This window comes from Streptococcus sp. 22.1 (assembly GCF_016648645.1).
GTDB lineage: Bacteria > Bacillota > Bacilli > Lactobacillales > Streptococcaceae > Streptococcus.
The window spans coordinates 1-47545 of the sequence record NZ_JACLQK010000019.1 but is presented as its reverse complement, the minus strand read 5'-3'; the positions used below and the strand labels follow the sequence as shown (position 1 = coordinate 47545).

The 47545-nt window shown below is 38.9% G+C and carries 47 protein-coding genes; 37 read left to right on the top strand and 10 right to left on the bottom strand.

The window, feature by feature from the left end:
- Positions 1-187: 187 nt before the first annotated feature.
- From H7U04_RS09045 to H7U04_RS09030, 4 genes are all read right to left on the bottom strand, one after another.
- The gene (locus tag H7U04_RS09045; RefSeq protein WP_037600760.1) at positions 188-1906 is read right to left on the bottom strand and encodes a phospho-sugar mutase; all 1719 of its coding nucleotides are present in this window, start codon (positions 1904-1906) and stop codon (positions 188-190) included.
- An 81-nt stretch (positions 1907-1987) separates the two neighbouring features.
- On the bottom strand, positions 1988-2560 hold the full coding sequence (locus H7U04_RS09040) for an ECF transporter S component (RefSeq protein ID WP_070438309.1): 573 nt from the start codon (positions 2558-2560) through the stop codon (positions 1988-1990).
- Between the two features lie 28 nt (positions 2561-2588).
- On the bottom strand, positions 2589-3134 hold the full coding sequence (gene coaC / locus H7U04_RS09035) for a phosphopantothenoylcysteine decarboxylase (RefSeq protein WP_073686340.1): 546 nt from the start codon (positions 3132-3134) through the stop codon (positions 2589-2591).
- Entirely contained in the window at positions 3127-3810 is a 684-nt protein-coding gene (locus tag H7U04_RS09030) for a phosphopantothenate--cysteine ligase (RefSeq protein ID WP_110981460.1), read from the bottom strand. The genes coaC and H7U04_RS09030 overlap by 8 nt, the downstream gene beginning before the upstream one ends.
- A gap of 193 nt (positions 3811-4003) precedes the next feature.
- Here H7U04_RS09030 and H7U04_RS09025 point away from each other — a divergent pair, with 193 nt between their 5' ends.
- The 3 genes from H7U04_RS09025 (at position 4004) to H7U04_RS09015 (ending at position 7953) form a co-directional block, all read left to right on the top strand.
- Positions 4004-5674 carry a formate--tetrahydrofolate ligase gene (locus H7U04_RS09025; protein WP_110981459.1) on the top strand — a complete coding sequence of 557 codons (1671 nt, stop codon included), beginning with the start codon at positions 4004-4006 and terminating at the stop codon, positions 5672-5674.
- Between the two features lie 199 nt (positions 5675-5873).
- On the top strand, positions 5874-6548 hold the full coding sequence (locus H7U04_RS09020; protein WP_049546057.1) for a response regulator transcription factor: 675 nt from the start codon (positions 5874-5876) through the stop codon (positions 6546-6548).
- Positions 6538-7953: a sensor histidine kinase gene (locus H7U04_RS09015; RefSeq protein ID WP_110981458.1), complete on the top strand. Its 1416-nt coding sequence runs from the start codon at positions 6538-6540 to the stop codon at positions 7951-7953. The genes H7U04_RS09020 and H7U04_RS09015 overlap by 11 nt, the downstream gene beginning before the upstream one ends.
- Before the next feature lie 84 nt (positions 7954-8037).
- Here H7U04_RS09015 and rpsT read toward each other — a convergent pair whose 3' ends face one another.
- Entirely contained in the window at positions 8038-8274 is a 237-nt protein-coding gene (rpsT, locus tag H7U04_RS09010; RefSeq protein WP_037597891.1) for a 30S ribosomal protein S20, read from the bottom strand.
- 69 nt (positions 8275-8343) lie between these two features.
- Entirely contained in the window at positions 8344-9264 is a 921-nt protein-coding gene (gene coaA / locus H7U04_RS09005) for a type I pantothenate kinase (protein WP_037597889.1), read from the bottom strand.
- Between the two features lie 112 nt (positions 9265-9376).
- Here coaA and H7U04_RS09000 point away from each other — a divergent pair, with 112 nt between their 5' ends.
- The 8 genes from H7U04_RS09000 (at position 9377) to H7U04_RS08965 (ending at position 17126) form a co-directional block, all read left to right on the top strand.
- Positions 9377-9967 carry a class I SAM-dependent methyltransferase gene (locus tag H7U04_RS09000; protein WP_110981457.1) on the top strand — a complete coding sequence of 197 codons (591 nt, stop codon included), beginning with the start codon at positions 9377-9379 and terminating at the stop codon, positions 9965-9967.
- The gene (locus H7U04_RS08995) at positions 9964-11241 is read left to right on the top strand and encodes a pyrimidine-nucleoside phosphorylase (protein ID WP_110981456.1); all 1278 of its coding nucleotides are present in this window, start codon (positions 9964-9966) and stop codon (positions 11239-11241) included. The genes H7U04_RS09000 and H7U04_RS08995 overlap by 4 nt, the downstream gene beginning before the upstream one ends.
- Before the next feature lie 33 nt (positions 11242-11274).
- Positions 11275-11937, top strand: coding sequence for a deoxyribose-phosphate aldolase (gene deoC / locus H7U04_RS08990; protein ID WP_022496692.1), 663 nt, complete (start codon positions 11275-11277; stop codon positions 11935-11937).
- Positions 11924-12322, top strand: a complete 399-nt coding sequence (locus H7U04_RS08985) for a cytidine deaminase (protein ID WP_037600840.1) — start codon at positions 11924-11926, stop codon at positions 12320-12322. The genes deoC and H7U04_RS08985 overlap by 14 nt, the downstream gene beginning before the upstream one ends.
- A gap of 67 nt (positions 12323-12389) precedes the next feature.
- Positions 12390-13454, top strand: coding sequence for a BMP family lipoprotein (locus H7U04_RS08980; RefSeq protein ID WP_277619197.1), 1065 nt, complete (start codon positions 12390-12392; stop codon positions 13452-13454).
- A 115-nt stretch (positions 13455-13569) separates the two neighbouring features.
- Positions 13570-15108, top strand: coding sequence for an ABC transporter ATP-binding protein (locus tag H7U04_RS08975; protein ID WP_073689920.1), 1539 nt, complete (start codon positions 13570-13572; stop codon positions 15106-15108).
- Entirely contained in the window at positions 15101-16168 is a 1068-nt protein-coding gene (locus H7U04_RS08970) for an ABC transporter permease (RefSeq protein ID WP_073689919.1), read from the top strand. Before H7U04_RS08975 ends, H7U04_RS08970 begins: the two co-directional genes overlap by 8 nt.
- 1 nt (position 16169) lies before the next feature.
- On the top strand, positions 16170-17126 hold the full coding sequence (locus tag H7U04_RS08965; RefSeq protein WP_004184107.1) for an ABC transporter permease: 957 nt from the start codon (positions 16170-16172) through the stop codon (positions 17124-17126).
- Positions 17127-17230: 104 nt separating this feature from the next.
- On the opposite strand, the gene H7U04_RS08960 is transcribed toward H7U04_RS08965, so the two are convergent.
- On the bottom strand, positions 17231-17863 hold the full coding sequence (locus H7U04_RS08960; protein WP_037600743.1) for an MBL fold metallo-hydrolase: 633 nt from the start codon (positions 17861-17863) through the stop codon (positions 17231-17233).
- Between the two features lie 95 nt (positions 17864-17958).
- Between H7U04_RS08960 and H7U04_RS08955 the strand changes: the two genes are divergently transcribed.
- The 17 genes from H7U04_RS08955 (at position 17959) to H7U04_RS08875 (ending at position 36050) form a co-directional block, all read left to right on the top strand.
- Positions 17959-20445 (top strand): bifunctional DnaQ family exonuclease/ATP-dependent helicase, encoded by a 2487-nt coding sequence (locus H7U04_RS08955; protein WP_201059696.1) that lies wholly within the window; start codon positions 17959-17961, stop codon positions 20443-20445.
- Positions 20446-20602: 157 nt separating this feature from the next.
- Positions 20603-21085 (top strand): DUF5590 domain-containing protein, encoded by a 483-nt coding sequence (locus tag H7U04_RS08950; protein WP_021144042.1) that lies wholly within the window; start codon positions 20603-20605, stop codon positions 21083-21085.
- A gap of 4 nt (positions 21086-21089) precedes the next feature.
- On the top strand, positions 21090-22271 hold the full coding sequence (locus tag H7U04_RS08945; protein ID WP_021144043.1) for a pyridoxal phosphate-dependent aminotransferase: 1182 nt from the start codon (positions 21090-21092) through the stop codon (positions 22269-22271).
- A 36-nt stretch (positions 22272-22307) separates the two neighbouring features.
- Positions 22308-23654, top strand: coding sequence for an asparagine--tRNA ligase (gene asnS, locus H7U04_RS08940; protein ID WP_002891115.1), 1347 nt, complete (start codon positions 22308-22310; stop codon positions 23652-23654).
- Positions 23655-23680: 26 nt separating this feature from the next.
- Positions 23681-24088, top strand: coding sequence for a hypothetical protein (locus tag H7U04_RS08935; RefSeq protein ID WP_048790403.1), 408 nt, complete (start codon positions 23681-23683; stop codon positions 24086-24088).
- 109 nt (positions 24089-24197) lie between these two features.
- Positions 24198-25397 (top strand): MFS transporter, encoded by a 1200-nt coding sequence (locus tag H7U04_RS08930; RefSeq protein WP_073690085.1) that lies wholly within the window; start codon positions 24198-24200, stop codon positions 25395-25397.
- 352 nt (positions 25398-25749) lie between these two features.
- Positions 25750-26130 (top strand): RidA family protein, encoded by a 381-nt coding sequence (locus H7U04_RS08925; protein ID WP_002891112.1) that lies wholly within the window; start codon positions 25750-25752, stop codon positions 26128-26130.
- Positions 26131-26307: 177 nt separating this feature from the next.
- Positions 26308-26961, top strand: a complete 654-nt coding sequence (queC, locus tag H7U04_RS08920) for a 7-cyano-7-deazaguanine synthase QueC (RefSeq protein ID WP_004182407.1) — start codon at positions 26308-26310, stop codon at positions 26959-26961.
- A complete protein-coding gene (queD, locus tag H7U04_RS08915; RefSeq protein WP_022496684.1) occupies positions 26961-27404 on the top strand; it encodes a 6-carboxytetrahydropterin synthase QueD in 444 nt (147 codons plus the stop codon). The genes queC and queD overlap by 1 nt, the downstream gene beginning before the upstream one ends.
- Positions 27397-28113, top strand: coding sequence for a 7-carboxy-7-deazaguanine synthase QueE (gene queE / locus H7U04_RS08910; protein WP_022496683.1), 717 nt, complete (start codon positions 27397-27399; stop codon positions 28111-28113). The genes queD and queE overlap by 8 nt, the downstream gene beginning before the upstream one ends.
- A 122-nt stretch (positions 28114-28235) precedes the next feature.
- Positions 28236-28727 (top strand): preQ(1) synthase, encoded by a 492-nt coding sequence (gene queF / locus H7U04_RS08905; protein WP_003097375.1) that lies wholly within the window; start codon positions 28236-28238, stop codon positions 28725-28727.
- Positions 28728-28987: 260 nt separating this feature from the next.
- A complete protein-coding gene (locus tag H7U04_RS08900) occupies positions 28988-30988 on the top strand; it encodes a CAP domain-containing protein (protein WP_110981454.1) in 2001 nt (666 codons plus the stop codon).
- Positions 30989-31114: 126 nt separating this feature from the next.
- A complete protein-coding gene (locus H7U04_RS08895; protein ID WP_002891104.1) occupies positions 31115-31885 on the top strand; it encodes a DUF1003 domain-containing protein in 771 nt (256 codons plus the stop codon).
- A complete protein-coding gene (gene rapZ, locus H7U04_RS08890) occupies positions 31866-32756 on the top strand; it encodes an RNase adapter RapZ (protein WP_014634584.1) in 891 nt (296 codons plus the stop codon). Before H7U04_RS08895 ends, rapZ begins: the two co-directional genes overlap by 20 nt.
- Positions 32753-33727 (top strand): YvcK family protein, encoded by a 975-nt coding sequence (locus H7U04_RS08885; protein ID WP_002891102.1) that lies wholly within the window; start codon positions 32753-32755, stop codon positions 33725-33727. Before rapZ ends, H7U04_RS08885 begins: the two co-directional genes overlap by 4 nt.
- On the top strand, positions 33724-34635 hold the full coding sequence (whiA, locus tag H7U04_RS08880) for a DNA-binding protein WhiA (protein ID WP_002891101.1): 912 nt from the start codon (positions 33724-33726) through the stop codon (positions 34633-34635). Before H7U04_RS08885 ends, whiA begins: the two co-directional genes overlap by 4 nt.
- A gap of 17 nt (positions 34636-34652) precedes the next feature.
- Complete coding sequence (locus H7U04_RS08875) at positions 34653-36050, top strand: C69 family dipeptidase (protein WP_002891100.1); 1398 nt, start codon at positions 34653-34655, stop codon at positions 36048-36050.
- Positions 36051-36104: 54 nt separating this feature from the next.
- Here H7U04_RS08875 and H7U04_RS08870 read toward each other — a convergent pair whose 3' ends face one another.
- Positions 36105-36926 (bottom strand): PrsW family glutamic-type intramembrane protease, encoded by an 822-nt coding sequence (locus H7U04_RS08870; protein WP_037597870.1) that lies wholly within the window; start codon positions 36924-36926, stop codon positions 36105-36107.
- Positions 36927-37083: 157 nt separating this feature from the next.
- Between H7U04_RS08870 and H7U04_RS08865 the strand changes: the two genes are divergently transcribed.
- The 3 genes from H7U04_RS08865 to H7U04_RS08855 all read left to right on the top strand — a co-directional run bounded on the left by H7U04_RS08865 (position 37084) and on the right by H7U04_RS08855 (position 39701).
- Positions 37084-38628: a zinc ABC transporter substrate-binding protein AdcA gene (locus tag H7U04_RS08865; protein ID WP_048790516.1), complete on the top strand. Its 1545-nt coding sequence runs from the start codon at positions 37084-37086 to the stop codon at positions 38626-38628.
- Between the two features lie 218 nt (positions 38629-38846).
- Complete coding sequence (locus H7U04_RS08860; protein WP_110981453.1) at positions 38847-39245, top strand: hypothetical protein; 399 nt, start codon at positions 38847-38849, stop codon at positions 39243-39245.
- A gap of 144 nt (positions 39246-39389) precedes the next feature.
- The gene (locus tag H7U04_RS08855; protein WP_110981452.1) at positions 39390-39701 is read left to right on the top strand and encodes a hypothetical protein; all 312 of its coding nucleotides are present in this window, start codon (positions 39390-39392) and stop codon (positions 39699-39701) included.
- Positions 39702-39755: 54 nt separating this feature from the next.
- On the opposite strand, the gene H7U04_RS08850 is transcribed toward H7U04_RS08855, so the two are convergent.
- Positions 39756-40763: a YeiH family protein gene (locus H7U04_RS08850; protein ID WP_110981451.1), complete on the bottom strand. Its 1008-nt coding sequence runs from the start codon at positions 40761-40763 to the stop codon at positions 39756-39758.
- Between the two features lie 172 nt (positions 40764-40935).
- On the opposite strand from H7U04_RS08850, the gene H7U04_RS08845 reads away from it, so the two are divergent.
- Positions 40936-41649, top strand: a complete 714-nt coding sequence (locus H7U04_RS08845; protein WP_110981450.1) for a glycoside hydrolase family 73 protein — start codon at positions 40936-40938, stop codon at positions 41647-41649.
- 93 nt (positions 41650-41742) lie between these two features.
- On the opposite strand, the gene H7U04_RS08840 is transcribed toward H7U04_RS08845, so the two are convergent.
- A complete protein-coding gene (locus H7U04_RS08840; protein WP_073689982.1) occupies positions 41743-42651 on the bottom strand; it encodes a LysR family transcriptional regulator in 909 nt (302 codons plus the stop codon).
- Positions 42652-42858: 207 nt separating this feature from the next.
- Here H7U04_RS08840 and glmS point away from each other — a divergent pair, with 207 nt between their 5' ends.
- The 5 genes from glmS to H7U04_RS08815 all read left to right on the top strand — a co-directional run bounded on the left by glmS (position 42859) and on the right by H7U04_RS08815 (position 47461).
- A complete protein-coding gene (gene glmS / locus H7U04_RS08835) occupies positions 42859-44667 on the top strand; it encodes a glutamine--fructose-6-phosphate transaminase (isomerizing) (RefSeq protein WP_201059694.1) in 1809 nt (602 codons plus the stop codon).
- Between the two features lie 117 nt (positions 44668-44784).
- On the top strand, positions 44785-45117 hold the full coding sequence (locus tag H7U04_RS08830; protein WP_002891088.1) for a zinc ribbon domain-containing protein YjdM: 333 nt from the start codon (positions 44785-44787) through the stop codon (positions 45115-45117).
- A 200-nt stretch (positions 45118-45317) separates the two neighbouring features.
- Positions 45318-45959, top strand: coding sequence for an amino acid ABC transporter permease (locus H7U04_RS08825; RefSeq protein ID WP_014634576.1), 642 nt, complete (start codon positions 45318-45320; stop codon positions 45957-45959).
- An 8-nt stretch (positions 45960-45967) separates the two neighbouring features.
- Positions 45968-46597 (top strand): amino acid ABC transporter ATP-binding protein, encoded by a 630-nt coding sequence (locus H7U04_RS08820; RefSeq protein WP_014634575.1) that lies wholly within the window; start codon positions 45968-45970, stop codon positions 46595-46597.
- Positions 46598-46609: 12 nt separating this feature from the next.
- On the top strand, positions 46610-47461 hold the full coding sequence (locus tag H7U04_RS08815) for an amino acid ABC transporter substrate-binding protein (RefSeq protein WP_060971242.1): 852 nt from the start codon (positions 46610-46612) through the stop codon (positions 47459-47461).
- Positions 47462-47545: the final 84 nt, after the last annotated feature.

The following is a 47545-nucleotide window of genomic DNA, read 5'->3' as shown; positions in this document are numbered from 1 at the left end:
TTATTATGTACGACTGACCTTCAAAAACAGACACTTTTTTAGATATTTAACCTGTCTACTTGACAGGGGGCATATCATTAGTCTATAGGTGGTTGCTTGTTTCGAGTAGTAAAATGGGTGACTTGCTTACAATCCTAGTATTGTCGTGTATAAAAAAGACTTAGAGCTTAGCTCTAAGTCTTAAATATTATTCGCCTACGAAAGCATTGATTTCTGCTTCGATATTAGCAATTTTTTCTTTAGCATCTGCTTCAGATTCACCAACTGTAGCGATGTAGAATTTGATTTTTGGTTCTGTACCTGAAGGACGAACGGCAAACCATGAATCATCAGCCAAGATGTATTTAAGCACGTTACTTGGAGGAGTTGTCAATTTTTCAACGCCGTCAGCAGTAGTAGCTGTTTGTTCCAAGAAGTCTTCTGTCTTAGCAATGTCTGTGTTGTTGAATTGTTTAGGAGCATTACCACGGAATTTATCCATGATTTTCTTGATTTCAGCAGCTCCGTCAACACCTGAGAGGGTAACAGAGATTGTTTTTTCTGCGAAGTAGCCGTATTGTTTGTAGATTTCTTCGATACCATCTGCCAAAGTCATGCCACGTGAGCGGTAGTAAGCTGCGATTTCAGCAACGATAAGAACAGCTTGGATAGCGTCTTTGTCACGTACGAATGGTTTGATGAGGTAACCGAAGCTTTCTTCGAAACCAAGCATGTAAGTGTGGTTGTGTTGTGTTTCAAATTCATGGATTTTCTCACCGATAAATTTGAAACCAGTCAAGACGTTAAACATAGTTGCGCCGTAGCTTTCTGCAATCTTAGTCACCAACTCAGTTGATACGATTGATTTACAGAGGGCAGCATTTGCAGGAAGTGTACCAGCTGTTTTGTGAGCTTCAAGAATATATTTAGCAATGATAGCTCCGATTTGGTTACCAGAAAGGTTGAGGTAAGATCCATCTGGTTGGCGGATTTCAACACCAAGGCGGTCAGCATCTGGGTCAGTTGCAACCAATACATCAGCGTCTACTTTGCGACCAAGTTCTTCAGCAAGAGCAAAGGCAGCTTGGTTTTCAGGGTTTGGAGATTTAACAGTTGAGAAGTCAGCATCTGGAACAGCTTGAGCTTCAACAACTTGAACAGCTTCAAATCCAGCTTGTGCAAGAGCACGACGAGCCAACATTTCACCAGTACCATGAAGTGGAGTGTAGACAATCTTCATGTCACGACCGTATTCATTGATCAAGTCTTGGTTAATGTTAACGCCTTTCACTTCTTTCAAGTATTCAGCGTCGACGTTTTCACCGATAACTTCAATCAAGCCGCTAGCTTTGCTTTCTTCAAGGTCAGCCAATTGCACAGTGAAAGGATTTTCGATAGCACGGATGTAATCTGTCAAAGCATCAGCATCTGCAGGTGGCATTTGTCCACCGTCTTCACCATAAACCTTGTATCCATTAAATGGAGCAGGGTTGTGGCTAGCTGTTACCATGATACCAGCAAATGTGTGGAGATGACGAACAGCAAATGACAATTCAGGTGTTGGACGTAGGCTTTCAAATACATAAGATTTGATACCGTGAGCAGCCAAAACTTGAGCAGATTCAAAAGCAAATTCTGGAGAGAAGTGACGGCTATCGTAAGCGATAGCAACACCACGTTTTTTAGCTTCTTCCCCTTTTGAGTCAATCAATTGGGCCAAACCTTCAGTTGCTTGGCGAACAACGTAAATGTTAATGCGGTTAGTACCAGCACCAATCAATCCACGCATACCAGCTGTACCGAATTCAAGGTTGGTATAGAAGGCATCTTCTTTCGTTTTTTCATCCATTGCGACCAACTCATCACGAAGGTAAGCAGGCAATTCAGCGAAGTCGAGCCATTTTTGATAATTTTCAGTGTAAGACATAGCAATCTCCTTTATATTTTTAAACGCTTACATTATACCATAATTAAAAGAAAAAAACATGGTAATCACCATGTTTTTTCTTTATTTTTTCAATCTTAATAACACAGGTGTGATACTTAGGGTTAGCAGGCCAGCGATAATCATTTCAGCAATCGAATTTGTTGTGAAAATGGTTGCCATTAGTGTTTTTCCACCCGCTGTGTAGAAGTTAGGGATTAAGAAGTAGATGCCAATAAGTACGAAAAATGTATTTGTGAAAGCACCTAAAACCCCAGATAGAGTCAAACCTAGACGGTTTTGAAGTAACTTGTAGACAAAGTAAGGGAAAATACCGATTAGGATGCGAGGGACGATGGCAATGACTGCAGATGCCCAAGTTCCCCCTTCAACAAAGGGACTAAAGAGATAGCTACTAACCGTATAAATGATTGTATTACGAACAATACTCATAATTCCCATGAAACCACCCAAATAGGCTCCAATTTTAGGACCATAGACGATACTAGCAATAATAACTGGGATGTGCGTTAGGGTTGGTTTAATTGGAAGTACAAAAGCGGCAAAGATGGTTTGACTAAGTACTTCGATAACAACCATAGTCGCTATCAAGAGCGCTAACTGCGCTGTTTGGTTTGCTTTATTTTTCTTATTCATCATAAACTCCTTTTTATTCTCTACAAGGTTATTTTGTTAAAGCATTGTTAATGGATTCAATAATGTCATCGATATCAGCTAAGGCACCGCGTCCCGTATCTCCACAAGCCAGTAAACCTGATTTTGGAAGAATTTCTTGGTAGCCAAGGTCATGCAAAGTATCTAAATTTTTCCTAGTCAGTGGATTTTCATACATTTTCGTATTCATTGCAGGGGCAATTAGTTTTGGGGTAGTGCTAGGTAAAGCTAAAGCAGTAGCAGTAAGCATATTATCGGCCATACCATGTGCTAATTTGGCAATGGTATTTGCTGAAGCTGGAACTACAATAAAGAGGTCAGCTTCTTTTCCTAAGTCAATATGATTAATACCTTCAGCTAATTTTTCTTCCATGACATCAGTGTGAACGGGGTTCTTCGAGAGAACTTGAAGTGTCAGAGGGGTGATAAAGGCTTGAGCAGCTTCAGTCATAATGACGTGAACATCATAACCTTTTTTCTTTAACCTGCTTGTTAGATCGGCTGCTTTATAGGCAGAAATTGATCCTGAAACAGCAAGGATGATACGTTTAGTCATGGCATATCCTTTCAAATAAAGCTCGAGCAATTGCAGCTTTGGTCCTAACCTTCTCCTCGCTTTTTTCGTCAACTAGATAGGCGATATGTTGATCTGGAGAAATATCACTCAAGTCGTTTGCGACAATGATATCTGCTTTGTTGCGTCTTAGACTTGCACGAGCAACCTCAAAAAGCTCATCTTTACTTACATTAACCAAAAGTTTGAAGCCAATTAACTGAATAGTAGGGTTCCATTGTTTAACAAGGCTAATGACCTTCGGTGTTTTTTTAAGAAAGAGAACTTGATACTCTGAAGCTGAAGATATCTTGTTCTCAGTGTTAGACTTATGCAAGAATTGAGCGAGATCTTCAGTAGCCTCTAATTCAGCGAAATCCGTCATATAAACAGGCGTATAATCAGAGACTGCCATACTATGGATGAGAACATCGTGCTCTTTGACGAGTGGCTCCATTTTTTTGAGAAGACTATCTACGTTCGTAATTTCTGTAATCTTTAGATTTTCTTTCGGTTCTGGTTTAACCGCTGTCTTGGTCGTTACTAAGGTTACTTGGTGCCCCTTAGCCAAGAAAAGTTCAGCAATTTCCTTACCTAGATAACCTGTTGAATGGTTTGTGATTCCACGTACAGCATCAATCTTTTCAGTGGTACCACCCGATGTAATCAAAATTTTCATAGTAGTATTGTACTAAAAATTGAGTCTTTTGTAAATAATAGTAGGTATTTTTGGGGTGTACCCCTATAAATTAAAGTTATAACGATTTATAACAAAACAAAAACCGAACATTGAAAAGTAATTAACCAAAAATAATGCGTTTTTTATCAAACTCTGATATAATATATTCTAGAAAAATATAGAGGAGTGTCTCATGAAAACAGATATCGAAATTGCTCAAAGTGTAGAATTAAAACCAATCACAGAAGTAGTTGAAAAAGTTGGAATCGGCTTTGACGATTTGGAACTCTACGGAAAATATAAGGCAAAATTGTCATTTGATAAAATCAATGCAGTCAAAGACAATAAGCCAGGAAAATTGATTTTGGTGACAGCTATCAACCCAACACCAGCTGGTGAAGGGAAATCAACCATGTCAATTGGTCTTGCAGACGCTCTTAACAAAATTGGTAAGAAAACAATGATTGCCCTTCGTGAACCATCTCTTGGTCCGGTTATGGGAATCAAAGGTGGTGCTGCAGGTGGTGGTTACGCTCAAGTGCTTCCGATGGAAGATATCAACCTCCACTTCACAGGGGATATGCACGCTATTACTACAGCAAATAATGCTTTGTCAGCCCTTCTTGACAACCATATTCATCAAGGAAATGCTCTCGGCATTGACCAACGTCGTATCATTTGGAAACGTGTGGTTGACCTTAATGACCGTGCACTTCGTCATGTAAATGTTGGTCTTGGCGGACCACTTAATGGTATTCCACGTGAAGATGGTTTTGATATTACTGTTGCGTCTGAAATCATGGCGATTCTTTGCTTGGCTACTGATATTAATGACCTTAAAGAACGTTTGGCTAATATTGTAGTTGCCTACCGTTATGACCGTACACCAGTTTATGTACGTGATCTTGAAATTGAAGGTGCGCTTACCCTTATTCTTAAAGATGCCATCAAACCTAATTTGGTACAGACAATTTATGGAACACCAGCCTTGGTACACGGTGGTCCATTTGCCAATATCGCTCACGGATGTAACTCAGTTCTAGCTACAGCTACAGCTCTTCGTTTGGCTGATTATACAATTACGGAAGCAGGTTTCGGTGCTGACCTTGGTGCTGAAAAATTCCTTGATATCAAGACTCCAAACCTCCCAACAACTCCTGATGCTGTTGTTATTGTTGCGACACTTCGTGCCCTTAAAATGCACGGTGGGGTAGCCAAAACGGACCTCTCTGAAGAAAATGTTCAAGCTGTTCGTGATGGCTTCGCTAACTTGAAACGTCATGTGGAAAACGTTCGTAAATTCGGTCTTCCTGCAGTCGTTGCTATTAACGAGTTTGTTGCTGATACAGAAGCTGAAATTGCAGCCCTTAAAGAACTTTGTGCAGAAATCGATGTTCCTGTTGAATTGGCTAGCGTTTGGGCTAATGGTGCTGATGGTGGTATTGACCTTGCCAACGCGGTAGTTGATGCTGTTGAAAATGGTAATGCCGACTATAAACGTCTTTATTCTGATGATGATAGCTTGGAAGCAAAAATCACTAAGATTGTTACTGAAATCTATGGTGGTAAATCAGTTGTCTTCGAGAAAAAAGCTAAAAACCAACTCAAGCAATTTGCCGAATTTGGTTGGGATAAATTACCAGTATGTATGGCTAAAACACAATATAGTTTCTCAGATAACCAATTCTTGCTTGGAGCACCAGAAGGTTTTGATATCACTATTCGTGAGTTTGTTCCTAAAACAGGTGCTGGATTTATCGTGGCTCTTACAGGTGATGTTATGACCATGCCAGGCCTTCCAAAAGCTCCAGCAGCCCTTAAAATGGACGTTTCTGAAGACGGAACAGCTGTTGGTTTGTTCTAAGAAAAAATAACGATAAGAGGGCAGTACCTATTGGTGCTGTTTTTTCGTTCCAGTTATGAAAAACTTAAGGAAAGTATAGTAGACTGAATCTAAATAAAAGAAGATCAAAGCACTAGATGATTATGTGTATTTTAGATATAATGATAAGACTTAGTCAAAGTGTTCTTTAGATCTTTGGCACCTAGCAAGGGGGATAACTATGATTAAAATATTACTAGTTGAAGATGATTTGAGTTTGTCCAACTCAGTTTTTGATTTTTTAGATGACTTTGCTGATGTTATGCAGGTCTTTGATGGTGATGAAGGCCTCTACGAAGCTGAAAGTGGCGTCTATGATTTGATTCTTTTAGACTTAATGTTACCTGAAAAAGATGGTTTCACTGTTCTTAGAGAATTACGTGATAAAGGTGTAACAACTCCTGTACTTATCATGACTGCCAAGGAAAGTCTAGACGATAAGGGACATGGTTTTGAACTTGGTGCGGATGACTATCTAACCAAACCTTTCTACTTAGAAGAGTTGAAGATGCGTATTCAAGCACTTTTGAAACGCTCTGGTAAATTTGACCAAAACACACTTTCTTTCGGTGATGTTCGTGTCAATCTTGCTACAAATTCAACCTTTGTGGGTGATAAAGAAGTAGAACTTCTTGGTAAAGAGTTTGATTTATTAGTTTATTTCTTACAAAATCAGAATGTGATCTTGCCTAAGTCACAAATTTTTGACCGTCTTTGGGGATTTGATAGTGATACCACGGTATCGGTTGTTGAAGTATATGTTTCTAAAATTCGTAAGAAACTTAAAGGAACAGACTTTGCTGCCAACCTCCAAACCTTGAGAAGTGTGGGGTACATTTTGAAGAATGCTGACTAAATTTTTCAATTATCTCTTTAGGAGAATGAAGTCAGAAGGATTTAAGTCTTTTATTCATTTCTTTGCTACTTTTTCTGGTATTTTCCTTGTCATGACTGTCATGATTTTGCAGATTCTGAGTTACGGTGTTTATTCCAATGTGGACTCTAGTCTGAAAATGGCAGCAACTAAGACCAATTCTTATTTAGAAATGGAAATGCTAAAACGGGAACTTTTTCTGACTTCTGAGGTAGATCAAAATAATACGACAACCATCTACCAAGCCTATGATACTAAAGGGTCGACAGATGAAACACCTGACTCGAGTGGCTCTAAAAAAGAATCTAAGAAGAGATCAAAGATGGAAGATGCCCCTCACGATTTATCTGTTGCGGCGAATACCAGTGTCTTAGTGCTTGATAAGAATGGAAAAGTCCTCAATGTCGTTGACAAATTTTCTAGCTTATCCAATTTACCAATAGATAAAAATAACATTGATGTTATTAGCAAGGGAAGCGCTCAGAATTATTTCGATCAAACCGAAAAGTATCGCCTGATTACTGAAAAAGTAGATAATAGTCTCTATCCTGATGCTAAGTACCTTGTTATTGCGATTAATACAACTCAATTGGAAGAAGCCACTGAACGTTATGTCAAGCTCATTGTCATCATGATGAGTTTCTTCTGGCTCCTATCTGTTGCGGCTAGTATGTATTTGGCCAAGTGGTCAAGACGTCCTATCCAGGAAAGTCTGGAGAAGCAGAAGGCTTTTGTTGAAAATGCCAGTCACGAGTTACGGACACCGCTTGCTGTGATTCAAAACCGATTAGAAGTTCTTTTCCGCAAGCCTGAGAGCACCATTTTAGATAATTCAGAGAATATTGCTTCAAGTCTTGATGAAGTACGTAATATGCGTCTGTTGACGACAAATCTCTTGAACTTGGCTCGTCGTGACGATGGTATTAAGCCGGAAATCGAAACCTTAGAACCTGCTTTCTTTGATACAGTATTTACCAATTATGCTATGATTGCTGAAGAAAATGAGAAAGGTTTCACGGGTCAAAACCAAGTTAGTCGTCCAATCCATACTGATAAAACGCTATTGAAGCAGCTAATGACCATATTATTTGATAATGCTATTAAATATACAGAAGATGATGGACATGTTATCTTTACAGTTCGCACTAATGACCGACATCTTTATATTTCGGTAGCTGATAATGGTCCTGGTATATCAGATAGTGATAAGAAAAAAATCTTTGATCGCTTTTATCGAGTAGATAAGGCTAGAACTAGACAAAAAGGTGGGTTTGGACTGGGCTTATCACTAGCGCAACAAATTGTTTTAGCTCTTAAAGGAACAATTGTTGTCAAGGACAATCATCCGAAGGGGACTATTTTTGAAGTTAAAATCACTGGAGTTTAATTAATAAAGAAAACCTGCTAGCCTATGGTCTAGCAGGTTTTTATGTTATAAGGTAATAAAAAAACTCCTAAATGGAGCTTTCAATTAGTTAGCCAATTTAGCTGCAAGACGTGATTTATCGCGGCTTGCTTTGTTTTTATGAATCAAACCTTTAGAAGCGGCTTTATCGATGCTAGCAGATGCAGCACGATAAGCTTCTTCAGTTGGGTTAGCGTTGAATGCTTTGATAGCAGTACGCAAAGCTGATTTTTGAGCTGAGTTTTGTTCGTTTTGTTTAACGTTAAGTTCAGCGCGTTTGATAGCTGATTTAATATTTGCCAATGTTTTCACCTCCAAAATTTATCTAACTATGTCATTATACGTTATTTTAGACCCCTTGGCAAGCTTTTTCTATTTTTTTAAGTGGATGAAGTCGATTTTATGATTGTCTCCCTTATGAAGAATCAGTTCGGCTCGGCTTCGTGTAGGTTCGATATAATTTTCCAGGTTAACCAAATTGATATCACGCCAAGTTTTTTGTGCTAAAGATAAGGCTTCATCTTTACTGAATTTAGTGAAACGATGGTAATAGTTATTTTCATCTTTCTTGGCGAGCTCAAGAAGGGTTTGAAAACGTTCGAGATACCATGATTCGATATTATTAACTTCAGCATCAATGTAAAGAGAAAAATCGAAATAGTCACTCATGTAGAGTCTTTGGTTAATAGGATTCTGGAAAACATTAATCCCTTCGACAATCAAAAAATTGGGCTGTCTGATTTCTTGTGTAAGACCTGGTACAATATCATAAATTTCATGGGAGTAAACAGGAATATTGACATCACCACCATTTTTTATAGTATCTAAAAAATTGAGAAGAAGCGGCATATCGTAGGATTCAGGGAAACCCTTACGGTTAAGGATGTCTTTTTCTTTCAAGACTTGGTTAGGATAGAGAAAGCCATCGGTTGTTACAAGTTCAACCTTAGATTGGGGGAAGGTACGTTGTAACAAGAGTTGAAGCAAACGACTGGTAGTGGATTTGCCAACAGCAACTGAACCAGATACCCCAATAATAAATGGACGATTAGTCTGTGATTTTTGTAAAAAGATACTCTTAGAAAAGGTTAAATCATTGGCCGTTTTCTGATAGATACGAATGAGATTGATAAGGGGAAGATAAATATCACTAACTTCTTGCACATCGATCTTGTCATTAAGGCTACGAATGGAATCAAGTTCTTCCGCAGTCAATGGGGCATTACCTTCTTTATGAAGGCGTTGCCACTCCTTACGTGATATCGTTTCGAAATTGATAAATTCATTTAACATAGCTAACATTATAGCAGAAAAAAAGCCGGAATGTAAGCCTTATCATATCACTAGCCTTACTTTGGTATTTATGATACGATAAAGGGAAAAGACTATCTAGAAGGAAAAAATAATGTCAAAAATGTATTATGCTGAGACGCCAGATGCGGCTCACGATATTCATGATTTAAAGGTAAATTTGTTAGGAGAAAGTTTTCAGTTTTATACGGATGCTGGGGTTTTCTCTAAAAAAATGATTGATTATGGAAGTCAAGTGCTTTTGAGTGCATTAGATTTGGAAGCTGGAAACACACTATTAGATGTGGGCTGTGGCTACGGTCCTCTTGGTATTAGTTTGGCCAAGGTACAAGGAGTCAAAGTCACAATGATTGACATCAATAGTAGGGCAATTGATTTAGCGAAACAAAATGCTGAACGAAATAAGGTTGAAGCTACTATTTTCCAATCGAATGTCTATGAAAATGTTACTGGAAGTTTTGACTATATTATTTCTAATCCACCTATCCGTGCTGGCAAGAAGGTGGTTCATCAAGTTATTGAGGAGGCATATGATTATCTCAATCAAGGTGGTAACCTAACTATTGTTATTCAGAAAAAACAAGGAGCTCCGTCAGCTAAAGCTAAGATGGAGGATGTGTTTGGTAATGCTGAAGTCGTTAAAAAGGATAAAGGATATTATATCCTTAGAAGTGAGAAAATATGAGAACCGTTGATTTAATTGAAAAGAAAAGAGATGGAGGCGAGTTAAGCACAGAGGAAATTTCATATCTCATTAATGGCTATGTGTCTGGGAAAATTCCAGACTATCAGATAGCTGCACTGGCGATGGCAATTTATTATCAAGGAATGTCTATTCGTGAAATCCATGATTTGACCACTGATATGGTTGCTTCAGGTGAACAATATGATTTGTCGGAAATTCCAGGTGTTAAGGTAGATAAACATTCGACCGGTGGTGTTGGCGATAAGGTAACCATCATCCTTATGCCACTTGTAGCTAGCTTTGGTGTTCCAGTAGCTAAGATGAGTGGTCGTGGTCTTGGACATACAGGTGGAACGATTGACAAATTAGAGTCTATCAAAGGCTATCAGGTTGAGCGTAGCAAGGAAGAGTTCATTCAGCAAGTTAAAGACATTGGAATTTCCCTCATTGGTCAGTCTGAGCATTTAGTTAAGGCTGATAAACTTCTTTATGCCTTGCGTGATGTCACTGCAACAGTAGATTCCATTCCTCTAATCGCAAGCTCTGTTATGTCCAAAAAGATTGCAGCAGGCGCTGATAAGATTTTACTGGATGTTACTGTTGGTCAAGGCGCTTTTATGAAAAATATGTCTGACGCTGAGAAGTTGTCTGAAACCATGGTTGCACTAGGTCATGAGGTCAATCGTGAAACGATTGCAGTTATTACAGATATGAGCCAGCCACTAGGTAAGGCTATTGGTAACCGTTTAGAAATCACAGAGGCTATTGAAATTATGCAAGGTAGGGGACGTGAAGATATCACTGACTTTATCTGTGAGTTGGCTGAGATTCTATTAGATTTAGCTCAGGTTGAAGCTAGTCAGGAAGAGATTCGTCAGCACTTAGTGGGTGGAAAAGCTCTTGCTAAGTTTGAAGAACTCATTCAAGCTCAAGGTGGTGATTTGACCGATCTTTATCGTCATACCAGTGCTCCTGTCGTGACAGATATTCATGCTCATGAAACAGGTTACATTAAAGAGTTACCTGCTATGGCATTTGGGAAATTTGCCATGCAATTAGGAGCAGGTCGAGCTACGAAGTCAGATAGTCTTAATTATGAAACAGGAATTGTATTTGAAAAGAAAGTTGGCGATTCTGTGACTCAAGGAGACCTTATTGCCAAGGTCTATAGCCAAGAAATTTTATCTGAAAAAATGCTGACTGAATTCGAAAAAAATGTTATTATTGGTAGAGTGTGTAAAAAGCCAAATGAAATATTAAAAATTATTTCTTAGGCCTTAATCCAAATCTAATTAAGGAGTTTGTTTATGTCTGTTAATAGCTATATTGACCATACCTTACTAAAAGCTGATGCTAATAAAGAACAGATTCTTTCCTTAATTGATGAGGCTAAGAAGTATGAGTTTGCCAGCGTCTGTGTTAATCCAACTTGGGTCAAAACGGCAGCTGAATTGCTAAAAGATAGTTCTGTTAAAGTTTGTACGGTTATTGGTTTTCCTTTGGGAGCATCGACCTCAGCAGTTAAGGCTTTTGAAGCCAAGGATGCTATTTCCAATGGGGCGGATGAAATTGATATGGTAATCAATATCGGTGCTCTTAAATCTAGAAATCTTAAATTAGTTGAAGACGATATTAAAGCTGTTGTTGAAGCTAGTGGAAGTAAACTTGTAAAGGTTATCATTGAAACTTGTCTATTGACTGATGAAGAAAAGGTCGAAGCTTGCCAATTAGCAAAACTGGCAGGTGCAGATTTTGTGAAGACATCTACAGGTTTTTCTACTGGTGGTGCTACCATTGAAGATATTGAACTTATGCGAGAAGCTGTGGGTCCTACTATGGGAGTCAAGGCATCTGGTGGAGCACGTACACTTGAGGCGGCTCAAGCCTTTATCAGAGCTGGTGCAACCCGTATTGGTACTTCGTCAGGAGTGGCCATAATGAAAGGGCAAGAAAGTCATGACAGTTATTGAAAAAGAGCAAGTGATAAATGCAGCACAAGAGGCAGCTGAAAATGCCTATGTTCCCTACTCTAAGTTTAGAGTTGGTGCGGCTTTGATTACAAAAAATGGAGAAATCTTTCAAGGCTGCAATATAGAAAATGCCTCTTTTGGATTGACCAATTGTGCAGAAAGAACGGCTATATTTAAAGCGGTATCTGAAGGACACCGTGATTTTGAGTGTCTCGCTGTTTACGGTGATACCAAAGAGCCTATATCACCATGCGGTGCATGTCGCCAAGTGATGGCTGAGTTTTTTAAATCCGATTCTAAAGTGATTCTTATCGCTGAAGATAAATCGACAGTCGAGATGACAGTCGGAGAGTTGTTACCATACTCTTTTACAGACTTACAATAGTCTAGTTGTTTTATTCTTTATTAAGCAAGTTTTCTTGCAAGTTATAGGAGGAGTGTTCAAGATGAAATTGAACAAGAAAATTATCGGTCTTGGCCTTGTTGCTGTAGCAGCACTTGGTCTTGCAGCATGTGCTCGTGGCGGACGCGGTGGATCATCAGCTGATTCTAAAGTTAAAGCTGCTATCGTTACAGATACTGGTGGGGTAGATGATAAATCATTTAACCAATCAGCATGGGAAGGTCTTCAAGCTTGGGGTAAAGCTAACAAACTTGAAAAAGATTCTGGCTACAATTACTTCCAATCTGGTTCAGAGTCTGACTTTGCAACAAACTTGTCTTCAGCACAAAGTCAAGGCTACAATCTCATCTTTGGTGTTGGTTTTGCTCTTCATGATGCAGTAGCAGATGCAGCTAAAGAACACGAAGATGTGAACTATGTAATTATTGACGATGTTATTAAAGACCAAAAGAACGTTGAAAGCGTTTTGTTTGCCGATAATGAAGGTGCTTACCTTGCAGGTATCGCAGCAGCTATGCAATCAAAAACAAATAAAGTTGGTTTCATCGGTGGTCAAACATCAGACACAATTACACGTTTTGAAGCTGGTTTCACAGCTGGTGCTAAGTCAGTAAAACCTGACATCGATGTACAAGTTCAATATGCTGAATCATTCTCTGATGCAGCTAAAGGGACAACAATCGCTTCAACAATGTATGCTTCAGGCGTTGACGTAATCTACCAAGCTGCTGGTGGTACTGGTACTGGTGTCTTCACAGCTGCTAAAGAAGTTAACGAAAAACTTGATGCTGAAAGCGATAAGAAAGTATGGGTAATCGGTGTTGACCGTGACCAAACAGCAGAAGGTAATTATACATCTTCAGACAAGAAAAAATCTAACTTTGTTTTGACTTCAACAATCAAACAAGTTGGTACAGTTGTTAAAGATATTGCTAACGGACAAGTCAAAGGCGATAAATTCGAAGGTGGTAAAACTAAGACTTACGGTATCAAAGACGGTGGTGTTGACATTGTAACGTCTAATCTTCCTTCAGATATCAAAGATGCAGTAGAAAAAGCTAAAGAACAAATCAAGAATGGTGAATTGAAACCAACTGATGGTCTTAGCAAATAATAGTTAAGTATAAGTCTTTATAGAACTTAGACTGAGACAAATTTTTGTCTCAGCAAAGGGAAGCAGTTAATGATTCCCTTTGCTGAAATAAAAATTATTCTTGGAAGGAGATTGTATGACGAAGCCAAATGTCATTGAGATGCACGATATTACCAAAAAATTTGGTGAATTCGTGGCAAATGACCATATCAATCTTGATGTGAGACAAGGAGAGATCCATGCCCTCCTCGGTGAAAATGGTGCAGGTAAGTCAACTTTAATGAATATGCTTTCAGGTCTTTTGCAACCTACGAGCGGTACCATTAAGGTTACAGGACAAGAGGTGACGATTGATTCACCATCTAAAGCAACGAAACTGGGGATTGGGATGGTTCACCAACACTTTATGTTGGTTGAAGCTTTTACAGTTGCTGAAAATATCATCCTGGGTAGTGAGGTAACTAAAGCAGGTGGTGTCCTTGATATGAAGAAGGCTATCAAGGAAATTACTGAACTCTCTGAAAGATACGGTCTTGCGGTAGATCCAACTGCCAAAGTTGCAGATATCTCTGTTGGTGCTCAACAGCGTGTTGAAATCCTTAAGACTTTGTATCGTGGGGCTGATATTTTGATCTTCGATGAGCCGACTGCGGTATTGACTCCGTCTGAAATTACTGAACTTCTAAACATTATGAAGACCTTGGTTAAGGAAGGCAAGTCGATTATTCTGATTACCCATAAGTTGGATGAAATTCGAGCAGTTTCTGACCGTGTCACTGTCATTAGACGTGGTAAATCAATTGATACGGTAACGATTGAAGGGTCAACAAATGCTGACTTAGCCGAAATGATGGTTGGCCATCAGGTTTCCTTCAAGACAGAGAAAATTCCTTCAAATCCAAAAGAAGTTGTTCTTTCTATTAAAAATTTGGTGGTTAACGAGAACCGAGGAATACCTGCTGTAAAAAATCTGTCATTAGATGTTCGTGCTGGTGAGATCATCGGTATTGCCGGTATCGATGGCAATGGTCAGACAGAACTTGTCCAAGCGATTACAGGACTTCGTAAAGTTAAGTCAGGTGATATTACCATCAAGGGTGAATCTATTATTCATAAGACAACTCGTCAGATTACTGAAATGAGTGTTGGCCATATTCCTGAAGATCGTCACCGTGATGGTATGGTCCTTGAAATGACAGTTGCTGAAAATATCGCTCTTCAAACCTACTACAAAGAGCCAAATTCTAAGAATGGTATCTTGAACTATAATGTCATCAATGCTAAAGCGCGTGAATTGATGAAAGAATTTGATGTTCGTGGTGCAGGAGAGTTAATTGCTGGTGGTGAATTGTCAGGTGGTAACCAACAAAAAGCTGTTATCGCTCGTGAGATTGACCGTGACCCAGAACTTCTTATTGTAAGTCAACCAACTCGAGGTCTTGACGTTGGTGCCATTGAGTACATCCGTAAACGTATTATCGCAGAACGTGATAAAGGTAAGGCTGTGATTGTTGTCAGCTTTGAATTGGATGAAATTCTTGATATGTCAGACAGAATTGCGGTTATCTATGATGGTGCAATTCAGGGAATTCTAGATCCTGCTGAAACGAATAAGCAAGATCTTGGTATTCTTATGGCTGGTGGACAATTGAATAAGGAGGAAGCAAATGTCTAAAAAAGTACAAAATTGGGCAGTTCCTTTAATTGCTGTCCTCTTGGGAATGCTGATTGGAGCCGTTTTGATGTTGATTTTCGGTTACGATCCATTCTGGGCTTACTATGATCTTTTCACAACGGCCTTCGGCTCATTGAAAAATATTGGTGAAATTCTTCGTGCCATGAGTCCGCTGATTCTGATTGCACTAGGATTCTCTGTTGCATCTAAGGCAGGTTTCTTTAACGTTGGTTTGCCAGGACAAGCCTTGGCAGGATGGGTTTCTGCCGTATGGTTTGCTTTGTCATTCCCTGACTTACCAAAGGTGATTTCAGTTATCTGTACAGTCATAATCGGTCTGGTTGCAGGTGGTATCGCTGGGGCTATTCCAGGTATTCTCCGTGCTTACTTGGGAACTAGTGAGGTCATTGTTACCATCATGATGAACTACATCATTTTGTATGTAGCAAACAATATTATTCGCTTTGGATTTACAGCTGAAATGTTGCGTTCTTCAGAAGCTTCTAACAAGGTTGTAGCCTCAGCTAGTTATCAAACGGAGTACTTATCTCAAATAACTGGTGGTTCGCGTTTCAATATTGGTTTCTTCCTAGCTCTTGCGGCTGCCTTCTTAGTTTGGTTCTTGCTTAAGAAAACAACAACTGGTTTTGAAATTACATCTGTAGGTCTTAATCCTCATGCTTCAGAGTATGCAGGGATGTCATCTAAACGTGTTATTATCATGTCAATGATTATCTCAGGTGCTCTATGTGGTCTTGGAGGAACAGTAGAAGGACTTGGTACATTCCAAAATGTCTTCGTTCAAAACGCTTCATTGGCTATCGGTTGGAACGGTATGGCGGTTGCGCTTTTAGCGTCTAACTCACCTATCGGTATCCCATTTGCCGCCCTTCTTTATGGTGTTTTGTCTATTGGTAAGAGTGGTATGATTGGTGTTCCACCTGAAATTATCGATGTTGTTTCAGCCTTGATCATCTTCTTTGTTGGTGCTAATTACATCATTAGATATTGGGTTCGCCCTCGTCATAAATCAGTGAAAGCTAAAGGAGGACAAAACTAATATGGACTTTATTACAATTATAGCCTTAATCGTTGCCTCTATGTTGAAATATTCAGCACCATTGATTTTTACAAGTATCGGTGGAACTTTCTCTGAACGAGGCGGTATCGTAAATGTCGGCCTTGAAGGAATTATGGTAATTGGTGCTTTCGCAGGTGTTCTCTTTAACTTGACTTTTGCAGAAAGTTTTGGAGATGTGACACCTTGGATTGCTGCGATTGTAGCAGGTCTGGTTGGTGTTCTCTACTCATTGCTCCATGCTGTTGCGACAATTAACTTCCGAGCTGACCATGTTGTCTCTGGTACAGTGTTGAACCTTATCGCACCATCTTTGGCAGTATTCTTGACACGTGTTCTCTATGGTGCTGGTCAAACACCTGCTATCAGTCATAACTTTAAGACTGTATCCTTCCCAATCTTGGATCATATCCCTTTCTTGGGTAAAGTTTTCTTCACTAATGTTTCTTTGGTAGCATATGTTGCTATCTTGGTTTCAGTAGCATCATGGTGGCTCATCTTTAAGACTCGCTTTGGTTTACGACTTCGCTCAGTTGGTGAACACCCACAGGCAGCAGATACACTTGGAATTAACGTCTATCGTATGCGTTACTATGGCGTCATGATTTCGGGCTTCCTTGGTGGTGTTGGTGGTGCGGTTTATGCACAATCAATCTCAAACAACTTTGCCGTTACAACAATTGCAGGTCCTGGTTTCATCGCCTTGGCTGCTATGATTTTCGGTCGTTGGAGTCCAATTGGAGCTATGCTCTCAAGTTTGTTCTTTGGATTGTCACAATCATTGGCAATCATTGGAAAACAGCTTCCACTCATTTCACATGTACCAAATGTGTATTTGCAAATTGCACCATATATCTTGACAATTATTGTCTTGGCTGCTTTCTTCGGTAAAGCCGTTGCACCTAAAGCAGATGGTGTTAACTATATCAAATCTAAATAGGCACTCTACAGTGTCTCAGATAAGAAGGTCTATCGGCCTTCTTTTTTATTCGAATAAAAAAGCTTGTCAATACTCACTAAAGTAGGTATGACAAGCTTTTGTTTTTATGAAAAATATGGGTTAAAGACCTTCTCGTGACCAATAGTGGTATCCCATCCATGTCCTGGGAAAACTTTGTAGTGGTTAGGAAGTGTAAAAAGTTGCTCTTGAATACTAGTGAGTAATTGTTCGTGGTTCCCTGTTGGAAGATCCCAGCGTCCAATTGTTTCTTTAAAGAGGGCATCACCAGAAAATACAGTTTCTTCTCTATCAAAGATAAAAGAAACACCTCCAATAGAGTGTCCTGGAGTTGGAACAACTTTAAACTGAAAGTTCTTGATGTTATAATCTTCAGTAAAATCGAAGTAGTGTTCTGCAGGATTGACAATAACGTCTTCCATATCGTCGTGACGTGGGAGTCCAGATAAATTATCAATAGGACTCATCAACCAGTCTTTTTCAGCTTCAGTAACATAAACAGGAGGATTATAAGCCTGACGGACTGCCTCAACACTCATAATGTGGTCGTAGTGTGTATGTGTCAAAAGGATAGCAGCAACTGGTTTGTCGATTGCTTTAAGTTCAGCTAAGATAGCAGAAGTATCACTTCCTGGATCAATGACTAGACAGGCTGTATCGTTTTCTAAAATATAGGTGTTTTCCTGAGCAACAGGATTTAAAATTCGTCTTATTTTCATAGTTCTAGTGTAGCACGAATTTCAGGCTTTTTCCAATATCAGAATGATGGCTTTGTCTTTTTTTGGTGCTTTGTATATGCTATAATAAGGTCACTATGAGTGAAAAAAACACGAATAAATATGCCATTGTTGATTTGGAAGCAACCTCCGCTTCGTCAACGGCTAGTATTATACAGGTGGGAATTGTTATCATGCAAAATGGTCAGGTGGTTGACGAATTTGCGAGTGATGTTAACCCACACCAAGAACTCGATGAGCACATTGTTCATTTAACAGGAATTACCGATCAGCAGTTGGCCCAAGCACCAGATTTTTCAGAAATTGCTAGAACAATTTTTGAACTGATTGAGGACTGTATTTTTGTTGCCCATAATGTTAAATTTGATGCCAATTTGCTTGCAGAGGCACTTTTCATGGAGGGCTTCGAACTAAGGACTCCTCGTGTGGATACTGTCGAATTGGCTCAGGTCTTTTATCCGACGTTAGAACAATATAAGCTATCTCATTTATCCAAGGTTCTTAATCTTGACCTAGCTCAGGCCCATACGGCTATTGAAGATGCGAGAGCGACCGGACAGCTTTTGTTTCATTTGATGGATAAGATTGCCAGCTTACCTAGACAGACCATTGAGATGCTTTTGACCTTTTCAGATAATCTTCTTTTTGAGACTGAGTTGGTTATTCGTGATGCTATAAGAGGTCAAAATTTAGGCCTTTCAAAAGAATATGTCATGCTTGAAGAATCTGGAATTGTTCTTCGTAGACCTTTGACTTATAAGGCAGAACGAAAACTGTCTCAAGATTTTGATACCAATATTGCTCTCTTAGATTTGGAATCAAGACCTAAACAAAGAGAGTTTGCTGAGGCAGTAAGAAGGGAGCTTGATAATACTGATATTTCCATGATTCAGGCTCAGACTGGAATCGGGAAAACCTATGGCTATTTGCTTCCCTTGTTGGCACAGTCTGATGTAGATAAAGTGGTGGTGGCTGTTCCGACCAAGCTCCTTCAAAATCAGATTATGAATCAGGAAGCTAAAGCATTATCGGATGTCTTTAATATTAACTTTCATAGTCTCAAAGGACCTCAGAATTATATCAAGTTAGATGCCTTCTACCAAACCTTACTTCGTCAGGATAGTAACCGTTTGGTTAATCGTTACAAAATGCAACTTTTGGTGTGGTTGACTGAAACAGAGACAGGGGATCTTGACGAAATCAGACAAAAACAGCGCTATATGGCTTATTTTGATGAGATTAAGCACGATGGTAAGTTAAAAGCTGATAGTCTTTTTGCCGAATATGATTTCTGGCAACAGTCCTATCAAAAAGCCCAGGAAGCTAGGGTAGTTGTGACCAACCATGCTTATCTGTTGACGCGTATGGAAGATGATCATGATTTTGTTCGAGGAAAGACTCTTGTGATTGATGAGGGACAAAAAATGGTGCTGGCTTTGGAACAATTTTCACGTCATCAAGTCAATCTTACTGTCCTGTTGCAACATATTCATCGAATTCTTGATAGTGGTAGTCAAACCTTACTTCAACAACGCTTGCTCGAAAATTTGCAGTTTGAAGTTAGCCATCTAATCCAAGAACATCAACAATTTCCTCAGAAGCAGTATAATCGCCAGCAATTAGATCGTTTGCTACAAACCATTTCTGAACTGGAAGGTGAAAGTGATTTGATGGAGATGTTGTCTCCACTGAAGACACCGCTTTACAGCCATTTCTGGCTTGAAACAGATTATTATCAAGAACATCGTGTGACTTATTTAAAGGCGTCACGCAAAGAGCTCTTAGAGCTTTCTGCTTATCTACCAAGTGCCCAAAAAGTGATAATTGTTTCAGCAACTATTGATGTGGGACCTGATGTAGATGTGGCTGATTTGTTGGGCTTAGATCAGGTACGCAAGGTTAGCCTCCCAATGGACACTTTACCCAATCAAGCTATTTGGATTGATCAAAGTATGCCTATGATTGGTGTTTCTTCTGAGGAAGAGTATGAAGTTGCTCTTGCAAAACGTCTCCAGAAGCTATCTGAAATGGAATATCCAATTTTAGTACTATTCACGTCTCGAAAGAGTATGATGGCTGTTTCAGATTTATTGGATCATAGGGAAGTTCGTCACCTAACTCAAGAGAAAAATGGGACAGCTTTTAATGTCAAAAAACGTTTTGATAGAGGTGAGACCAATCTCCTTCTTGGTATGGGGTCATTCTGGGAAGGTGTTGACTTTGCCCAACAAGATAAGGTAATCGAGGTTATTGCACGTCTGCCGTTTGACAATCCTAAGGATCCTTTCTATCAAAAGATTGAATTTTGGTTTTCTAAGCAAGGAAAGAGCACCTTTGATAGTTACAGTCTTCCCATGACGGTTTTACGTTTCAAACAAGCTATCGGGCGTGCTCAAAGACGTCCAGAACAGCGTTCAGCTATTCTTCTTATGGATAATCGCCCGCTCGTTAAGAGTTATGGAAAACTATTTCTAAAAGAAGTGACACAAGAAGTTGCGCTTAAGCACGCTAAGTTCGAAGAAGTCAAAGAGGATATTCAGGATTTCTTAGAAAAAGAAAGTTAACTTTTAAAAACCAACCTTTTCTAAGATTACTTAGGTTTTATAAATTTTACTGACTTATAAAAAAGATAGACTTAATTGCTCAATACTAGCTATATTGCTATGTAAAGATTTATCATTTTCTGATATAATAAATTCAGAAACTTTTTTAGGAGGCATTATGCGTAAACAACGTTCACCCTGGACCAAAAAGCAACAGTTCATTTTTGGAATAATTGTAATCGTTGTGACCTTAATTGCCTCTTTGACTGCTATTCTTATTGTAGCGACTAAGCCTTATATAGACGCTGAAAAGAAGGTTATTGCCATAGCAGAGAGCAAAGCAGATATTAAGACTGTTACTGAATTTGATATCTACCATGGTGAGGCTACCTATTACGGACTTCTTGGAAAGTCTGGTCAAGGTGAGAAACTGGCCGTTATCGTGAGTCATGATTCAGGTGAGGTTGATATCTACAAGCAATCTGATGGTATAAGTAAGTCAGTGGCCAAGAAAGCTGCTAAGGCCTATGGTGCTAAGGATATATCCTATGTCCACCTAGGAAAATATGGCAAAACTCCTATTTGGGAAGTGAAGTCAGGAACCCAGTATTATCTGGTTGATTTTATCTCAGGTCAGGTTATTAAAGTGGAAGGACTATAATGAAATGACAAAATTATCAAATCGTGTATTACAAATGGAAGAAAGTGTCACTTTAGCTGCCAGTGCGCGTGCTAAAGCTCTTAAAGCTCAAGGACGTGATATCTTGAGTTTGACACTTGGTGAACCAGATTTTGTAACACCTAAGAACATTCAAGATGCTGCTATTACCTCTATTGAAAATGGTAAGGCAAGTTTCTATACCGTAGCTTCTGGACTTCCAGAACTTAAGGATGCGATTAGCACTTACATGGAAAACTTCTATGGCTATGCTGTAAATCCAAATGAGGTTGTTGTTGGCACTGGTGCGAAGTTTATCTTATATGCTTTCTTTGCTACGGTCATCAATCCTGGTGATGAAGTCATTATTCCAACACCTTGCTGGGTTTCTTACGTAGACCAAGTTAAAATGGTTGAAGGTGTTCCGGTCACTTTCCAAACGACTGAAGCTAATCACTTTAAAGCAACGGTTGAACAACTTGAAGCGGCCCGTACTGAAAAAACTAAAGTTGTCTTGCTTAATTCTCCATCAAATCCAACAGGAATGATTTATAGTAAGGAAGAATTGCAAGCAATTGGTGACTGGGCGGTTGAGCACGATATTTTGATTTTAGCAGATGATATCTATGGCCGTTTGGTCTATAATGGGAACACCTTTACTCCAATTTCAAGTCTTTCAGATGCCATTCGTAAGCAAACAATCGTGATTAATGGTGTTTCCAAGACCTATGCTATGACAGGTTGGCGTGTTGGTTTTGCTGTCGGAGATCCAGAAATTATTTCAGGTATGGCTAAGATTATCAGTCAAACGACATCAAATCTTACAGCAGTTTCTCAATATGCTGCGATTGAAGCCTTAACTGGTGATCAGTCTTCTATCGAAGAAATGCTTCAGGCTTTTGAGGAACGTTTGAATACGATTTATCCACTTCTAGCTGAAGTGCCTGGCTTTGAAGTCATCAAACCTCAAGGTGCCTTTTACCTCTTCCCTAATGTTAAAAAAGCGATGGAAATCAAAGGCTACACAAATGTTAATGATTTTACAAACGCTATTCTTGAAGAGGCTGAAGTCGCTTTGGTAACAGGTGCAGGATTCGGCGCACCTGAAAATATTCGTCTTAGCTATGCAACAGACTTAGATACTTTGAAAGAAGCAGTCCGTCGAATCAAAGCCTTTATGGAAAAATAGAATTAATATAGATCAAAAGAAAAGAGAAGTAATTACATGTCTAAACAATTAGTTTCAATTATTGATGTGCCTAAACACGTGGGCGAAGAAATCACTATCGGTGCATGGGTAGCTAACAAATCAGGTAAAGGAAAATTAGCCTTTCTTCAATTGCGTGATGGAACTGCCTTCTTCCAAGCGGTAGCTTTCAAACCTAACTTCATCGAAAAATACGGTGAAGAAGAAGGTACTGAAAAATTTGATACTGTTAAACGCCTTAGCCAAGAAACATCAGTTTATGTGACTGGTGTGGTCAAAGAAGACGAACGTTCAAAATTTGGTTACGAGTTGGATGTGACAGCAGTAGAAGTCATCGGTGAATCACATGATTATCCAATCACACCAAAAGAACACGGAACTGACTTCTTGATGGATAATCGTCACCTTTGGTTGCGTTCACGTAAACAAATGGCTGTCCAACAAATTCGTAATGCGATTATTTACGCAACATACGAGTTCTTTGATAAAAATGGTTTCATCAAATTTGATAGTCCAATTTTGTCAGGAAATGCAGCTGAAGATTCAACAGAATTGTTTGAAACGGATTACTTTGGTACACCTGCTTACCTAAGCCAATCTGGTCAGCTTTACCTTGAAGCTGGTGCCATGGCTCTTGGTCGTGTATTTGACTTTGGTCCTGTTTTCCGTGCCGAAAAATCAAAAACACGTCGTCACTTGACTGAGTTCTGGATGATGGATGCTGAGTATTCATTCTTGTCACATGATGAGTCACTTGATTTGCAAGAAGCTTATGTTAAAGCTCTTATTCAAGGTGTTATTGATCGTGCGCCACAAGCTCTTGAAATCCTTGAACGTGATGTAGATCTTCTTAAGAAATACATTGCTGAGCCATTCAAGCGCGTGTCTTATGATGAAGCTATCGACCTTCTTCAAGCTCATGAAAATGACGAAGATACAGACTACGAGCACCTCGAACATGGGGATGACTTCGGTTCACCACACGAAACTTGGATTTCAAACTATTTTGGTGTTCCAACATTCGTTGTTAATTATCCAGCAAGCTTCAAGGCCTTCTACATGAAGCCAGTTCCTGGTAATCCTGAACGCGTTCTTTGTGCAGACCTTTTGGCTCCAGAAGGTTATGGTGAAATCATCGGTGGTTCAATGCGTGAAGATGACTACGATGCTCTTGTAGCTAAAATGGATGAACTCGGAATGGACCGTTCAGAATACGAATTCTACCTTGACCTTCGTAAATATGGTTCAGTACCACACGGTGGTTTTGGTATCGGTATTGAACGTATGGTTACTTTCGTAGCTGGAACAAAACACATCCGTGAGGCTATTCCATTCCCACGTATGTTGCACCGTATCAAACCATAAGTAAAATTCTTTAGGAGTGCAAAAGTATGAAAAGATGGTTACTTGGTCTTTGGGCCTTACTTTGTATGGTTTCGATGGTAGCTTGTAGCAAGTCTGCTCCCTCACTAGAGGGTGAATGGCAGGCACAAGATGCCTTAAAGAAGGATTATACGATTGTCTTCAAGAAAGATAAGGTCAAGATTGGTGAGCAGGATTATAACTATACAGTGGATGGTCCCAAGTCTAAAGATGACTTTACCTATTATTCGCTAAAAGTAAAAGATCAGGGGAAAGAGACGACTTATACGGTATTTTTCCCAACTAAATCCAAAGAGGTTGCTCTCTTTCTAGAACCAAATGATGAGAAAGAACCCATTAAGGGCCAAATGCTCTTTGCACTTAATAAAAAAGAAAAACCAGACTACTATAGCTATGTCAAAAAGTATCTGAAATAAAAACGCCAACTGGCGTTTTTATTTTAAATTAAGGAGGTGAGGAAAATGTAGGCAACTCTAAGTAAGTCTTTTAGAAACAATCAAATTACATATTGAAAGTGAGAAAACGATGTTTAAAAGAACTTACAAAGGCAATATTCCACTTCTAGCAGGACTGGAATTCACATCTTATTTTGGAATCACCAGTTTTTGGATTTTATTTTTCATTCAGAATGGTCTTTCCTTACTTCAAATCGGTTTACTAGAAAGTATCTTTCATGGGACAAGTCTCTTGTGTGAGATTCCATCAGGTATGTTGGCCGATCGGTTTAGCTACAAGACCAATCTCTATTTGGCTCGCTTGGCCAGTATTGGATCCTCTGTCTTGATCTTACTTGGTCAGGGAAATTTTTGGATCTATGCGATTGCCATGATGGTCAATGCTTGGTCTTACAATTTTGACTCGGGGACCAGTACGGCTTTCTTATATGATTCAGCAGTTGAAGCAGGTCAAAAGGACCGCTATCTTCAGATTTCTAGCTTTTTGTCTGGTGTGGCAGAAGTCACCCGAACTCTAGGTACAGTTGTTGCTGGTTTCTTTGTTCACGGAGCCTTGGCCTTGACCTATCATATTGCGATTGGCCTTTCATTAGTTTCCATTCTCTTGATTTTTCTGATGAAGGAGCCAGAAACTAAGAGTGATGAAAGAGATCGCTTAACCTTAAAACGGATATTGGTGGTGGTGAAACAAGAATGGCAGGAGAAACCGGTCTTATTTTACTGGATGCTCACCTATCAACTGCTAGGAACCATCATGTGTATGTTTTATTTTTACTACCAACAGAAAATCAGTGACCTAGCCAGTTGGCAAGTATCGCTCATCATGCTTGTTGGTAGTCTCTTAAATCTTCTAGCTGTTTATCTAGCTAGTCAAATCGGGAAAAAATGGAATAGCAATCAAGTCTTTCCAATTCTGGTTGCGCTGACAGGGTTGGCCTTGCTGTTGGTATGGTTGAGAACTCCATTCGCCTATCTAAGTGTTTATCTCTTGACCAATGCACTTTATGCGGTTTATCAACCCATTTACTACAATGATTTACAAGGCTATTTACCATCCAGTGTACGGGCAACCATGCTGAGCATCAATTCGATGATGTTTAGTCTATCCATGATTGTCATCTTCCCACTGACGGGTTGGTTCATCGATAGTTATGGATTTGTAGTAGTCTTTATCATCCTAGGCCTTGTAACGCTATTCTCTTTCCCTCTCTTACTGATTGGATTGTGGAAAATGGGCAAGATAATAAATAAAGGGACAAAGATGGATTAATATTCCAGACTTTTATTAGTCTACATAAGTTTAAATTGGATAATAGCATCTTGCTTAACAAAATCCGAACGAACTCTCTCTGCTGTGCAGGGAGAGTTTTTTTATCTGATAAATTGTGGTAAAGTAGGCACATCCTTTACAATAAGAATCGAGTCGTGTGAAATCTTTAGGTCAAATGCTCTTTGCACTTAATAAAAAAGAAAAACCAGACTACTATAGCTATGTCAAAAAGTATCTGAAATAGTAGGAGAAGGATTAGCCTAGTGCTGATTCTTTTCTTTTTGGAATTATATGTTTCAATTTTCAGAATATTTTGTTATAATAGCAACATATTAGTCAAAGGAGAACTATCATGGCAAAAACTATTCATACTGATAAAGCACCAGCAGCGATCGGTCCTTATGTTCAAGGTAAAATCGTTGGCAATCTTTTGTTCGCTTCTGGTCAAGTACCATTGTCACCAGAAACAGGTGAAATCATTGGCGAAACAATTCAAGAACAAACAGAACAAGTTCTTAAAAATGTTGGGGCTATTTTGGCAGAAGCTGGTACAGACTTTGACCACGTTGTCAAAACAACTTGCTTCCTAAGTGACATTAACGATTTCGTTCCATTTAACGAAGTGTATGCAACTGCCTTTACATCTGATTTTCCAGCACGTTCTGCAGTAGAAGTGGCACGCTTGCCAAAAGATGTTAAAATTGAAATCGAAGTTATTGCTGAGATTGATTAAGGAAGGGAGCTTTGGCTCTTTTCTTTTTTTCTCAACTATGATAAACTATTAAAGATAAATCATTTTCGATGTTTGGGAGACACCATCGCTAAAAAAAACCATTACTGGCGTTTTTTTTTTGGCTCCCTCAAGGAGCCTTTTTATGTGTCTCAAACATCACGAATAAAGAGGAATATTATGAAACGTCAATCAGCTTTGGTCGTCTTTAGTGGCGGTCAAGATTCTACTACCTGCCTTTTTTGGGCTCTAAAACATTATGAAACAGTTGAATTAGTTACTTTTGCTTACGGACAACGTCATAGCTTGGAAATTGAAGTAGCTAAAGAGATTGCACAAGAACAAGGCCTCAAACACCATGTTTTGGATATGTCTTTGCTTGGTCAAATTACTGAAAATGCCCTAACATCTGATATTGAGATTGAGGCAGAAGAAGGAGAAGTTCCTAATACTTTTGTGGACGGGCGTAATCATCTTTTCCTTTCTTTTGCAGCTGTTCTAGCTAAGCAACGTGGTATCACTGACATTGTTACGGGAGTTTGTGAGACAGACTTTTCCGGTTATCCAGACTGTCGTGATGTTTTTGTCAAATCGCTTAATGTTACACTTAATCTTGCCATGGCCTATGATTTCGTTATCCAAACTCCTCTCATGTGGTTAGATAAGGCTGAGACTTGGGCTTTGGCTGATCAACTTGGAGCTTTCGACTATGTTCGTGAAAAAACGCTAACTTGCTATAACGGTATTATTGGGACTGGTTGTGGGGAATGTCCTGCCTGCCATTTGCGTCAAAAAGGACTTGAAAAATATCTAGCAGAAAGAGGAGAAGCTTAATGTTCTTTGCACCGAAAGAAATCAAAAAAGAAACAGGTGAGTCTTTGGTTTACAATTCTCACCGTACAATGGTTTCTAAAGAGTTTACTTTTGATGCTGCCCACCATCTTTTTCATTATGAAGGCAAATGCAAATCGCTTCATGGTCATACCTACCATCTTCAAATAGCAGTGAGTGGTTACTTGGATGAGCGTGGCATGACCTATGATTTTGGTGACCTTAAGAGCATTTACAAGGATCATTTGGAACCTCATCTGGATCACCGTTATCTCAATGAGACTCTGCCTTATATGAACACAACTGCGGAAAATATGGTTTTCTGGATTTTCCAGATGACGAGTCAACATCTGCCAGAGGAGAGAGGACTTCGTTTGGAATATGTACGCCTTTATGAAACACCAACAGCCTTTGCAGAGTTTAGACGGGAGTGGTTGGATGACTAGAGAACGTGTACTCAAACTACCAGTGCTTGAAATTTTTGGACCAACCTTTCAAGGGGAAGGGCGAGCAATTGGTCAAAAAACCATGTTTGTAAGGACAGCAGGATGTGATTACCACTGTGATTGGTGTGATTCTGCCTTCACTTGGGATGGTTCAGAAAAGCCAACTCGTATGACAGCTGACGAAGTCATTAAAGCTTTGGATGCGCTAGGAACTTACGACTATGTTACTCTATCTGGAGGAAACCCAGCTCTGCTAGCGGCTAATATGGCTGAACTCGTTTCAAAACTCAAGGCAAGAGGCGTAACCCTGGCCGTTGAAACACAGGGTTCTCGCTGGCAGGAGTGGCTAAAGGAAATTGACCAAGTAACCTTAAGTCCTAAACCGCCATCATCCAAGATGGAAGTCAATATGGAAACCCTTGACTTTATTGTTTCTCAGCTTGATCCTGATAAAGTTACCTTCAAGGTTCCTGTTTTCGATGATACAGATTTAGCCTTTGCTAAAATGATTCAGGAACGTTATCAGCCAGATGTCATGTTTCTTTCAGCTGGTAATCCTGAACCTAAAGCAGAGGGTAATATTGTCCAACATCAATTAAATCGCCTAAAAGAACTATGGGAGACTGTAGCTGCTGATAATTCGTGGGGCAATGTGCGTGTCCTCCCTCAGCTTCATACCCTACTCTATGATAATGAGCGTGGTGTCTAATCTTCACAGTCTATAAGATTAGAATTGATAGTATTTTGACTTTTTTGATGATTAAGATTAGAAATTAAGATTAAAAATCGACTATATAAAGGTCTAGAAAAATTAATAACGAAGGAAGAAAAATGTCACAACAAGAAGAAATGAAAAACCTCACTCTCCTTGGTAATAAGGAGACACCTTATATTTTTGAATACTCTCCACAAGTCTTGGAGTCTTTTGATAATCGTCACACTGATAATGATTACTTTATCAAATTCAACTGTCCAGAATTTACGTCACTTTGTCCTATTACTGGCCAACCTGATTTTGCAAGTATCTATATTTCTTATATTCCAGACCAGCTGTGCGTTGAGTCTAAATCTCTAAAGCTTTACCTCTTTAGTTACCGTAATCACGGAGATTTCCATGAAAACTGTATTAATACCATTGGTAAAGATTTGGTGGAGCTTTTGAACCCCCGTTACTTAGAAGTTTGGGGTAAATTTACACCTCGTGGTGGTATTTCTATTGACCCTTATTATAATTATGGCCGTCCAGAAACTAAGTATGAAAAGATGGCAGAGCAACGTCTTTTTAATCACGATCTTTACCCAGAAAATATTGATAATCGTTAATATCATGCTAAAGTCCTTATGTTAAGGGCTTTTTTATTTTGTTAAACACCTGTCTTTAGGGTGTAAAAGAAAGCTGATTAATCATTTTTTACAAGTAAAAGTAAGGTCATTGTTAGTTTTTTATTGGTCTGTTCTTAGAAAGTTCTATTATTAAAATAATTTGACAATAGAAGTATTATCTCCTACAATTAAAGTAAAACAGAAGCGTAAGCGCTTGCTTATAAAAGGTATATTTGTTTTTAAAAAAGGGGATGAAGACAATGAGAAAAAGTTTACGTCTATTTTCGTGCGCTGTTTTAGGGGCAGCAATATTAGCACCAACGGTAGTTGGTAATGATCATGCACAGGCCGATAGTTATTATGGCCGAGGTTACTATAACAACTATTATCCAAACTATGGTTATAACTACGGCTACAATGGCTATTATCCAGGCTATAATTACAATTATGGCTATAACTACGGTTACAATAATTACTATCCAAACTATAACTATGGCTATAATTACGGCTATAACAACTATAATCCTGGTTACAACAACTACAATGAATCAGGTACTTATCGCTATAGCAATGGCTATTTGTACTACATCTTGAGTGATGGTAGCTACTATGTTAACTATAACGGTCGTTGGGTTCGTGGTGGCGACTATAATAACAACAATAGTGGTTCTAACAATACACCAACGACAGGTTATGAGGTTTTGAGAAATGACCCTCACTACCGTTATGAAAATGGTACTCACTATTATTTGAAAGATAATGGTGATTATTACTATTATTCAAATGGTAAGTGGGTGCTTGTCAAGGCTTCAAGCACAGATTCTGAAGCTCCAACAACTTCGGAAGCACCATCAATGGTTGATTCAACGTCATCAGCAAGCTCAGAAGCACCATCAACCGTTGATTCAACGTCATCAGCAACTTCAGAAGCACCATCAACCGTTGATTCAACGTCATCAGCAAGCTCAGAGGTAGCTTCAACTGTAGATTCAACTTCGTCTGCAAGTTCAGAAGCAGTATCAACTGTTGACTCAACTTCATCAGCAAGTTCAGAAGTAGCTTCAACTGTAGATTCAACGTCATCAGCAAGCTCAGAAGTAGCTTCAACTGTAGATTCAACGTCATCAGCAAGTTCAGAAGTAGCGTCAACTGTAGATTCAACTTCATCAGCAAGTTCAGAAGTAGCGTCAACTGTAGATTCAACCTCTGCCACAACTTCAGATGCTGCTTCAACAGGTAGTTCAACTTCAGTAATTACCTCAGACTCAGTTGCTACTTCTGAGACAGGTTCAACATCAGAAACAAGTTCTGAAGCTCCTGAACTTGAAAAACCACTGTATGCGCCTGAAACAAACATTGACTATGATAAGTTGCCAAAACCAACATTGCCACCAACAGATTATCGCATGTATTCAGATCCACGATTTGTAGATGACAACGGTACCTATTACTACCGTGTGGCATTGACAGATGAAGATAATGCGCGTGGTATCGATGGTTACTACAAATGGGTTGATGGTAAATGGAAACTCTACAATGGTACTGCCAATGATGACCCTGAGCTTGATCCAGATTTCCATAAACCAGCAGGAAACGACGAATACATGTACGATGACAATGCATCAAGTGTTAAGTTGTATTCTGAAAATGTAGTTGGTACTGGTAAAGCTGGTGAAGCTCTTCCATTCCAAAATGTGGATGAATTCAAAGATTATGTTATTAAGAATTTTGCTCCAAAATTCTTAGATAATGCTGGCTGGGATTGTAATGTCACTTGGGAAATTGAAGATGTTGATAACTTCAATGCTTCTAAGGGTAGTGCTTGGGCACGTGACTATGTTATTACAGCCAACCTTAAGAGTGGTGTTGACGACAAAAAATATAGTGATGTTGAATTTGGTTATGTTAAATTTGTTTATCATGTAGAACCAACTGAAAACTCTGATTATGTTGAAGTTGACTCAGCTAAGGCTGCCTTTAATGAAATCAATGCTCAACGTACAGCTGCTGGTTTGCCAGCACTTACATGGTCTGATGATCTTTACAATAGCACAACCCTTCCACATGCCAAAGATATTTCACACACTTACAACAGTGATGGTATTGTTTACCGTCGTGAATCTGATGGTTCAGTTGTAGCCAATAAATGGTTGAGTAGTGGTATTCGTGAACTTCTCATGAGTCCAGATGCTACTCAAGCAGCAGTAGCTTGTGTTGTCGCTGGTGACGGTACTTACTACTGGACTTTAAATTACCAATAAGAAGAGTTTAAATTAATTGTCCCAATAATGGAGGAGTCTGAGGTTAGTCTTGGACTCTTTTCCTTTATCTATTGAACGTTTAAGCTTTCAATATGGTATAATAGAGCCTAGAAAGAAGGCGAAAATATGCAGGTTAAGAGAGTTCAGGATTATATCTCTAAAGAGTGGTTCGATGAAACCGATGGTTCCTATTTCGAACGTCTAAATAGTCGTTTGCAGGTGCTTTTGAAAAAAGATTACCCTGATTTACAAGGACATGATTTTATTAGTAATATCAGCCTTTTAGACTATAGGTTAGTTTTTCTTGATGAAGTTATTTCTAATGCTAATGAGAAAAACGAACACGTTCGGGAAACTGTTCACGATGTCACCAAAAGTTTGTTGTACGAGGATCAGGATATCCAGGAACAATTGGATAGTAGAATTACTTTTGGCCAAAAAGTAGCGGATGAAGTGGCCCGGTTTGGTGGATCTTGGACTTTTATCTTGTCATTTGTTGCTTTTATGGCTATTTGGATGGGGCTGAATGTTGTTCAACCCTTTGGAATTGCCTTTGATAAATATCCATTTATTCTGTTGAATCTGGCCTTGTCTACTCTAGCGGCCGTTCAGGCACCATTGATTATGATGAGTCAGAATCGAGCATCGGATTACGACCGTTTACAAGCGCGTAACGACTATCACGTCAATACCCAGTCTAAGGAAGAAATTCGACTTCTGCATGAAAAAATTGACCACTTGGTTCAACAAGACCAATCAGATCTTCTGACAATTCAAAAATTGCAGACAGAAATGATTATGGGGGTTAGCCAACAAGTTGAGAAGATGTCAGACGTTATTCGTGTCTTGAAAGAAGAAAGATTAGAAAGGGAGTCTCATGGGAACGAAAAAAATTAATTTAGTTGTTGTAACAGGGATGAGTGGTGCAGGTAAGACTGTAGCAATTCAATCCTTTGAGGATATTGGATACTTCACCATTGATAATATGCCCCCCTCTTTGGTACCTAAGGTTATCGAATTGGTAAAACATAGTGAAGAGACAGACAAGATTGCTCTTGTTGTTGACATGCGTAGTCGCTTGTTCTTCGATGAGATTAACGATATTCTGGATAAATTGGAAAGTAATGAGGAACTTAATTTCAAGATTCTATTCTTGGATGCCACTGATGGTGAATTGGTTTCTCGTTATAAAGAGACACGTCGTAGCCACCCATTGGCGGCAGATGGTCGTGTTTTGGATGGCATTAAGCTTGAGCGTGAGCTTTTGTCACCGCTTAAGAGTTTGAGTCAAAACGTGGTTGATACGACAGAATTAACCCCACGCCAGTTGCGTAAGGCTATTTCTGAACAGTTCTCATCTGAACAAGACCAATCTTCTTTCCGTATTGAAGTTTTGAGTTTTGGTTTTAAATATGGATTGCCATTGGATGCAGATCTGGTTTTTGATGTCCGTTTCTTGCCAAATCCTTATTATGATCCTGCACTTCGTAACCTCACAGGTTTGGATAAAGAAGTTTTTGATTATGTCATGAAACATAAGGAATCAGAAGACTTTTACAATCATTTGACACAGCTTATTAAACCAATCTTGCCTGGCTACAAGAAAGAAGGTAAGTCTGTTCTTACCATTGCTGTTGGCTGCACAGGTGGTCAACACCGTAGTGTAGCCTTTGCACATCGTCTGGCTCAAGATTTGAAAAATGATTGGACAGTCAATGAAACACATCGTGATAAGGATCGACGTAAGGAGACAGTGAATCGTTCATGAAAAAACCAAGAATTACAGTAATAGGTGGGGGAACTGGTATCCCAGTCATTCTTCGTAGTTTGCGTCATAAGGATGTTGATATCACTGCTGTGGTAACTGTAGCTGATGATGGCGGTTCTTCGGGAGATTTGCGTGATATCATGCAACTGACACCTCCAGGGGATTTGCGTAATGTTTTGGTAGCTATGAGTGATATGCCTAAACTTTATGAAAGAGTTTTCCAATATCGTTTTGATAAAACCGATGGTGCTTTGGCTGGTCATCCACTCGGAAATTTAATCATCGCTGGAATTTCAGAAATGCAGGGATCTACCTATAATGCCATGCAGCTTCTGACGAAGTTCTTCCACGTTACAGGAAAAATTTATCCTGCTAGTGAGACAGCTTTGACGCTTCATGCCGTTTTTCAAGATGGTCATGAAGTAGCAGGGGAGAGTAGTATTGCCCAGTATGATGGCATGATTGAACGCGTTTATGTGACCAATACCTATAATGACGAAGAGCCTAAGGCCAGTCGTAAGGTTGTTGATGCTATTATGAATAGTGATATGATTGTTTTAGGTCCTGGATCTCTTTATACATCGATTTTGCCCAACCTAGTTATACCAGAGATTCGTCAGGCTCTTATCGAGACCAAGGCTGATGTGACTTACATTTGTAATATTATGACTCAGTACGGAGAAACTGAACAATTCTCAGATGCCGACCATGTGGCTGTTCTTAATCGTCATCTTGGCTCTGATGTGATTGACAATGTCCTAGTTAATATTAAGAAAGTACCTAAGGAATACATGGCTAGTAATAAATTTGATGAATACCTTGTTCAGGTTGAGCATGATTTTGAGGGCTTACGTCGTGAAGCTAAAACAGTTGTGTCTTCTAATTTTCTGCGACTTGAAAATGGTGGTGCCTTCCACCATGGTGACTTGGTAGTGGATGAGCTCATGCATCTAGTGAGGAACAAGTCATGAGTTTCACAATTAAGGTTAAAGAAGAGATAATTGCTGCTTCAAGCAAAGACAAGGCTGAATTGTCAGCATTGATTAAGATGTCTGGTTCGGTTGGATTGACCAACCAAGGATTGACTCTTTCCATCTCAACAGAAAATGCAAAGATTGCGCGACATATCTACCAATTAATGGAAAGTCGTTATCAGAGTAATCCTGAATTGAGACATCACAACAAGACCAATCTCAAGAAAAATCGTGTTTACACGGTTTTTGTCGCTGACCATGTCAATGATATTTTGTCCGATTTACAATTGGCAGATTCTTTCTTTGGCTTTGAAACAGGTATTGAAACATCAGTAATGGAAGATGACGAAGCTGGAAGATCCTATTTACGAGGCGCTTTTTTGGCGACTGGAACAGTACGTGATCCTGAAAAAGGCCGTTATCAATTAGAAATTTTTTCCGTTTACCAAGACCACGCAGAGGATTTAGCTTCTCTCATGAAAAAATTTATGCTCGATGCTAAGGTTTTGAGTCATAAAAATGGGTTTGTGACCTATCTTCAAAAAGCTGAGGACATTATGGATTTTCTCCTTGTTATTGGCGCAATGAACTCTAAGGATGTCTTCGAAGAGGTCAAAATTATGCGAGAAACCAGAAATGATCTGAATCGTGCCAATAATGCGGAAACAGCCAATATTGCTAGAACGATTAGTGCTAGCATGAAAACAATTAATAATATTATCAAGATTATGGATACGGTTGGCTTGGAGATTTTACCGGTGGAGCTGCGCCAAATTGCCCAACTCCGTATTGCCAACCCAGATTACTCTATCCAGCAGATTGCAGATAGTATAGAACCTCCTCTGACCAAGAGTGGTGTCAACCATCGTCTCAGAAAAATCAATAAGATTGCCGACGATTTGTAAGTAGAAAGGAAGCTTTTATGGCTTGTACAACGATTTTAGTAGGTAAGAAGGCCTCATATGACGGCTCTACCATGATTGCACGTACTGAGGATTCTCAATCAGGTGTTTTTACGCCCAAAGAATTTCTCGTCGTGCCCCCTGAAGACCAACCGCGTCATTACCAGTCTGTGCTTAGCAATTTTTCAATTGATTTGCCAGATAATCCTCTACGTTATACCTCTGTCCCAGATGCGCTTGGGAAAGACGGTATCTGGGGTGAAGCTGGTATTAACTCAGCTAATGTTGCCATGAGTGCAACAGAAACAATCACGACCAATGCGCGTGTTCTCGGCGCTGATCCTCTTGTTAAAGATGGTTTTGGAGAAGAGGATATGTTGACTTTGGTCCTGCCATATATCAAGACGGCGCGTGAAGGTGTCCTTCGTTTAGGAGAACTCCTTGAAACTTACGGGACTTATGAGTCTAATGGGATTGCTTTTTCAGACACTGAAGAAATTTGGTGGTTGGAAACAATTGGTGGTCACCATTGGATTGCAAGACGTGTTCCAGACGATGCCTATGTTACTAACCCAAACCAACTTGGTATCGATCACTATGAGTTTGAAAATCCAGACGATTATCTTGCCTCACCAGACATTCGAAATTTTATTAATAAACATCACTTGGATTTGACTTATTCTAATGAACACTTTAATCCACGTTATGCTTTTGGTAGCCAACGAGATAAGGATCGTCATTATAATACACCACGTGCCTGGGCTATGCAGAAATTTTTGAACCCAGAAAAAGACTATGATCCAAAATCATTCTTTATTCCATGGTGCCAAAAACCATACCGCAAAATTACAGTTGAAGATGTTAAATACGTTTTGAGTCTTCATTACCAAGATACGCCTTATGATCCTTATGGACCTCAAGGAGATGCCGTGAGTCAACGCCAATTCCGTCCAATCGGTATTAACCGTACTAGTCAAACAGCTCTCTTGCAAATGCGTCCTAACAAACCATCAGAAACAACTGGTATTCAGTGGTTAGCCTATGGATCAATGCCATTTGGTACAATGGTGCCATTCTGGACTCAGGTCGAAACAACACCTGCTTATTTCCGTCAAACAACAGATAAGGTTGATACAGGTAATTTCTACTGGAGTAATCGCTTGATTGCTGCTATCTGTGATCCTCATTTCCAACAGCATGAAGCTGATTTAGATGCCTATGTAGAAACAACGATGGCTCTTGGCCATGCTATGATTAATCATGTCGACAATGCTTTAGCAAATGGTGAGAGTATTGATTTTGAATCTGAAAATCAAAAGATTAGTGACCAGATTCAGTCAGAAACAGATAAACTATTGGCAAAAGTCTTAGATGATGCAAGTAATTTGATGACCAATCGTTTTTCTATGAGTGATTAAAGTCATCAAAAAAACCTTTCCAATTTTATGGAAAGGTTTTTTCGTAGTCTAACCTTACTTGTTTTCTTCATCCAGTTTCGAGAGGAGCTGATAAAGTGTAATGAAAAAGAAAAGATTGAGTGAAATGAGGAGGCCTGATGCCCATGGCAAATCGCTTTCTAAATTTCGAAGAGGTGAATTCCAAGCAAAGTGTGCCGCAAAAGCACCGCAAGCATAAAGCATACCAATAAGACTGTACTTGGAATTAATGAGTTTTTGACGTGAACGCCATATAAGGACTAGCCCCATAGCAAGGAAGGACGTGTAAAGCCAGTGAGACGATACAGCACCAATAGTTCGACCAAGAATCCCTGAAACCGTATAAGAAAAACCATCAGGCAAATCTGAAAGAATATAGGAGAAGTCTTCACTAATCTGGAAGCCAAGACCTGCCGTAATAGCGACAAGCAAGAGCCCCTTGTAACTTTTCGTTGGCACCATATAGATAGCAAAGAGAAAAGCTGCAAGTTTGAGGGGTTCCTCAACTAGGGGAGCCATAAGAGCATCCTCAAAGCGGTAGAAGAAACTCTTTGAAGAAAGATGAGCAGTCACCCAGTCGTGAGAAATGGTATTGGCATAACCAGCTATCCATCCTGTGATAAAGACTCCACCAATTAGAGCAAATATGAGAACAAGTGGTTTCACCTGCCATCTCTTGCCTAAGTACAGAATCAGAAATATTCCTGGTACGATATAACATAAGGCAATCAGTGTTGATAGTCCAATAATACCGTATGCCGAACCAGACAAAGCGCCTGAAGTGTATGATTGCGTATCATAAGTCAGGCCTATGGCTGAAAGCAATAAAAAAAGATATAGGATTAATTTTCGAAACATGTATAACCTACTTTCCAAATGATATTTCCAGTATATCAAATAATTCTTTCTCGTCGAAATATTTCAATTTTTTTATTTTAGGACTTGCAAAATAAATGAAGTGTGATATACTTAACCAGTAAACTATTAACTGGTTAAGTATTTTGAAAGGAATATCATGAAAAAGAAACGCATTTTTGGCCTAGCAGGATTAGCAGCAGTTGTTTTAGCTGCTGGTGCAGGTATTTATTATACGACTAGTCACCACGGTTCAAAAGGAAATGGTGATTTGAAAGTTGTGACGAGCTTTTACCCTGTTTATGAATTTACCAAGCAGGTTGTAGGAGATGAGGGAGAGGTGTCTTATCTCATTCCTGCTGGAAGTGAAGCCCACGATTTCCAACCATCTACTAAGAATGTCGCTGACATTGAAAAAGCAGACACTTTTGTCTACCTAAATGAAAATATGGAAACCTGGGTTCCAAAAGTTGAAAAGTCTATCAACACAAAAAATACAAAAGTCATTAAGGCAAGTCAAGGCATGGTTCTTTTACCTGGAACAGAGGAAGAAGATCATGATCATGGTGGAGAAGAACATCACCACGAATATGATCCCCATGTTTGGCTCTCACCTAAACGTTCTCAAAAATTAGTTGAAACTATTAGAGACGGTTTGATTGCTCAGCATCCAGATAAAAAAGCAGTCTTTACAACCAATGCCGAGAAATACCTTAAAAAATTAAAGACTTTGGATAAGGAGTATACTGAAGCCTTTAGTCAAGCAAAACAGAAAAGTTTTGTTACTCAGCACGCAGCTTTTGCCTACCTTGCCTTAGATTACGGTTTGACACAGGTACCAATTTTAGGTGTTTCAGCTGAGTCCGACCCTTCTGCAAAACGTATCGCTAGCCTTTCTAAGTATGTCAAAGAATATGATATTAACTATATCTATTTTGAGGAAAATGCTTCAAGTAGTGTTGCTAAAACCTTAGCTAACGAAGTAGGAGTTAAGACAGCAGTTTTAAATCCAATTGAATCACTAACTAAGGAACAGTTGAAAAAAGGTGAAGACTATGTCAGTGTTATGACTGAGAACCTAAAAAATCTTCGTTTAACAACGGACGTTGAAGGTAAAGCTATCCAACCTGAAACGGGAAGTGATGACAAGAAAACGGTTCAAAATGGTTACTTCGATGACAAAGATGTTAAAGATAGAGAACTTTCGGATTGGTCTGGTGAGTGGCAATCGGTCTATCCTTATCTTCAAGATGGTACTTTAGATCAAGTATTTGAATACAAATCTCTATTAAATAAAGATAAAACTGCACAAGAGTACAAAGAATACTACACTAAGGGCTATCAAACAGATGTTTCTAAAATTGCTATTGACGGTAAAAAGATGACCATGACTTTCACAAAGAATGATGGAAGTAGTGTGACACACACTTATCGTTATGATGGTTATAAGATTCTAACCTATGCTTCTGGTAAAAAAGGTGTTCGTTATCTCTTTACAGCAACTGATAGTCAAGCAGCAGATAACCCTTACCAGTATGTCCAATTTTCAGATCATCAAATAGATCCAACAACTTCAGCACATTTCCATATTTTCTTTGGAAATAGTAGCCAAGATGAGATTCTAAAAGAAATGGATAATTGGCCAACTTACTATCCTGGAAAACTTAGTGGCTTTGAAATTGCACAAGAAATGGTTAGCCATTAAGACTAGAAATGCACTCATTCGTGAGTGTTTTTCTTTTTTTAAAAAATCTTTCATTTCTTAAACTCTTAGAAAATTGCTAGTGTCATTAGTTTTAAACAGAAATTTAAAGCATCGTATTTTTTCTAAAAAAATCCTGTAAAAAATTAAATAATTACTACATTTTTTCATTCTTTAGTGGTACAATAATAGTACGATTTTCAGATGACCAGGAGAGACCCATGAACCAGTATTTAGTAGCGATACATTATATTCAACTACTTCAAGCAGAACTCGATATTCTAAATCATGATGCACGCTTGCTTTTTGATTTAAAGATTGAACCAAATCTTGCTAAAAGAGAGCTTGCTGACTTGAAAGTATCCCTATCTAAATTATCTGACAAAAACCTTTATATCGAAGGTACAATCTGGTATCAGCCAAGTTTGTTTGCAATCATTGATAAAAATTTAGGGGTTATTGATGACTGGCTCAAGGAATTAGATGACTTCTTTGAATTTACCTATAGTACAACAGTTTTCACTGTTTTGAAAGAAAATGAAAATCGAAGTTACGACTTATTACTTGGTCTCTATAGCCGTCTTGAATACGTTATTTCAGAAATAAAAAATTGCCGTTAGATGACTAACGGCTTTTAGTATATAGAAAAATTAGGCTCTATTTTAAATATCAAATAATTTGACAAAATACCCAAATGTGTGTAAAATAAAATTTGAAAATACTCTAATAAAAATAACGTTAAGTTAAAGGAAGATAATAACTAAGTGAGTAAGCAGGGGTTTAAATTGGGGGATTTTGTTAAATATTATTTGGTGAGCCTTGTGTCGCTGAGCTTTTTATGTCTTATTTTGTATGGGCTATATTCTTTAAACGGGCTCATTTCTTTTTCTCTAGATGGAGCTTCAGGCCTTGAAGTTAGGCATTATTCAGGACAGACCACCTCTTCTGTAAAAAAAGATGGTGATTATAAGGTTCAGGATATTAGTGGTGAAACTAAGAGCTACAATGTAGATTTGAAAGTAACAAACGATGGGGATAAGGTTATCCAAACCTATGTCTTTGAGTATAAAAAATGATTCTATAATAAAAACTCACAGTCTTAGCCAGATTGTGAGTTTTTTAGATGTCTTTTACCAAAGTCCTAATATCTTTTGCATGAGAAGAGAAGCAAGACTAATTAATAACCAACAGACTCCTCCCACTAGAAGTGCTGAGCCTCCTTTAGTGATTAGTTTTTTGAGATTTGTTTGGAAACCGATAGCTGTCATTGCCATAATAATCATAAATTTTGAAAGGTCTTTTAATGGTGAAAAGACGGCAGGTGTTACACCGAGTGACATTGCAACAGTTGTAATCAGTGAGGCCAAAAGGAACCAAAGGATAAAGTTAGGCACTGCTTTGCTTAGCGAGAATGCTTCCTTTGTATTATCCTTTCGTGACTGCCATACAGATAGACCAAGAGTTATAGGGATGATAGCAAGTGTTCGAGTCAATTTAACAATGGTTGCTTGCTCTAGGATAGATGTTCCATGTAAGCTATCCCAAGAACTAGCTGTAGCAGTTACAGAAGAAGTATCGTTGACAGCTGTTCCAGCAAATATGGCAAAGCCTTGATTACTAAGTCCCAACCAAGATCCCAAGTGAGGAAAGATTAAAGCCGCTAAGATGTTAAAAAAGAAAATTACCGAGATTGCTGTTGCAATAGATTCATCTTTAGCCTTGATTACAGGAGCAGTTGCAGCAATAGCAGAACCTCCACAGATTGAAGAACCAACCCCTACTAAAGTAGTAATTTCGCTATCTAACCTAAATAGCTTTTGGATGAAGTAAGCAGTAACGAGTGCCGTAGCAATAGTCACTAGAATAATGGGAAGTGACGTTACGCCAACCTTAAAGACTTGAGAAAGATTTAGTCCAAATCCAAGAAGAATAACAGCGTATTGTAATACTTTTTTTGATGTGAATTGCATTCCTGCTTTAAGTTTCTGAGAATCTCTTAGAATAATTCCTATCAGAAGTCCTATAAATAAACCAAGGACTGGCCCACCAATAATAGGAAATAAGTTTCCAAGGAACCATGCTAGGAGAGATATAAGTATTGCAATACTTAGTCCGGGTAAGAATTCTTTTATTTTCATTCATTTATCTCCTTAAAATTTGACTATATTATAGCTTATTATAAATATGATGTAAAGGTAACATCTGCTTTATTTATCAAGGAAAATAGGTCTGAAAGTTGCGACTTGTCAGTTTTTCTGATAGAATAGTATTAAAATATTATAATTGAAAATTTTATGAAGGAAGGGTTGTATGTATCGTCATTTAAAGAAGTATATGATTTTTATCGTGGGAGCTTTTGTTTGTTCGCTCTTTTTGGTTCTAGCTTTTACAACAGATAGAAAAAATGATAACAGTGTTAATGCTAAAGCTGAAGCTGCCTACAATCAAACTACGACGGCTTTTATTGATAGTATCGGAGAGACTGCGAGACAGATTGGTCAAGATTACAATATCTATGCTTCTGTTCTAATTGCTCAAGCTATTCTGGAATCAAATTCAGGTCAGTCAGGTTTGAGTCAAGCTCCTTATTACAACTTCTTTGGGATTAAGGGCTCTTATAATGGAAACTCCGTTACTATGCGTACTTGGGAAGACGATGGTACAGGGAAGACTTATGAGATTGATGAACCTTTCCGTTCTTATGGAAGTCTGAGTGATTCCCTAGCAGATTATGCTGCTTTGATGACGTCATCTACTTATGCAGGTACTTGGAAATCAAATACAAGTAGTTATGCAGATGCCACTCAGGCACTGACAGGGACTTATGCTACAGATAGTCTTTACGCTTCTAAATTAAATAGCATTATTGCATACTATGGTTTGACTGCCTATGATCAAGCTCCAGTTACCCAAGCAACTGGTTCAACAAGTGGCCTTGTTTGGAACAGCTATAGAGGCTCATATACAGATGCTGATACCTTATCTATAGATGAAGCTTGGGCAAGCTATAAAAATTATAAATAATGATGAGAGTCGAAAGGCTCTTTTTTGTGCTTTGAATTGGATAGTTTTGGCGATAAAAAGTCCCCAACATTATGTGCTGGGGACTAACATCTATTAGTTGTCAAAAGTGACTTCTTTAACGAGGTTATCAAGGAATTTTTCTCCCATTTTAGAGAGGGTTGCCTTTTCATGCTTCAAGTAAACAATATCAATTTCATCATCAATATCAAGTGGGATAGAGACAATGTTATCACCATTCAAATTACTATTTAAAATACCTGTAGCAATGGTGTAACCATCCAAACCGATTAATAGGTTGAAGAGTGTCGCGCGGTCTGAAACCACGATGGACTTTTTATGGGGAATCTGAGAGAGAATCTCTTCAGAATAGTAGAAGGAATTATGAATCCCTTGGTCGTAACTAAGGTATGGAAAGTCTTCTAAATCTTCCAAAGAGACAACTTCATGCTTAGCCAATGGATTTGACTTGCTGATAAAGATATGCGGTCTAGCTTTGAAGAGACTGGTATATGTGAGACGGTTGTCATCAAACATCTTAGTCAAGACATCTCGGTTATAGCTGTTAAGGAAGAGAACACCAATTTCTGAACGGAAGTTCTTAACGTCCTCAATAATTTCGTAAGTACGTGTTTCACGTAAGAAGAGCTCGTAACGTGTCATATCAGCTCTTTTGAGAAGTGAGACGAAGGCATTGACAACAAAAGCGTAGTGTTGAGAGGAAACACTAAACAATTCACGTGTCTCTGTATGACTCTTGTAGCGTTCTTCCAAGAGATTCGTTTGTTCCACTACCTGACGGGCATAAGAGAGAAATTCAACGCCATCCTTGGTTAAGGTGATTCCCTTAGGGTTACGGATAAAGATATCAATTCCCATTTCTCTTTCCAAGTCACGAACAGCATTTGAAAGACTTGGTTGCGTAATGAAAAGTTGTTTTGCAGCTTCATTCATTGAGCCGGTTTCGACGATTTTGATAATATAATGTAATTGTTGAATTCGCATAGCCTTATTATAGCATATTTTAAGGATTATTCCTTAGGATAAGAGGCGAGTAAAAAGTCTTTTTAGGACTATACCAATTTTTATGCTTGACAATGTCAAATATATGGAATATACTGTCCTCGTTAAGCTTTTTAAAGAGCTTATTGACTATACCAATTTTAAATGAAGGAGACATGACCTCTTTGATCTGAGGTTATTATTAAAAATATGTGTGGAATTGTTGGTGTTGTAGGTAACACAAATGCAACTGATATCTTGATTCAAGGACTTGAAAAGCTAGAATACCGTGGTTATGATTCAGCTGGTATCTTTGTAGCTGGCGATGCATCTAGTCAATTGGTTAAGGCTGTTGGCCGTATTGCGGAACTTGCTGCTAAAACTGAAGGAGTAGAAGGGACAGCAGGTATCGGACATACTCGTTGGGCAACTCACGGTAAACCAACAGAGGATAATGCTCATCCACACCGCTCAGAAACAGAACGTTTTGTTTTGGTTCACAATGGTGTTATTGAAAACTATCTTGAAATTAAGGAAGAATACCTTTCTGGTCACCATTTCAAAGGCCAAACTGATACTGAAATTGCAGTTCACTTGATTGGAAAATTCGTTGAAGAAGATGATTTGTCAACTCTTGAAGCATTCAAGAAAGCTCTTCATATTATCCGTGGATCATATGGCTTCGCTCTTATGGATTCTGAAGATGCCTCAACAATTTACGTGGCAAAAAACAAATCACCACTTTTGATTGGTCTTGGTGATGGCTATAACATGGTCTGCTCAGATGCCATGGCTATGATTCGCGAAACTAATCAGTACATGGAAATTCACGATCAAGAGTTAGTTATCGTGAAAGCTGATAGTGTCGAAGTCCAAGATTATGATGGTACTGTTAAAGAACGTGATAGCTATACAGCTGAACTTGACCTTTCTGATATTGGTAAAGGCACATACCCTTACTACATGCTCAAAGAAATCGATGAGCAACCAACAGTGATGCGTAAGCTTATCCAAGCCTACACAGATGACAAGGGACAAGTGACTGTAGATGCTGATATTATCAAGGCTGTTCAAGAGGCTGATCGTATCTATATCCTTGCGGCAGGAACATCATATCATGCTGGTTTTGCTTCTAAGAAGATGCTCGAAGAGTTGACAGATACACCAGTTGAGCTTGGTATTTCTTCTGAGTGGGGTTATGGTATGCCACTCCTTAGCAAGAAACCTCTCTTTGTCTTTATTAGCCAATCAGGTGAAACAGCAGATAGCCGTCAGGTTCTTGTTAAAGCTAACGAGTTGGGTATTCCAAGTTTGACAGTGACAAACGTTCCAGGATCTACCCTTTCTCGTGAAGCTGACCATACAATGCTTCTTCATGCTGGCCCAGAAATTGCCGTAGCTTCTACTAAAGCTTACACTGCTCAGATTGCGGCTCTTGCCTTCTTGGCTAAAGCAGTCGGTGAGGCTAATGGTAATGAAAAAGCTAAAGCTTTCGACTTGGTACATGAATTGTCACTTGTAGCACAATCTATCGAATCAACACTCTCTGAAAAAGAAGTCATTGACGAGAAAGTGGCAGCTCTTCTTGCAGAAACACGTAACGCTTTCTATATTGGTCGTGGTCAAGATTACTATGTTGCTATGGAAGCCAGTCTTAAATTGAAAGAAATCTCATATATCCAATGTGAAGGTTTTGCAGCAGGTGAGTTGAAACACGGAACGATTGCTTTGATCGAAGATGGTACACCTGTTATTGCGCTCTTGTCTGACGCTGTTCTTGCTAGCCACACTCGTGGTAATATTCAAGAGGTAGCTGCTCGTGGTGCTAAAGTGTTGACTATTGCTGAGGAAAATGTTGCTAAAGAAGGTGATGACATCGTTCTTAATAATGTTCACCCTTACTTGTCACCAATTTCAATGGTTGTACCGACACAATTGATTGCTTACTTTGCAACACTTCATCGTGGACTTGACGTCGATAAACCACGTAACTTGGCTAAATCAGTTACTGTTGAATAAAAATACTAACATCTCTTACAGTGTAAGGGATGTTGTTTGTTTTTATCCTTTTTACCCTTGCTTAATTGGAGAATCTAAAGTAGAATAGTATCTATATCACAATCTTAGGAGAGAATTATGTCATTACCAAATTGTCCAAAATGTAACTCAGAGTATGTTTATGAAGATGGAATCTTGCTTGTATGTCCTGAATGTGCCTATGAGTGGGATCCAAACGAAGTTGCAGAAGAAGAAGGACTTGTGGTTCTTGATAGTAATGGAACACGTCTTGCTGACGGTGATACTGTTACAGTTATTAAAGATTTGAAAGTGAAAGGTGCGCCAAAAGATATTAAACAAGGCACACGTGTTAAAAATATTCGTTTGGTTGAAGGTGACCATAACATTGATTGTAAGATTGATGGTTTTGGTGCTATGAAACTTAAATCTGAATTTGTTAAGAAAATCTAAAATAAGCTTTAGGGATGCTAGACTTAAGTATTGTTTGTTTCTCAGGACAGACTATTTAAGTCTCCCAGGAGTGTGATTATGAACTCATTTTGAAAATTGGGTCTAGTCGCACTCCTTTTTACTATTTTCAAAATCTTATATCATTTTTTCAAAAAAATTGGTATAATATTCAATAATACTAAATAATTATAGGAGTTTATATGTCATACGTTTTGGAAGTATTACCAGCCCTTTTGAACGGTGCGGTAGTCACACTTCAAGTATTTTTCATTGTTATCGTACTGTCGATTCCATTAGGGATTGTACTTGCTTTCTTAATGCAGATTAAATTCAAACCTTTAAATTGGTTATTAACCCTTTACGTTTGGATTATGCGTGGAACGCCTCTCCTTTTACAATTGATCTTCGTTTATTACGTTCTTCCAAGTGTTGGGATTGTCTTTGATCGTCTACCAGCTGCTATTCTTGCTTTTACGCTTAACTATGCAGCTTATTTCGCAGAGATTTTCCGTGGAGGAATCTTGGCTATTCCGAAAGGACAATACGAAGCAGCAAAAATGCTTAAACTTAGTCCTTTCCAAACCATCCGCTACATTATCCTTCCTCAGGTGGTCAAGATTGTCTTGCCAAGTATCTTTAACGAGATTATTAACTTGGTTAAGGATTCATCATTGGTTTATGTGCTTGGGGTTGGAGACCTTCTTTTGGAAAGTCGTACCGCTGCGAACCGTGATGCGACCTTAGCACCGATGTTTGTGGCCGGAGCTATCTATCTTATCCTTGTGGGTGTTGTGACTGTGGCTTCGAAAAACATCGAAAAGAAATTCAACTATTATAAATAGGAGACCTTATGTTAGAATTAAAAAATATTTCCAAGCAATTTGGTCAACACAAAATTTTTGATAAGTATAATCTGACAGTAGAAGAAGGAAAAATCTTGGCTATTGTCGGACCATCTGGTGGTGGTAAAACGACTCTCTTGCGTATGCTAGCAGGTCTTGAAACCATTGATTCAGGACAAATTATTTATGAAAATGAAGAGATTCCTTTGGATCAGATGGAAAGTCGTAATTTGCTCGGTTTTGTCTTCCAAGATTTCCAACTGTTTCCACATTTAACAGTCTTAGACAATCTAACGCTTTCTCCAATTAAGACGATGGGAATGTCTAAGGAGGATGCTCAGAAAAAAGCTCAAGCTCTGCTTGACCGTTTAGGCCTTGGAGCTCACGGAAATGCTTATCCTTACTCTCTTTCTGGGGGACAAAAACAACGTGTTGCATTTGCGCGTGCTATGATGATTGATCCGAAAATTGTCGGCTATGATGAACCAACATCAGCTCTTGACCCTGAGTTGCGTCAAGAAGTGGAGAAATTGATTTTGCAGAATCGTGAGACTGGGATTACGCAAATCGTTATCACTCACGATATGCAGTTTGCACAACACATCGCCGATGAGATTGTCACTATCAATCCAAAATAGTGAGGATTTTCCATGAAAAAAATAGTAAAAACGATTTTGCTAGGCTGTCTTGTCATTTTGCCTTTGTTTGCGCTATCAGCTTGCAGCTCGCGCTCACATTTTGCAACTCAGAAAGATCAGTGGCAAACCTATACCAAAGAAAAGAAAATCAAAATTGGTTTTGATGCAACCTTTGTTCCTATGGGATATGAGGAAAAGGATGGTAGCTATGTTGGTTTTGATATTGATCTTGCAACTGCAGTCTTTAAATTGTATGGTATCGATGTCGAATGGCAGGCTATTGACTGGGATATGAAAGAAACAGAACTGAAGAATGGGACAATTGACCTCATTTGGAATGGTTACTCGGTCACGGATGAGCGTAAGCAGTCTGCGGACTTCACGGAACCTTATATGGTCAATGAACAAGTACTGGTAACCAAAAAGTCTTCGGGAATTGATTCTGTTGCTGGAATGTCAGGTAAGACCTTAGGTGCCCAAGCAGGGTCTTCCGGTTATGATGCTTTCAATGCTTCTCCGAAGATTTTGAAGGATATCGTTGCCAACCAAAAAGCAGTCCAATATTCGACCTTTACTCAAGCCTTGATTGACCTTGATAGTGGACGTATTGACGGTCTATTGATTGACCGTGTGTATGCTAATTACTACTTAGAAAAATCAGGGGTTCTGGATCAGTATAATGTTATGCCTGCTGGTTATGAAGGTGAAAGCTTTGCTGTAGGTGCTCGTAAAGCAGATAAGACACTGATCAAAAAAATCAATCAAGGATTTAGAACCCTTTATAAAAAAGGAGAATTTCAAAAGATTTCTAACAAGTGGTTTGGCGAAGATGTTGCCACAGACCAAGTTAAAGGGAAAAAATAGAGGCTCCTTGTCAACTGTAGTGGGTGACGAAAAGCTAACATCTAGAGAGGACCTGATAGGTCTTCTCTTTTTTTATGTTCAGAG

Coding starts and splice junctions, on each gene's coding strand:
- H7U04_RS09045 (WP_037600760.1), bottom strand. CDS start 1,906: ATGTCTTACACTGAAAATTATCAAAAATGGCTCGACTTCGCTGAATTG.
- H7U04_RS09040 (WP_070438309.1), bottom strand. CDS start 2,560: ATGAATAAGAAAAATAAAGCAAACCAAACAGCGCAGTTAGCGCTCTTG.
- coaC (WP_073686340.1), bottom strand. CDS start 3,134: ATGACTAAACGTATCATCCTTGCTGTTTCAGGATCAATTTCTGCCTAT.
- H7U04_RS09030 (WP_110981460.1), bottom strand. CDS start 3,810: ATGAAAATTTTGATTACATCGGGTGGTACCACTGAAAAGATTGATGCT.
- H7U04_RS09025 (WP_110981459.1), top strand. CDS start 4,004: ATGAAAACAGATATCGAAATTGCTCAAAGTGTAGAATTAAAACCAATC.
- H7U04_RS09020 (WP_049546057.1), top strand. CDS start 5,874: ATGATTAAAATATTACTAGTTGAAGATGATTTGAGTTTGTCCAACTCA.
- H7U04_RS09015 (WP_110981458.1), top strand. CDS start 6,538: ATGCTGACTAAATTTTTCAATTATCTCTTTAGGAGAATGAAGTCAGAA.
- coaA (WP_037597889.1), bottom strand. CDS start 9,264: ATGTTAAATGAATTTATCAATTTCGAAACGATATCACGTAAGGAGTGG.
- H7U04_RS09000 (WP_110981457.1), top strand. CDS start 9,377: ATGTCAAAAATGTATTATGCTGAGACGCCAGATGCGGCTCACGATATT.
- H7U04_RS08995 (WP_110981456.1), top strand. CDS start 9,964: ATGAGAACCGTTGATTTAATTGAAAAGAAAAGAGATGGAGGCGAGTTA.
- deoC (WP_022496692.1), top strand. CDS start 11,275: ATGTCTGTTAATAGCTATATTGACCATACCTTACTAAAAGCTGATGCT.
- H7U04_RS08985 (WP_037600840.1), top strand. CDS start 11,924: ATGACAGTTATTGAAAAAGAGCAAGTGATAAATGCAGCACAAGAGGCA.
- H7U04_RS08975 (WP_073689920.1), top strand. CDS start 13,570: ATGACGAAGCCAAATGTCATTGAGATGCACGATATTACCAAAAAATTT.
- H7U04_RS08970 (WP_073689919.1), top strand. CDS start 15,101: ATGTCTAAAAAAGTACAAAATTGGGCAGTTCCTTTAATTGCTGTCCTC.
- H7U04_RS08965 (WP_004184107.1), top strand. CDS start 16,170: ATGGACTTTATTACAATTATAGCCTTAATCGTTGCCTCTATGTTGAAA.
- H7U04_RS08960 (WP_037600743.1), bottom strand. CDS start 17,863: ATGAAAATAAGACGAATTTTAAATCCTGTTGCTCAGGAAAACACCTAT.
- H7U04_RS08955 (WP_201059696.1), top strand. CDS start 17,959: ATGAGTGAAAAAAACACGAATAAATATGCCATTGTTGATTTGGAAGCA.
- H7U04_RS08950 (WP_021144042.1), top strand. CDS start 20,603: ATGCGTAAACAACGTTCACCCTGGACCAAAAAGCAACAGTTCATTTTT.
- H7U04_RS08945 (WP_021144043.1), top strand. CDS start 21,090: ATGACAAAATTATCAAATCGTGTATTACAAATGGAAGAAAGTGTCACT.
- asnS (WP_002891115.1), top strand. CDS start 22,308: ATGTCTAAACAATTAGTTTCAATTATTGATGTGCCTAAACACGTGGGC.
- H7U04_RS08935 (WP_048790403.1), top strand. CDS start 23,681: ATGAAAAGATGGTTACTTGGTCTTTGGGCCTTACTTTGTATGGTTTCG.
- H7U04_RS08930 (WP_073690085.1), top strand. CDS start 24,198: ATGTTTAAAAGAACTTACAAAGGCAATATTCCACTTCTAGCAGGACTG.
- H7U04_RS08925 (WP_002891112.1), top strand. CDS start 25,750: ATGGCAAAAACTATTCATACTGATAAAGCACCAGCAGCGATCGGTCCT.
- queC (WP_004182407.1), top strand. CDS start 26,308: ATGAAACGTCAATCAGCTTTGGTCGTCTTTAGTGGCGGTCAAGATTCT.
- queD (WP_022496684.1), top strand. CDS start 26,961: ATGTTCTTTGCACCGAAAGAAATCAAAAAAGAAACAGGTGAGTCTTTG.
- queE (WP_022496683.1), top strand. CDS start 27,397: ATGACTAGAGAACGTGTACTCAAACTACCAGTGCTTGAAATTTTTGGA.
- queF (WP_003097375.1), top strand. CDS start 28,236: ATGTCACAACAAGAAGAAATGAAAAACCTCACTCTCCTTGGTAATAAG.
- H7U04_RS08900 (WP_110981454.1), top strand. CDS start 28,988: ATGAGAAAAAGTTTACGTCTATTTTCGTGCGCTGTTTTAGGGGCAGCA.
- H7U04_RS08895 (WP_002891104.1), top strand. CDS start 31,115: ATGCAGGTTAAGAGAGTTCAGGATTATATCTCTAAAGAGTGGTTCGAT.
- rapZ (WP_014634584.1), top strand. CDS start 31,866: ATGGGAACGAAAAAAATTAATTTAGTTGTTGTAACAGGGATGAGTGGT.
- H7U04_RS08885 (WP_002891102.1), top strand. CDS start 32,753: ATGAAAAAACCAAGAATTACAGTAATAGGTGGGGGAACTGGTATCCCA.
- whiA (WP_002891101.1), top strand. CDS start 33,724: ATGAGTTTCACAATTAAGGTTAAAGAAGAGATAATTGCTGCTTCAAGC.
- H7U04_RS08875 (WP_002891100.1), top strand. CDS start 34,653: ATGGCTTGTACAACGATTTTAGTAGGTAAGAAGGCCTCATATGACGGC.
- H7U04_RS08870 (WP_037597870.1), bottom strand. CDS start 36,926: ATGTTTCGAAAATTAATCCTATATCTTTTTTTATTGCTTTCAGCCATA.
- H7U04_RS08865 (WP_048790516.1), top strand. CDS start 37,084: ATGAAAAAGAAACGCATTTTTGGCCTAGCAGGATTAGCAGCAGTTGTT.
- H7U04_RS08860 (WP_110981453.1), top strand. CDS start 38,847: ATGAACCAGTATTTAGTAGCGATACATTATATTCAACTACTTCAAGCA.
- H7U04_RS08850 (WP_110981451.1), bottom strand. CDS start 40,763: ATGAAAATAAAAGAATTCTTACCCGGACTAAGTATTGCAATACTTATA.
- H7U04_RS08845 (WP_110981450.1), top strand. CDS start 40,936: ATGTATCGTCATTTAAAGAAGTATATGATTTTTATCGTGGGAGCTTTT.
- H7U04_RS08840 (WP_073689982.1), bottom strand. CDS start 42,651: ATGCGAATTCAACAATTACATTATATTATCAAAATCGTCGAAACCGGC.
- glmS (WP_201059694.1), top strand. CDS start 42,859: ATGTGTGGAATTGTTGGTGTTGTAGGTAACACAAATGCAACTGATATC.
- H7U04_RS08830 (WP_002891088.1), top strand. CDS start 44,785: ATGTCATTACCAAATTGTCCAAAATGTAACTCAGAGTATGTTTATGAA.
- H7U04_RS08825 (WP_014634576.1), top strand. CDS start 45,318: ATGTCATACGTTTTGGAAGTATTACCAGCCCTTTTGAACGGTGCGGTA.
- H7U04_RS08820 (WP_014634575.1), top strand. CDS start 45,968: ATGTTAGAATTAAAAAATATTTCCAAGCAATTTGGTCAACACAAAATT.
- H7U04_RS08815 (WP_060971242.1), top strand. CDS start 46,610: ATGAAAAAAATAGTAAAAACGATTTTGCTAGGCTGTCTTGTCATTTTG.